This window comes from Olleya namhaensis (assembly GCF_900114005.1).
GTDB lineage: Bacteria > Bacteroidota > Bacteroidia > Flavobacteriales > Flavobacteriaceae > Olleya > Olleya namhaensis.
Map to the genome: position 1 here is coordinate 115,343 of NZ_FORM01000004.1, position 57,671 is coordinate 173,013.

Below are 57,671 nucleotides of genomic sequence, written 5' to 3' on the forward strand. Positions count from 1 at the left end.
AACAATAGTCACCTCGTCTAGGCTAGTTGCTGCCTCTTCTAAATTAATAGTTCCTAAGTCTATAACTTTATTATCTTTAGTAATAACAATGGTTTTAGTCTGTGGTAAAAAACCTAAATACTCAATAGTAATTAAATTAGTGCCTTCTGGGATTTGTGTCACTCTAAATTGTCCTTCATCATTTGTAATACCACCAGTTATTAATTTATTGTTGGTGTCTTTTACAATGACGTTAACATAAGGTAAGGGTTGGTTAAGTGATACGTCTAATACATTACCAGTAACGGTTCCGATTTTGGGTAAAGCATTTGTTTTGTCTTGGGCCTGGATACTAAAGGTTAGCAATAGTAAGGCAATGGTGATTAGTTTTTTCATTGTTTGATTGATTATTTGATTGATGTATTTTACTTCTATTATAAAGACGCCTTAATTTGTAAACTGTTACTGTATATTTATATTATTTTTAAATTTTAACATTTATGAGCAAAAAAACGTTAGTCCTTGGGGCATCACTAAAATTAGATAGATATAGTAATATTGCAATACGCAAATTGGTTAAGTATGGCCATGAAACGGTTGCTTTCGGGATGAAAGCAGGAGAAGTCGTTGGTGTTACTATTGATAAAGAATTACAACAATATCAAGATTTAGATACTGTTACACTATATTTAAATCCAACACGACAAAAAGAGTATTACAATTATATTGTAGGTTTAGATCCAAAGCGCGTGATTTTTAATCCAGGTACAGAAAACCCTGAATTGTACGTGCTTTTAAAAGAAAATAATATTGACTTTGAAGTCGCTTGTACTTTAGTATTGTTGTCTACAAATCAGTATTAGGTTTCGCTTTCGCGGAAATTAAAAGCAATCCTATAAATGTTATTAAACCATTTAAAGGAAGAATTTCCCAATGGAAAGCATACTTCCCAATAAAGCTATCAGGAAAGTTTGCAGGAAGCTCTGTAATAAAATAAGTGATTATTATAGACGCTAATCCTACAATCCAAGCAAAGTTGTCTTTAATAGAGCGCTTAGTTAGTATTCCAAATGCAAACAAACCTAATAAAGGACCATAAGTAAAGGTAGCAAACTTAAATAGGTTACCGACAACGCTACCTTCTAGTTCATTAAAAATAACCACAATCACTATTAGTAATAAAGATACACCAATATGTACTTTTTTACGTAGTGGTTTTTGTTGTGCTAACGGTAATTTTTCAATATTTAAAAAATCAATAGAAAAAGATGTTGTTAAAGATGTTAATGCACTATCAGCGCTACTGTAAGCTGCAGCAATTAGCCCTATTAAAAAGGTGATTTGTAGCCCAAGACCCAATCCTTGGTTCATAGCTATTTCTGGGAATAATAGGTCTGTTCTTACTTTGCCATCTACAACAGGGATAGAAACCCCAAATTGTTCAGAATATATAAATAATAAAGCCCCTAAGGATAAAAATATTACATTAACAAATACTAATAAAATAGACATGCTAAACATGTTTTTCTTAGCATCGCTAGGATTTTTACAGGTTAAGTTTTTTTGCATCATATCTTGGTCCAAACCAGTCATAGCAATCGTTATAAATATACCTCCAATAAAGTATTTCCAGAAATAGATTTTACTGTTTACATCATCAAAAAAGAATAGCTGACTTTTAGCCTTAAAACTGTCCTTGTTAAATATCTCGGTTACGGACCAACCTAATTTATTTACAATTAAAAATATAGCAACAATAACAGATGTTAGCATGGCTAAAGTCTGCAGTGTATCTGTCCATACAATGGTTTTAATACCGCCACGTTTAGTATATAACCATATTAACGCAATAGATATGACTACGGTTAACCAAAACGGAACACCCAAAGCTTCAAACACAATATATTGCATGGCTAATGCTACTAAAAACAGTCTAAAAGCTGCTCCGGTAACTCTAGATAATAAAAAGAAAAACGCACCAGTCTTATAACTAACCGTTCCAAAGCGTTGCTCTAAGTATTGGTAAATAGAGGTGACGTTTAATTTATAATACAAAGGTAAAAGCACAAGAAGCACGACTAAATAACCAACAAAAAAACCAAATACACCTTGCATATAGGCAAATTGTTGTCCCTCAATCAAACCAGGAACCGATATAAAGGTCACACCAGAAAGTGAGGCACCAATCATTCCAAACGCAACAACATACCAAGGCGATTGCTTTTTTCCTTTAAAAAACACATCGTTAGAGTCGTCTTTTCCTGTAAAATATGAGATTAAAATTAGCACACCAAAGTAGGCTGCTATTAATAAAAGGATTTGTATCGAAGTCATAAAAATTGGATATAATGGCCAAAATACAAAATTAGTATTTAGATAAAAGTTATTTGACAATAAACAGAAAATTATAACCGATTTTAGTTAAAAATGTACTGAAGGTTGTTTTGTTTTTTAAGTTAAAACATATAGATTTTATTAACATAATTAGACTTAAAATAAATGCTAAAAGTAATAGCAAAAGCATTAATTTTGCAGTTATGGAATTTTCTTCAAAACTTCTTGAAAACGCAGTTAACGAAATCTCGCAACTGCCAGGTATTGGTAAACGTACAGCATTGCGTTTAGCGTTACATTTATTACGCCAGCCTAAAGCGCATACACATGGGTTAAGTCATGCTTTAAATACCATGGTTAACGATTTAAAGGTATGTAAATCTTGTAATAATATTAGTGATAACGAGCTGTGTGATATTTGCTCAAACCCATTGCGTAAAGCAGATGTTATTTGCGTGGTCGAAGACATTAGAGATGTAATGGCTATTGAGAATACAGCGTCGCATAAAGGACTATATCACGTTTTAGGCGGAAAAATATCGCCAATGGACGGTGTGGGACCTCACGATTTAAATATTGTTAGCCTAGTACAAAAAGTAAGAGAAGGTCAAATTAAAGAGCTTATTTTTGCATTAAGTCCAACGATGGAGGGTGATACAACAAACTTTTATATCTATAAACAAATTAAAGATTTTAGCATAGAAACATCAACTATTGCTAGAGGGATATCTGTTGGTGACGAGTTAGAATATGCTGACGAAATTACCTTAGGACGTAGTATCTTAAACCGAATTCCATTTGAATCTTCATTAAAGTTATAAGCATTAATGAAGCTATCCATAATTATATTAAATTATAACGTGCACTATTTTTTAGAGCTGTGTTTGCAAAGTGTATCAGCTGCAATTACAAATCTAGAAGCAGAGATTATTGTCGTAGATAATAACTCTTCAGATCAAAGTTGCGCTATGGTTAAGCAAAAGTTTCCTAATGTAATACTGATTCAGAATAAGGAAAATTTAGGTTTTTCAAAAGGGAATAATATGGGTGTACAGCAAGCTAAAGGGCAGTTTTTGTGTATTCTAAATCCCGATACAGTGGTTCCTGAAGATTGTTTTGAGCAGTTATTTGAGTTTTCAAAAATTAAAAACGATTTAGGATTGTTTGCTTGCAGATTAGTGGATGGTACAGGTTGCTTTTTACCAGAAAGTAAGCGTCAAATTCCAACACCCAAAGTGGCAATAAAAAAGGTGTTTGGATTTGATAAATCGTATTATGTATCCGATTTAAAACCAAATACGTCAGGTATAGTGCCTGTTTTTGTAGGTGCTTTTATGATGTTAGAAAAACAAATTTACCAACAGGTTGGTGGATTTGACGAAGACTATTTTATGTACGGAGAGGATATTGATTTGTCCTATAAAGTCGTAAAAGCTGGTTTTGATAACATGTATTATGGTCCGATAAAAGTCATTCATTTTAAAGGCGAAAGCACATTAAAAGATGCCAATTACTCCCAACGTTTTTATGGTGCGATGCAAATCTTTTATAAAAAGCATTTTAAACGTAATGTAGTATTTGATGCTGCAGTTTGGGTTGGTATTAAAGCAGCTAAACATTTAAATAATAACGCTTTCGCGGAAATAAAGCCGGTTAGAAATCACACTATAGTATCTGATAAAAACTATCCTGAGTTAGAAAATAAAATAGCGAAACCACTTAATAAAGTATCAGAATTATCAAAAACAGAAGCAGATACACAGGTTATCTTAGATGCTAACTATTTAAGTTTTAAAACAATTATTGAAACGATAATAAATTCTGAAAAAAATAAAAATATAAGCTTTAGAATTCTTCCAAAAAACTCTAATTTTATCCTCGGAAGCGATTCATCAAAAAGCAGAGGCGAAGTGCTTCACTTTTAAAACGTTGCAAAATGATGCATAATAAGTAGTAAAAACGCTTATTATTTATTAATTTTGCAATTCAATACATTAAAAAGACTAGTAAATTATTAATATGGCAAGATTTGAACTTAAGTTACCTAAGATGGGAGAAAGCGTTGCTGAAGCAACAATTACTTCATGGTTAAAAGAGGTTGGAGATACTATTGAATCGGATGAAGCAGTTTTAGAAATTGCAACAGACAAAGTAGATAGTGAAGTACCAAGTGAAGTTGATGGCGTTTTAGTTGAAAAACTATTTAACGTGGACGATGTAGTGCAAGTTGGTCAAACCATAGCAATAATTGAAACTGATGGTGATGCTGGTACAACAACCGAAGCACCTAAGGCTGAAGCTAAACCTGAGGCAGCAGTTGCAGCACAGGAAGTATCTAAAACAATGGAAGCAGCTAAAGTCACTACGGAAGCGATTGCTTCTAGTGATGAGCGTTTTTATTCGCCTTTAGTAAAAAATATGGCTAAAGCAGAAGGTATCGCTCAAGCAGAGTTAGATACTATTACTGGAACAGGTAAAGATGGTCGTGTTACTAAAAACGATATGATTACTTATCTAAAAGATAGAAGTGGTCAACCTGCAAAAGCAGTTGCAGCACCAAGCGCTCCAGCAGCTAAAGCAGCGCCAAAAGCAGCAGCGCCAATTGCTGTGTCTGAAGGAGATGAGATTATAGAATTAACTAGAATGGGAAAAATGATTTCTCATCACATGGTACAATCTGTTCAAACTAGTGCACATGTACAAAGTTTTATAGAAGCAGATGTTACTAATATTTGGAATTGGCGTAAAAAAGTTAAAGATGGTTTCGCAAAACGCGAAGGTCAAAACTTAACATTTACACCAATATTTATGGAAGCTATTGCTAAGGCATTACGTGAGTTTCCAATGATGAATATCTCTTTACAGGGTGATACTATCATTAAAAAGAAAAACATTAACCTAGGTATGGCTGCAGCTTTACCAGATGGTAACTTAATTGTACCTGTTATTAAAAATGCGGATCAACTTAACTTAGTTGGTATGACTAAAGCGGTTAACGATTTAGCCGGACGTGCAAGAGATGGTAAGTTGTCTCCAGATGATGTACAAGGTGGTACATATACAGTAACTAACGTAGGGACGTTTGGAAGTATCATGGGGACACCAATTATTAATCAACCACAAGTTGGTATTCTTGCTTTAGGTGCAATACGTAAAGTACCTGCGGTAATCGAAACACCTGATGGCGATTTTATTGGTATCCGTTACAAAATGTATTTATCACACAGTTATGACCATCGAGTTGTAAACGGTGCGTTAGGTGGTCAGTTTGTAAAAGCAGTTAAGGATTACTTAGAAGCTTGGGACAAAAACAGAGAAATCTAAAACCTTTTATTGATATTTAGAGCGTAGCGAAGCATATCAGATATTAGAAATAAATAGTATAATACTAAAAAAGCACAATCTTAAGATTGTGCTTTTTTTTATGTGTTGTATTTAAATAATATATTCAGTAAGTATTAATACATGGTATTCTTGTTGGCAGATTGTTTTGGTATTTGCTGTATGGAATCCCAATGTTCTATAATTTTTGCATCTTTATCAAATCTAAAAAAATCCATAGTAACATATTGATCGTTGTCTGGCCAAACCTGATGGGTATGTAAAGCTACCAAATCGTTTTCTGAAATTATACGGACAAATTCTATTGATTTTTTAGGATACTCTTTTTTCATACGTTCAAAGTATGCAATAAAACCTTCAATACCATTAGCTACCGCTGGATTGTGTTGGATGTATTCTTTACCAACATATAATTCTGTTGCCTGTCTAGGGTTTCCTTCATATGCCATTTTGTAAAACGCAACAGCATTTTGTTTCATCTTTTCGTTCATAAGATTAGGTTTTGGTTGTTTTGTTTTCACTTTTAAAAATAAAGGATAGCAATAAATTTATCTAATTTTTTATGAATACTGTCCCAGTAACAACAATCTTTTTATGCTTCTAGGAGTTTGAACAGTCCATATTTTACTTATTAATTAAACCCGTCACGTAATGCCTGAATAAAGCTTTCTAGACTGTCAATGTCATTGTAAAGTTTGTCATCAATTTTCATGATCGGAATTTTATTGAAATCGCTTTTTGGCTTTATAGCTTTAAATTCTTTTATAATCTTATTATAGTTTGTTGTGTCTTTGTCCAAGTTGTATTCAGTATAACTAATCTTATTTTTGGTTAAAATATGTTTTGCATCTGGGCAGATGCTACAATCATCCTGCGTGTATAAAATGACAGATTTATTGTTTATTTCTTTGTCTAATTTAAAGTCAATAATCTCAAAGTCTTTGTCTATTTCTAAAGCGTAAGAGACTTCGTTGACCACTAGTGTATACGTGTATTTACCTTCTTTACCGTTTAGTTTTACCATGGTTAAAACACGAACGCGGCTGTTTCCTTTTATTGTTTGTAAAATAGGGCGTTCGCTACTGCGTCTAAAATCATTGGTGTCCACCTTTAAAAAGATGTCGTAAGATATAGAGTCTGTGTTTTCTATATAAATCTCATAGCGCTTGCCTTTAATTTCTTCTTGCAATTTAACATGCTTATGTTCGTTTTGTCCAAAAGCAGTTAGCGATAGTAAAGTAATAAATAGTAGTGTAAGGTTTCTTATCATTTTTTAAAAGTATTACAAAGTAAAAGTAACAGATTAGAATTATATTTGCACAAACCGTACCGAAAATTGTTTGTATTAAGTAAAATGCAGGTCATACTGCTTTTATTGTCTTTAATATGCTCAATTTTGGATGTAAACCAAAAAATAAATATGTCTTTAAACTTAACCAAGCCCATCTGTTTTTTCGATTTAGAAACGACTGGAATCAATATAACATCAGACAGAGTCGTAGAGATTTCTATATTAAAAGTGTTTCCAAACGGAAATAAAGAAAGTAAAACATGGCTAGTTAATCCAGAAATGCCAATTCCGGCTTTAGTATCAGCAATACACGGTGTTACTGATGAGAGAGTTGCAAACGAACCTACATTTAAACAATTAGCACCAGAAATTAGTGCAATGATTAAGGATGCTGATTTAGCAGGCTTTAATTCTAACCGGTTTGATATTCCACTTTTAGCAGAAGAAATGTTACGTGCAGATATGGAATTTGATATGAAAGGACGTGTTGCGGTGGATGTGCAAACTATTTTTCATAAAATGGAGCAGCGTACCTTGGGTGCAGCTTATAAGTTTTATTGTGATAAAAGTTTAGAAAACGCACATACTGCAGAAGCAGATACTTTAGCAACTTACGAGGTTTTAAAGGCGCAAGTAGAACGTTATGACGAGTTGGAGAATGATACTAAGTTTTTAGCTGAGTTTAGTTCTAGACGTAAATTTGCTGATTTTGCAGGTTTTTTAAGTTACAATAAAGATGATCAAGAGTTGTTTGCTTTTGGAAAACATAAAGGAAAACTGGTAACAGATGTTTTAGATAAAGAACCTGGGTATTTTGGATGGTTACTAAATGCGGATTTTCCATTATACACTAAAAAAGTATTGACAGCAATTAAGTTAAGAGCCTTAAATAATAAGTTTTAATTTTATTTAATAGTTTTAATCCGAGACAAACTGGCACTGTCTCTAATACATAACAGCATATGAAATTAATTTGCATTGGTCGCAATTATACAGACCATATTAAAGAATTAGAAAACGAAAAACCTACAGATCCAGTAGTGTTTATAAAATCTGATAATGCAATACTTTTAAAAAAGCAACCCTTTTTTATTCCAGATTTTTCAGATGATGTGCATTATGAAGTTGAGGTTTTAGTAAAAATCAATAAGCTTGGAAAACATATAGATAAAAAATTTGCACATAAATACTACGATCAAGTAGGGTTGGGGATAGACTTTACAGCACGTGATGTGCAAAAGCAATTAAAAGATAAAGGGCTACCTTGGGAAAAGGCAAAATCTTTTGATGGAGCAGCAGTAATAGGTAAGTGGATTGATAAGACAGAATTTTCTGACGTAGATAGTCTTAATTTTAGATTAGAAAAAAATTCTGAGGTCGTTCAAAGTGCAAATACCAACTTAATGTTGTGGAAAATCGACGAATTAATAGAATATGTATCAAAATATTTTACTTTAAAGATAGGAGATATTATATTTACGGGAACACCGGCAGGCGTTGGTAAGGTAATTGCTAATGATAAACTAAAAGGTTTTCTTGAGGATAGAGAGTTATTCTCAATAAATGTGAAATAAATGGAAAAACATTACAAATTACATAGGCTTAAAGAGTTAGCAGATAACGATCAAGAATTTTTATTTGCTTTAGCTTCTACTTTTATAGAAGAAGTGCCAGCGGATGCAGAAATATTAAAGGTAGCAGTAGAAAATGAAAATTATCTATTAACCTATCAGACGGCTCATAAAATGAAACCAACAGTAGACATGTTTGAGTTGGGAATATTAGACGACTTAATCGTAGTACAAGATTGGGGTAAGCTAGAGCAAAAGGATAAAAATATTACTGCACAATTAAATAGTGTTTTGGCTGCAATTGATAGAGCAACTAAAGAGATTATTCAAGATTTTAAATTATAATGCAAGCAGAAATAATTACTATTGGAGATGAGATACTGATAGGTCAAATAGTAGACACAAACTCTGCTTTTATAGGTAAAGCGCTAAACTCCATTGGTGTTTCAGTATATCAAATTACATCCATACAAGATGATAAAGCACATCTGTTAAAAGCATTTGCTGAAGCAGAAAAAAATGCGGATATTATTATAATTACTGGAGGTTTAGGACCTACAAAGGATGATATTACAAAGCACACGTTAGCCGAATATTTTAATGATACTCTAATTCAAGACGACGCTGTTTTAAAACATGTAGAGCAGCTGTTTAAAAAGTATATCAATCAGCCTATCTCGGATGTAAATAAAAAACAAGCCTTAGTCCCTTCAAAAGCAAAAGTACTAACCAATAGGTTTGGAACAGCGCCCGGAATGTGGATTGAAAAAGGTGACAAAACGTTTATATCATTACCAGGAGTACCCTACGAGATGAAATCTTTAATCGAGTTGGAGGTGCTACCTAAATTAGCCGAAAAATACAAACGCCCTTTTATAATACACAAAACACTTTTAACCTATGGTTTAGGTGAAAGTGTAGTTGCGGAGCGTATAGAGGCTATTGAAGATGGTTTGCCAAAACATATTAAACTAGCGTATTTACCTGCTTTAGGAAGCGTTAGATTGCGTTTGTCAGGTATTGGAGAGGATGAAGCTAAGTTAGAACAAGAGATCCAGATAGAAATAGTTAAAATACTGCCATTAATACAAGATATTTTTGTCGGTTATCAAGATAATACCGAAGGCTTAGAATTAATTATTTCTAAACAATTAACACAAAAAGGACAAACTTTGGCATTAGCAGAAAGTTGTACGGGTGGAAAATTGGCGGAACAATTTACATCACATTCTGGAGCATCTGCATTTTTTAAAGGTGCAATTGTCAGTTATGCTACGCAGACTAAAATTGACGTTTTGGAATTGCCTGAGGATTTAATAAATCGCTTTTCGGTGGTTAGTTCTGAGGTTGCGAAAGCTATGGCGACCAATGTTAGAAAAAAAATGAATTCGGATTTTGCAATTGCCACAACCGGTAATGCAGGACCAACAAAAGGAGATAGTGATGCAGAGGTTGGAACCGTTTTTATAGCTATAGCTACAAAAAACGGAGTTGAAGCTCATGAATTTACGATGGGAAATCATCGTGAACGCGTCATAAATAAAACAGTAAATAAGGCTTTAGAGTTGCTTCAAAAAGAAATTTTTAAAAATTAATTATTTAGCTCTTGTAAAATAGTAAATAATTAGTATCTTTGCACCTCGATTTTTAATAACATATTTTAAAGTTATAAAGTAATGTCAAGAGTTTGTGAACTTACAGGAAAGAAGGCAATGGTTGGAAACAACGTGTCTCACGCAAAGAATAGAACTAAGCGTACATTTGATGCTAATTTGATTAAAAAACGTTTTTATATTCCTGAAGAAGATAAGTGGGTAACTTTAAAAATATCTACATCAGCGTTAAAAACTATTAATAAAATCGGTATCTCTGCTACATTAAAAAGAGCAAGAGCTAACGGATTTGTAAAATAATTGCCCAAAAGGTAAAGTATAATAATTATGGCAAAGAGAGGTAATAGAGTACAAGTAATATTAGAGTGCACAGAGCACAAGGAGTCTGGACAGCCAGGAACGTCTCGTTATATTACAACGAAGAACAAAAAGAACACTCCAGATAGAATGGAAATTAAGAAATTCAATCCTATCTTGAAGAAAATGACCGTTCATAAAGAAATTAAATAATATTCTTTTTAATAAGAATACTAAAACCATATAAGTCATGGCAAAGAAAACCGTAGCATCTTTACAGACATCGTCTAAAAGATTATCAAAAGCAATTAAAATGGTAAAGTCTCCTAAAACTGGAGCTTACATGTTTGTTGAATCAATCATGTCACCAGAATTTGTTAGCGATTTTATGAAAGACAAATAGTCTTCATAAATTTATAATATACAAAAGCTACTTTCTATTAGGAAGTAGCTTTTTTGTTTTTAAAATATTGCGTTACTTTACAGTGTAAAACTATGACAATGTAGCAGTCATTTAATTTAGGCTTTATAATTGTATTACGTCAACCAATAAAAACCAATAAAAAACAAATGAGTTTTTTTAAAAAAATATTTTCTTCAGAGAAAAAGGAAACCTTAGATAAAGGTTTAGAAAAATCAAGTACTAGCTTTTTAGGAAAGCTAAGTAAAGCAGTTGCTGGAAAGTCAAAAGTTGATGATGCTGTTTTAGATAATCTTGAAGAAGTTTTAGTGTCAAGTGATGTTGGTGTAAATACAACATTAAAAATTATTGAGCGTATTGAAGCTAGAGTATCTAAAGATAAATATTTAGGAACTGACGAACTTAACAGAATTTTACGTGAAGAGATTGCTGGCTTATTGTCAGAAATTGACGCTGGAGAAGATACAGAATATAAAATACCAGTTTTACCAAAGCAAGCAGACGGTAGTAAAACACCTTATGTTTTAATGGTGGTTGGTGTTAATGGGGTTGGTAAAACAACGACAATTGGTAAATTAGCATATCAATTTAAAAAACAAGGTTTAAGTGTTGTTCTTGGTGCTGCAGATACGTTTAGAGCAGCTGCAATAGACCAATTGCAAGTATGGGCAGACCGTGTAGATGTGCCAATGGTAAGACAAGATATGGGATCAGATCCTGCATCTGTTGCTTTTGATGCGTTGGAATCTGGTGTTACTCAAAATGCCGATGTTATTATTATTGATACCGCTGGACGTTTACACAATAAGATTAATTTAATGAACGAGTTAACAAAAGTTAAACGTGTCATGCAAAAAGTGATTGGAGACGCGCCTCACGATGTTTTATTAGTTTTAGATGGTAGTACGGGTCAAAATGCATTTGAACAGGCTAAACAATTTACAGTAGCTACAGAGGTAACTAGTTTGGCAGTAACAAAGTTAGACGGTACGGCAAAAGGTGGTGTTGTTATTGGTATTAGTGACCAATTTCAAATCCCTGTTAAATATATTGGTGTTGGAGAAGGTATTGAAGACTTACAAGTGTTTAATAAATTTGAGTTTGTAGATTCTTTCTTTAAATAAAATCATCCAACTTTTTTATAATCGAAAGGAGAGCGTTATGCTCTCCTTTTTGTATTTTTAATAAAAAAAATATGAAAATTTTAAAAGCCCTCTTTTTATTATTAATCATAGTTGGTTGTAAAGACGCAGCAACTTCTAAAGTAGAAAAGGCAAATAATAGTGACACTATTGATAGCGCTACAAAAGAGTTTAGAGAATTTAAAGTTTTGGATTCTAAATATTTGACCAATATTCAGATTTGGGAAGCGTTAAATAAAGGTTTAGAAGATTTTACTGAAGCAAAGTATAATGCTTTAAAACCGTTAGTTTTAGAAAAAGATATTCCTACACTACAAGGCTATATTTTAGACGGAAATCTAACTTATGAAAGTTTAACCAAATTTTATTTATTCAGAATTAGAAAATATGATAGAGAAAATAACTTGTCTCTAAATGCTGTTATAGCTATTAATCCAAATAGTATAAAAGAGGCTAAATTAAGGGACGAGGCTTTACGTAATAGGGATGTTGTTGCTGAGGATTTAAAATATTCGGTATACGGAATGCCTATTCTTCTTAAAGATAATATTAATACTTCAGAAATGGCTACTACAGCGGGAGCAGTGGCACTTCAAAACAATAATACAAAAGATGCTTTTATAGTTTCTAAACTTAAAGCACAAGGCGCCTTAATTTTAGGTAAAGCAAATTTAAGCGAATGGGCTTATTTTTTCTGTGGGGATTGTCCAAGTGGTTATAGCGCAATAGGAGGTCAAACGTTAAATCCTTACGGTCGTAAAACTATTGATACAGGAGGTTCTAGTTCTGGAAGTGCAGTGGCAGTGGCAGCTAATTTTTGTGTAGCTGCAATTGGTAGTGAAACGTCAGGCTCCATACTTTCTCCATCTAGCCAGAATTCGGTTGTTGGTTTAAAGCCAAAAATAGGATTAGTTAGTCGTGCTGGTATTATTCCAATTTCATCTACATTAGATACTGCTGGTCCAATTGCTAAAAACGTTATGGATGCATCTATTGTTTTGGATGCTATTTATGGTTATGATGCACAAGATTCAAAATCGTTTAAATCAAACAATCAAAAAGGAGGTGCTGTTAATTATACAAAATTTAAATTCGCATCACTACGAGGGAAGACATTTGGAGCTTTCAAAGGTTTGCTTGAAGATTCATTATACGTTAAAGCAATAGCTGATTTAAAATCACAAGGCGCAACGATTATAGAGTTTGAACCTAAAGATTACCAACTGCCAGATTTTTTAAGACTACTTAATTTAGATATGAAAAAAGACCTGCCAGAATATTTTTCTAAATATGGAGATCCTTCATTAGGTTTAAAATCTGTGGAGGATGTTATGGTATTCAATTTAAAAGATTCAATAAATAGTATGCCTTATGGTCAAAGTTTATTTGAAGGTATAGTAGCAGATAAAGCTACAAACGAAGAATTTTTAGAAATTAAAAAACAGCTAAAAATTAATGGATCGCTGTATTTTTATTTTGCCAAAAAACAACACAACTTAGATGCTTTTTTATCTATCAATAATTATCATGCTGGATTTGCTGCTGTAGCAGAAATTCCTGCAATTACAATCCCTATGGGATATTCAACAACCAGAGAACCAAAAGGATTAACAATAATAGGCGATTCTGAAAAAGAAATATTGGAATATGCATATTTGTATGAGCAAGCTTCAAAAAAGAGAGTCGCACCACTAAAATACGACTAATCTATAACGTTATTTATCTGCTCCCAAAGCAAATTATCATAGTTTGATAGCGCAAAATTAGCATCATTTGCTGCGTTTCCCATTCTAATTATAACTAGGTCTTTACTAGGTGCGATGTATATTTTTTGATCATTTTTACCTAATGCACAATACATGTCACTAGGTGCGTTTGGTATTAATGTTCCGGAAAAAGCGACTTGAGTTTGTGGTAAATTAAAGCTGTCCTTACCATTCAGCCACCATAAGTAACCGTAAGCTGGATTGATATTTTGAGATGTATTGGTGGCTTCATTTAAAAATGATTCAGATAATATTGCAGTGTCATTCCAATGTCCGTTAGCGTATATTAATAATCCAAATCGCGCCATACTTCGACTAGTGCTCCAATATATGTTTAAATCCTCGTTAGTAATCCATGTACCAGTCATACCAATGGGGTCTTTTAAGTTTTCATTAAAATAAGTGTTCCAAGTTTGATTGCTAGCTTGGGCTACAACATCCTGTAGTTTTAGATAAACATTGTGGTAGGCCCATCGTGTGCCAGCGTCTGCTAAGTACTGTAAATTAGTTGTGGTAATAGCGTCGCCTAATGTGTCATCTAAACCAGAATCCATGGATAAAAGGTTTTTATTGGTTATTAGATTTTCTTGTTCTTGGGTAGTACTAGTCCATCCTAAACCTAGAAAATCAGATACCCTTTGGTTAATATCAAGTAAACCTTGGTCTTGTGCGATGCCGGTAACGGTAGCTGTTAATGTTTTTCCTGCGCTTGCCCAATACCATGGACTGTTGGCTGTGTGATCATTAAAATATTGCTCGTAAGCTATTTTTCCTTTGTGTAAGATTATAAAAGACTTCGTATTGGTTTCGTTTAAAAAGATAGTTAATTCGTCAAGACTATCGCTATTCCAGTTTAGTTCATTCGAAGAAACGGTATCCCAGTTATTTGAATTTATTGGAGGGAAATAAATAGTATCAATAGAAGGGGTTTCAATAGACACGCTTTCATTTTCCGAAGAACAACCTATAATACTCAGGACAAATACAGTAATAAGTAAAGTGCGTGGTTTCATGGTGTTAGTTTTCTATTTGACTAATATAAATCATAATGGTTTAATATCTGATATATTAAAATTAGATAGTATCTTTGCAGTCCAAAAATGAGGTATGAGAACAAAGTCACTTAAAAAGAACAAAATCAACGTAATAACTTTAGGTTGTAGTAAAAACGTTTACGATAGCGAAGTCCTAATGGGACAATTAAAAGCTAACGGTAAAGAGGTTGTGCATGAAGAAGAAGGTAATGTAGTAGTTATAAATACTTGCGGTTTTATTAATAATGCCAAAGAGGAAAGTGTAAATACTATTTTAGAGTATATGCAGAAAAAGGAAGATGGAGAGGTTGATAAAGTTTTTGTAACAGGTTGTTTAAGTGAAAGATATAAACCAGAATTACAGAAGGATATTCCTAATGTAGATCAGTATTTTGGTACTACAGAATTACCAGGATTACTTAAGGCTTTAGGTGCAGATTATAAACATGAGCTAATTGGTGAGCGTTTAACAACAACACCAAAAAACTATGCCTATTTAAAAATTGCTGAAGGTTGTGATAGACCTTGTAGTTTTTGTGCTATTCCTTTAATGAGAGGTAAACACAAATCGACACCAATTGAAAACTTGGTTATCGAAGCTGAAAAATTAGCAGCTAATGGTGTTAAAGAACTAATCTTAATTGCTCAAGATTTAACATATTACGGTTTAGATATTTATAAGAAAAGAAATCTTGCTGAATTACTTGAAAACTTAGTAAAAGTTGAAGGTATAGAATGGATAAGATTGCATTATGCTTTTCCAACGGGTTTCCCAATGGATGTATTGGACTTAATGAAGCGTGAGCCTAAGATTTGTAATTATTTAGATATTCCATTACAACATATTAGTGACGATTTACTAAAAAGTATGCGTCGTGGAACTACTAAAGAAAAGACGACTAAACTAATACACCAGTTTAGAGCTATAGTTCCAGAAATGACTATTAGAACAACATTAATTGTTGGCTATCCAGGCGAAACTGAAGCACATTTCCAAGAGTTAAAACAATGGGTAAAAGACATGCGTTTTGAACGTTTAGGGTGTTTTACGTATTCTCATGAAGAAAACACACATGCTTACAATTTAGAGGATGACGTACCACAAGACGTTAAGCAAGATAGAGCTAACCAAATTATGGAAATTCAATCTCAGATTTCTTGGGAGTTAAATCAAGAAAAAATAGGAGATACCTTTAAAGTGGTTATAGACCGTAAAGAAGGTACATATTTTGTTGGTCGTACAGAGTTTGATAGTCCTGATGTAGATAATGAAGTGTTAATAGACGCTACTGAAACGTATTTAAAAACGGGAGAGTATTACAACATTAAAATCACAGAAGCTGAAGATTTTGATCTTTACGGTGAATTGGTGAAGTAATAGTTTTATTGAATATTATTAGTTATAAAGTAACTAGTAATGAGCAACTAAGAAGCGGGTTTAAGCTAGTGTCCATTTGGTTATTACTGGTAATACGCTATATTTACATAAACAAAAACCAATCAAATAATGAAAACACAAATTTTTAAAACGTTTCTAGTATCCTGCTTTTTTATGTTAACAGCTTGCGGTGGAGGCGGACCAGAAGGTGCAGCAATTAACTTTTTGGAAGCAATGTATTCAGGAGATTTTGAAACAGCTAAAAAATATGCAACTACAGATACAAAATCGATGTTAACCATGTTAGAGTCGTTTGGAGCTAAAGATCAGTTTGCAGATAAAATGAGCGAAGCAGATATTGATTTTGAAGTTGTAAAGACTAAAATTGATGGTGATAAGGCTGTGTGTACTGTAAAAATGACAAGTAGTCAAGAAGACAGTGACCAAGATATGCCAATGAATCTTGTAAAAGAGGATGGTAAATGGTTAGTTAGCATGGATAAAGAATCTATGAATAAAGAAGGTATGGGGCAACAGAACAAAGAAACAGGTAACCCTGATATGGATGCTGATGATGATGACATGTTTGAAGATAATGAAGCTGCTGAGTAAATGATAAAAACAGCTATTAAAATTATACTAGTTATTAGTGTTGTTTTATTGGCATATAAATTTTTAAAAGACGATTCAAACAGACCGTATGAATCGTCTTTTTTGTATAAATTAAATGCTAACGAAAAATCAAAACTCCAAAGTGGAGACATTATTTTGCGTCGTGGTTATGGCTTAGTCAGCACTATGATATTAAAAATGATGAATGAAGATTATGATGTGACACACCTTGGTATGGTGGTTAGACAAAATGATACTTTAAAGATTGCACATGCTTTATCTAGCAGTGTGTCTAATCAAGATGGTTTAAGATTGCAGGCAATAGATTCTTTTGTTCATAACTCTCATAATCGCACAATATTAGTCACACGTTTAAAAAATATAGATTCAGTAAAACAAGAAAAAATTGTAAATCAAATAGGGTATTACTACAAAAAGCAATTACCCTTTGATCATAGTTTTAATTATAAAGATAGCACAGAGCATTATTGTTCCGAGTTAATTTGGCGTATTTACGAGCATAATCTAAAGATTTTAAAAGTGTCAGATACACTTACCGATGTAGAAAAGTATAATACGCTTAAAACATTTTACGACCCTAATTATTTTGATATCATTATTAATCATCAAGAATAATTAAGTCTAGTTTATCCTCTTTTTAATTGTTTGTCAATTTTATTAATGGCATTTTCAATAGACTTTTCTGGTTCAATAATATTATACTCTCCCCAGAAATTGGGATCAGAAAATCCCGATGCTTGATTTTGTAAAATAGAATTTGGTCTAAGTTTTTTACTTTGTTTTAAAGACAGCTTTGTGTCATCGATATTCCAGTCTGTAATTGCCATTTCGCTTTGTAGGGTGTATTTACTATTAAACCAGCGGTTGTCCCAATTAATTTTAAAGGTCAATAATATGTTACTATATCCAAAGTACCATTTGCCATCTTTTGTTCTGTAATTTACACGATAGGAAGCTTCAGTAGGATAAACGGTAGCTGTCTTTGGTTTTTTTCTAACAAAAAGTTTAGATGCTGCTTCACGATTCTCCACATTTAAATTATAAACAGCACTAGTCAGGGCGTAAGTCGTGGCGTCAATATATAGTTTACCATTGTACATTGGGCTAGTAATGTTCTTTTTCTGCTCAAAATGGATTACATATACCAATCTATTATCAATCTGTGTGTTTTGTCCAAATTTAAAGTTATAATTAACCATGGTATTGTCGTTAAATATATAGGCAGGGTATTTTATCACATCTGTATATAAACTACTAAAAGGGCCTCCTTGTAATTTTAAAGCGATAGTATCAAGTCTAGCATAATCTGTGCTTTTTCTGGCTTTTATTAATGTTATTTCATCATTTTTTTTAGAGTTATAAGCGACTTTATTTATAGATACTACAGCTTCGGATAATGATGCGTTTCTGTTTCGTTTTTTTATGGTTTCACGATAAAAACCAGTCATGTTTACATTCTCCGTAAAATAATTATCCCCTTTTAAATCAAAGGTTTTCTTTACTAGAGCTTCGGCATCTGTAGGTCTAACTAAATCAATTTGGGCAAGTACTGTTGGTGCTTGTGACAAGTAAAACTTGGTGTTATTTTTAAAATCAGATAAAGAAAATTCTAATTTTTGATAACCTAAATATGAAATTGTTACCGTATTTTGAGCTAGATTATCGGGTACTTTAATGCTAAATTCTCCTGCGTTATTAGTAATGGTACTAATGTTAGAGTTGGCTATGGTTAAATCTGCCAATGCAAGGGGTTTATTAGTGTTTTTATCCAAGACTTCACCTTTATATTCTTGCAGGTTTTGTGCAAAACTAAGCACGCAACTGATTAGTATTAGAAAAGTAATAATTGGCTTAAGACTTATATTCGTTAAATATTTCATATTAGAAAGCAATTAGGAGTTAACCCTTATAATTTAATCAAAAACTATCATTTTTCAGTAAGGTTTTATGTTAATTTTAAGACAAACTAAACCCTAAACTGCCTTATCTTTACGCAAGATTCATCTGTAATTATGCCAACACACTGTATTTCATTTAAAGACACTGGATATTTTTCTCAATTAATTTGCGATTATTTAGCGGAAGCGGAAGCGTTAAAACCGTTTTATAATAGATTTCCAAATATTCAGAATTTTAAAGCCCAAATTAAAGAAAAGCAAGAGACGTTTAGTAATGACAATAGAAGTGTATTAGTTAATGCGCTTCAAGAACAATACAAAACACTTGATACGTCAGAAGCTACAAACACTAATATTAAATTATTAGCAGATAGTAAAACATTTACTATTACTACTGGGCATCAACTTAACTTGTTTACTGGTCCTTTATATTTTTTACATAAAATTATTTCGACCATAAATCTGACAAAGGAATTAAAGGTTGCTTATCCAGAGTACAATTTTGTGCCTATTTATTGGATGGCTTCGGAGGATCATGATTTTGAAGAAATCAATTATTTTAATTTCAGAGGAAAAAAAATACGTTGGAATAAAGAGGCGTCAGGAGCAGTTGGAGATTTAGATACAAAAGGTTTAAAAGAGGTATTTGAATTATTTACTAAGGAACTAGGTATTGGTACTAATGCTAAATATTTAAAAGCACTATTTGAAAACGCGTATTTAAAACACGATAATTTAGCTGAAGCCACACATTACTTAGCAAATGGGTTGTTTGGAGAGCAAGGTTTAGTTGTTATTGATGCTAATAAAAAAGCGTTAAAACAACTGTTTATCCCGCAAATAAAAACTGAGTTATTTAATAACACATCTTTTGAAGCTGTAACCAAAACCTCAAAACAGTTAAGTCAAGTTTCCGATAATTATAGCATACAAGTTAACCCAAGAGAGATTAATTTATTTTACATTATAAAGGACGTTAGAGAGCGTATTGTTTTTGAAAACAACACCTATACAGCCTTAAATACAACTGTTGTTTGGAGTAAAGACCAGTTAGAAAAGGAGGTTCAAGATCACCCTGAACGTTTTAGTCCAAACGTTATTATGCGTCCATTATATCAGGAGGTGATATTGCCAAACCTGTGTTATATTGGTGGAGGAGGAGAGTTAGCGTATTGGTTTCAGTTACAAAGTAATTTTGAAGCTAACCACGTGACGTTCCCAATCTTATTACTGCGTAATTCAGTTTTAATAAAAACAAAACAACAAACGGAAAAGCTTGATAAATTAGGTATTTCTGATAAAGATTTATTCTTAAAACGTAATAGTTTTATTAACAAAAAGGTAAGAGAGATTTCAAATATAGATATCGATTTTTCTGAGCAAATTAAACATTTAAAAGCACAGTTTAAAGATTTGTATGCGTTAGCAGAACAAACAGACCAGTCTTTTGTTGGTGCAGTAGCATCTCAAGAAAAGAAACAAATCAATGGGTTAGAGCATTTAGAAAAACGTTTACTTACAGCTCAAAAACGTAAGTTAAAGGATCAAGTGGCCCGCATGACCGCTTTACAATACCAATTGTTTCCAAATTATAGCTTGCAAGAACGAAACACCAATTTTTCAGAATTATATTTAGAATTTGGTTCGGAATTAATACCTCATTTAATTAAAAATTTGAAACCTTTGCAAGGTCAATTTTTAATTGTTGAATTATAAGTTATGCATAAAATAGATTTAGATTTAGTCGAAATGACGCTAGACGTCATGAAATATACCATCGATCGTATTTCAAAAACGGAAGACGTTATAGGTAAACCGCAAAAAGCTGAAACATTAAAAGCGTTAGTCGGAGAAACTGTAACGGATAAAGGTATTGGTGGAGAGACTGCTTTTAATCTATGGAAGCAACATTTAATGCATGCTAACGTAAAAATAGATCACCCACGTCATTTAGCATTTGTACCAGCAGCGCCTACAAGAGCGTCTATTTTATTTGACTTGGTAACATCCGCGTCAAGTATACATGGTGCGTATTGGATGGAAGGTGCAGGAGGGATTTTTTGTGAAAACGAAGCCATGAAATGGATCGTGTCTTTAACAGGATTACCACAAGGTGCCTTTGGTGTTTTTACAAGTGGTGGTACCGCAGCAAACTTATCTGCAATTGTTACTGCACGTGAGTATTGGAGAAGTTTAAACAACGACAATAAAAACAGAAAAGGTTTAATAATCACATCTATCGGCGCCCACTCTTCTATAAAAGCTATGGCTAAAGTGGTTGATGTAGATGTTTTATTAGTAGATACGGAAGACCGTTTAAAAGGTGCTGCATTACAGCAAACTATGGACGGTTTAACAATACACCAGAAAGAACGTTTATTTGCAGTAGTAGCAACAGGAGGAACTACTAATGCAGGTATTATTGACGATTTAGAGGGGATTGCAGCTATTTGCGAGAAGGAACACTTATGGTTGCATGTAGATGCAGCTTATGGTGGAGGTGCATTAGCAGCAGACTCGGTTAGACATTTGTTTAACGGTATTGAAAAAGCAGACAGTATTACAATAGATCCACACAAATGGATGTTCTCTCCGTATGATTGTGGTGCTGTAATATACAAGCAACCAGAATTAGCAAAAAAGGCACATTCGCAAGAAGGATCTTACTTAGATATTTTTAAAGACGAAGGCGCGCACGGTTTTAATCCAACAGATTATCAAATACAATTAACACGTCGTGTACGTGGTTTGCCTTTATGGTTTAGTTTGGCAACACACGGTACGGATAGATATAAACAAGCAGTAGAAAGAGGTCTAGAACTAGCAACCATTGCAGGGCAACTAATTAAAGATATGGATCATGTAGAGTTGGTTAGAGAGCCAAGTTTATCTTGTGTGTTATACAGACGTAAAGGTTGGACTCCGGATGACTATAGAGATTGGACATTTGCTAACCATGATAAAGGGTTTGCATTAGTAACACCAACCAAGTGGAAAGCAGGTCAAAGTTTTGAGACGGTATCTCGTTTTTGTTTTATAAATCCTGATACTACAGAGCAAGATATTAAAGCTATTTTGGAGTCTATGAAATAAGAAAAGTAAATTGTTGAAAAAATAGTAGAAATTTAATAAATCATAAATAGTATTTATCAAAGCAATTACTATTTTTGTGCATGCAACACGACAAAGTACTTATATTAGATTTCGGATCGCAATACACACAACTAATTGCGCGCAGAGTTAGAGAGCTTAACATCTATTCCGAAATACACCCATTTAACAAACCACCAAAAAACGTAGACGATTACAAGGCAGTAATACTTTCTGGTAGTCCAATGTCTGTAAGATCAGAAGATGCTTTTCATCCTGACTTATCAGAGATTAGAGGCAAAAAGCCAATGCTAGCTGTCTGTTACGGTGCACAATATTTAGCACATTTTTCTGGAGGTGAAGTAGCCGAATCAAACACACGCGAATACGGACGTGCCAACTTGAGTTTTGTGGAAGAGGATGCCTTTTTCAAAAACATATCAGTAGGTAGTCAGGTGTGGATGAGTCATAGTGATACTATTAAAAACTTACCAACAAACGGTAAATTATTAGCCAGTACACATGATGTCAAAAATGCGGCTTATAAAATTGAAGGAGAATCTACTTACGCCATTCAATTTCATCCAGAAGTATACCACTCTAAAGATGGTAAACAATTATTAGAAAACTTTTTAGTAGCTATAGCAAATGTAAATCCAGATTGGACACCAAATGCATTTGTACAGGAAACCGTTGACGACCTAAAAGCAAAACTAGGAGACGATAAAGTTGTTCTAGGATTATCAGGTGGAGTAGACTCGTCAGTAGCAGCCATGTTATTACACAAAGCAATAGGTAAAAACCTATACTGCATATTTGTAAATAACGGATTATTACGTAAAAACGAATTCACAGAAGTATTAGAACAATACAAAGGGATGGGCTTAAACGTAAAAGGTGTAGACGCTTCGGCACGCTTTTTGGATGCATTAGCAGGACTGAGCGATCCAGAAAAAAAACGTAAAGCCATAGGTAATGCGTTTATCGAGGTTTTTGACCAAGAAGCAAATCTAATCGAAGATGTAAAATGGTTAGCACAAGGGACAATTTATCCAGATGTGATAGAAAGTGTAAGTGCAACAGGAGGACCAAGTGCAACTATAAAAAGTCATCATAATGTAGGTGGATTACCAGACTACATGAAATTAAAAATTGTAGAGCCACTTCGCGCTTTGTTTAAGGACGAAGTAAGACGTGTTGGTGCAAGTATGGGTATGGACAAAGACCTTTTAGGACGTCATCCTTTTCCAGGACCAGGTTTAGCAATCAGGATTTTAGGAGACATTACAGCTGAGAAAGTACAAATTTTACAAGATGTAGATGCTGTTTTTATTAACGGATTACGCGACGCAGGATTATACGATAAAGTATGGCAAGCAGGTGCTATTTTACTACCTGTAAATAGTGTAGGTGTAATGGGAGACGAGCGTACTTACGAAAAATGTGTAGCACTAAGAGCTGTAGAAAGTACTGATGGTATGACTGCAGACTGGGTAAATTTACCATACGAGTTTTTACAAAAAACAAGTAACGATATAATAAACAAAGTAAAAGGCGTTAACAGGGTAGTTTACGACATAAGTAGTAAGCCACCAGCAACTATAGAGTGGGAATAAAACCTCCTTTTTTAAAAATTTTATAATAAGTTGGGCGTTACCACAAGGGTCGCGTCTTCCATTATATCTTTTTTTTGCCATATATGGCAGCAAAAAAAAGGATGCCATTACAACCGCTAACGCAGTTTGAAACGTATAAATAACATATGAGAAAATTAATATATATCTTAAGCGTAGTCGTAATGTTTGGCTGTGCTTCCGCGAAAGCGCAAAATTACAAAACGCACAAAGTACAAGTTGGAGAAACTATAGAGCAGATTGCGACTAAATACAGCGTGTCTAAATCTCAGATTTATGCTTTAAATCCGGATGCTAGAAAGGCGTTAAGAACTAACTCGGTTTTAATAATTCCAAACGGAACTGTTGTATCAAATACTACAACACTTACAGAGGTTAAAACATTAGATGGTTTTAAAAAGCATAAAGTAAAACGTAAAGAAACGTTATACAGTTTATCTAAAAAGTACAATGTAACGCAAGAGGATATAAAAAAACATAATCCAGATTTATACGCAAATAACTTACGTAAAGGAGATAAAATTCAAATTCCGCTTTACAAAATTACTAAAGAGGAAGTTGCAGTTAAGTCCGCAACAAAAGCACATACAGTTAAACCTAAGGAAGGTAAATGGCGTATTGCTTACCAATACGGTATGACTGTTCAGGCATTAGAGGATTTAAATCCAAATATGGCGGATGTATTACAACCTGGAGATATTATTCTTGTTCCAAATTTAGAGGTGCAAGACGTAAAAGTAATTGACGAAAAATACAGTTATTATACGGTATTAAAGTCAGAAGGGTTTTACAGATTAAAGCTAAAAACGGGGTTGACACAAGAGCAGTTAGAGCAATTAAATCCAGACTTATTAACTGTAGGGTTAAAAGAAGGGATGGTTTTAAAAGTACCTTTTGATGCTAATTTGGTTTCAGAAAATCAAGGAGGCGTAGCTGTAATTTCAGGATCAGAAGGCGTGACGTCTGATTTGACAACACGTAATTTAGATGGGTCAACTAAGCATATTGCAATTATGTTGCCTTTTAAATTGGATGCTATAGATTCTGGTGCAGTATCAGACGCTAAGCAATTAATCAAAAAGGATAGACTAATTAGTACATCGCTAGAATTTTATTCTGGAGTAAAAATAGCATTGGATAGTTTATCTAAATTAGGCATTAACTTAAAGGTTGATGTTTATGATACGGAAAATAGAGAAAGTAAAGTATTATCTATAGTACGTTCAAATAATTTTGATGGCGTACAAGCAGTGATTGGGCCAGTAATGTCAAAAGTGTTTAACACAGCAGCAGCGTCATTAAAAAGTAGAAATATTCCTTTAGTATCACCAATTACAAAAAAGGTAAACTTAATTGATAATGTATTTCAATCTAGACCTGCAGAAAATTTGTTACAGGAAAAATTACTAAGTCATTTTAAAGCCGATAGTACTGCTAATTTTATTATCATTTCTGATATGAAAAATAGAGCAACAGCAAATGCGCTTAAAAAATCATTTCCAAATGCTAAGATGATTTCTTCTAGAAAAGTCACTAAAACAGGAGCTGATGCTTATTACATTATGGAAGACGATGTAAATCTTGCAATAAAGGCAGGTAGAAACGTTGTGTTTTTAGAAACTGCTAATCCAGGATTTATATCTAATGTAACAAGTGTATTAAATTCTAAAATAGATCCAAAAACTAAAAAAGAGATTGTTTTAACAACAACCGATAAAAATAACGCGTTTGAAAGTGATGAGGTCAGTAACATGCACTTGTCTAACTTAAGTTTTACTTACGGGTCTATAAACAAATCTTTTAGTGAGGATGCTAGTAATAGTTTTGCTAAACGTTACCAAGCATTGTATCATGAAACACCAAACGATTATGCGGTTAGAGGATTTGATATAACAATGGATGTGGTATTACGTTTAGTAACCTCAGACGATTTATATCTATCAGCAAATGAGTCGGCATTAACGACTTATGTAGAAAATAAATTTGCTTATAAGAAGAAGTTGTTTGGAGGGTATTATAACGACGCAGTTTATATAGTAAAATACCAAGACTTAAGGATTGTCGAGGTAAAACAATAAAAATCAATCCGGTAACGTTAAATTAATCTATGCTAAAGTATATGTTTCTTATGGTTAGTTTTTTTCTATTGCAAAGTGATGCAATGGAAGAGCTATCTTGGAGCGAACATTACAAGTTATCATGGAAAGATTTTAAGGGACAACCTAATAAGGATACAGATGCTGTTGCAGTAACAGCATCTGGTATTACTTTTAGTTATTCTATTAATAAATATAAACGTACTCAAAAAGTACAAGGTTTTAAAACATTAGTTAAGGCCTTTTTCTATCCAGAACATTCTTGGTGTAAGTCTGATCAAGTCGATATACATGTTTTAGGACACGAGCAATTGCACTTTGATATCACAGAGTTGCATGCAAGGCTATTTAGACAACGTATAGCAAATGTTAAACTACACGAAGATTTAGCACAAACACTTCAAGATATGCATGCAAAAATAGAAGCAGACTTAATGGCTATGCAAAATGCATACGATACGGAAAGCGAATATTCTATTGATGTCAAAGGACAAGAAAAATGGCAGGATAGTATTACTAAGCGTTTAAAATCTGTATCACAATTTAAATCTAAAGGGTAGTGCAACAAGTTGAACCTGACAAAGAGTTTCTAATTAAATTGGCACACACTAAAATGCCATTTGGAAAATACAAAGACCGATTTTTAATAGACTTACCAGAGCATTACGTGGTTTGGTATCATAGCAAAGGGTTTCCAAAAGGGAAGCTAGGAGAGATGCTAGACACTATTTATACCGTTAAACTTAATGGTTTGGAAGATCTAATTAGAAATATTAAAAAACAGTATCCAAAACCGAGGTAAAGACTCCTTTTTAAGTTGGTGATTTAATTAATGTAATATTATTTTTCCAACTCTAACAAAGCAAGATACGGATCGCCTTGTAATCCTAATAATTTTGCAAATGCAGGTTCTGTTTTTAATCCTGTAGATTTTAAGTGTCTTATTTTTTTCTTAAAGTCAATACCTTTCTCTATTAAAATTTGATACTCAACCATCATATGTCGATACGCATTTTGCTTCTCGGTTGGAATTTTCTGTCCAAAAATTTCAATTAAAAAATGATCAGTTTTAAATTCAGCAATAGTTGATTCAATTCCATTTTGGTGTGTCGAATAGATTTTGAAATCTTTTTCTTCCGAAAAATTTTTTATTAAATCACGATTGAATTGAGTATGGTTTTTACACTGACAGATTATATCTAAATCACTTTCAGGTAAGTCAATATCAAGCGGAATTGTTCCTGTTAATATTGGATTGTATTGTTGTAATTTATCTAAAATCCCAAACTTTTTTATTTCTAAAAAAGCAAGTTTCTGTTTATTGTTTCCGTTTGTTAAGTAGTCAATATTTTTAAAGTTGTCAATCAATTTTTTAGTTATTTTTTCTAATGGTGATTTTTTAAATACTACCTTTTTAATATTTTCTATTATCCGTTAAACAAAGTTAACGCAAATAAATAAGAAAGTCATGGGTGTCATTGACTTGATAGAGTTATAAAATAGAATTTAGAACTCTTCCAAAAATAAAACAGTAAACAGGATTAGTTTCAACTAAAAATCATAAATTTGCAAGCGTTTAACAACGCAACATGACATCAGAAACTAAGTACATATTTGTAACGGGAGGAGTAACTTCTTCTCTAGGAAAAGGAATTATAGCAGCATCTCTTGCTAAGCTACTTCAAGCACAAGGTTACAGAACCACAATTCAAAAATTAGACCCTTACATTAACGTAGATCCAGGGACGTTAAATCCATACGAACATGGCGAATGCTATGTGACTGACGATGGTGCAGAAACAGATTTAGATCTTGGGCATTACGAGCGTTTTTTAAACGTACCGACTAGTCAAGCTAATAACGTAACGACGGGACGTATCTACCAAAGTGTGATACAAAAGGAACGTAGAGGTGAGTTTTTAGGAAAAACAGTACAGGTTATTCCACATATTACAGACGAAATTAAACACAGAATCCAAATTTTAGGTAATTCTGGAGAATTTGATATCGTAATTACTGAAATTGGTGGTACTGTAGGAGATATTGAGTCTTTACCTTACATAGAAGCAGTAAGACAACTTAAATGGGATTTAGGGGATAATAACGCATTAGTGATTCACTTAACGTTAATTCCGTATTTAACAGCAGCCGGAGAACTTAAAACAAAACCAACACAACATAGTGTAAAAACTTTAATGGAAAGTGGTGTTCAGGCAGATATCTTAGTATGCCGTACAGAGCATGAGTTACCGTCTGATTTAAAACGTAAGTTAGCTTTATTTTGTAATGTACGTGAAGACGCAATCATACAATCTATTGATGCATCAACAATTTATGATGTGCCAAACATGATGTTAGATGAAGGTCTAGATAAAGTAGTACTTAAAAAATTAGCTTTAAACAGCGATGTTCCAGATTTAACAATATGGAACCAATTTGTAAAGCGTCATAAAAACCCAAAATCTGAAATTACAATCGGATTAATTGGTAAATATGTTGAGTTGCAAGATTCTTATAAGTCAATTTTAGAATCGTTTATTCACGCAGGAGCGGAGAATGAAGTTAAAGTAAATGTAGAATCTGTACATTCTGAGTATTTGAATGCAGATAATATTAAAATGAAACTATCACATTTAGATGGTGTTTTAGTAGCTCCAGGTTTTGGAGAGCGTGGTATTGAAGGTAAAATAACAGCAATCAAGTATGTCCGTGAAAATAACATTCCGTTTTTAGGAATTTGTTTAGGAATGCAAATGGCAGTTATTGAGTTTTGTAGAAACGTAATGGGATTAGCTGATGCTAACTCTACAGAGATGGATCCTGATACTACAAACCCTGTGATTGATATCATGGAAGATCAAAAAACAATTACAGATAAAGGTGGTACTATGCGATTAGGTGCATGGGATTGCCATATTGAAAAAGATAGTATAGCTTATAAAGTATACAAATCTCAAGATATTAAAGAGCGTCACAGACATAGATACGAGTTTAATAGCACGTTTAAAGATGAAGTGGAAGCTGCAGGTTTAAAAGCAACGGGTTACAACCCAGAAACTAAATTGGTAGAGATTGTAGAAAACCCATCTCATCCTTGGTTTGTTGGAGTACAATATCATCCAGAATATAAAAGTACAGTAGCCAATCCACATCCTTTATTTGTGGCATTTGTACAAGCAAGTTTAAAACATAGTAAGAAAAAATAAGTGTCAATTTGACACCTATTTAAAAGTGGTCGTATATTTGACTAATTAATTATTCCTTACAAATAAGAGGAACCAAACAATTATGGAAGAAAAAAAACTAGACGTTAAGTCGATAATAGGATTTGTTTTAATTTTTGCAATCTTATTATTCATGATGTGGCAAAACCAGCCAACTCCTGAACAATTAAAAGCACAAGAGGCAGAAAAGCAAGCGCAAATTGAAGCTAATAAAAAGGCTGAAGCAGCTACGCAAACAGATACTAAGGTTACTACAGCGGTAGATTATTCAATCCCAAAAGATTCTGCTCAAGTAGCAGCGTTACAATCTAAAATTGGAGATTTTGCATATTCTGCAGCAACATCTAGTTTTAAAGACAATCAATTAAACGTTAGTAATGATGTTTTAGATTTAAAATTTAATACTAAAGGTGGACATTTATCAGAGGTAAGACTTAAAAACTTTGTAGACTTTGATTCTATTCCAATCTATTTAGTAAAAGATGGTAACTCTGTTTTTAATATTCAGTTTCAAACTACAGATAATCGTACTTTAAATACTAAAGATTTATATTTTCAGCCAACAGTAACTAAAAGTGGAGATAATACTATTGTGTCTATGAAGTTAAAAACTGCTGAAAACAAGTTTTTAGAATATAATTACGTGATTAAGCCTAACCAATACATGGTTGATTTTACAATAAGATCTCAAGGTTTAGAAACAGCAATAAATACATCAAATCCAATTAATTTAGATTGGACTCAAAAAACATACAGACACGATCAAAGTATCAGTTTTGAAAACAGATATACGCGTTTAACATACCAAGCAGAAGGAGACGTTGATAAATTGTCTCAAATGAGTGAGGATGATGAGGTTGAACAAGATGTAGATTGGTTATCATACAGACAACACTTTTTTAGTTCTATCCTAGTAACAGACAAGCCTTTTAAGGAAGTTGCTATTACATCTAAAAATTTAGTAGAAGATGAAGCTAGAGATTCTATTTTTACAAAGCAGTTTTCTACAAAAACAGCATTAGCTTTAAGTGGTTCTAATCTTAATAATAATCTTAAGTTGTACTACGGTCCAACGGATAGTGAGATTTTAAAACAATACGATAATAACTTAGAAGAAAGTGTTCAATTTGGTTGGGGTATTTTTGGATGGATTAACAAGTATTTATTTTTCCCATTATTTGGATTCTTAAGTTCGTTCTTACCATATGGTATTGCCATTATTGTAATGACTATCTTAATTAAATTAGCAATGAGTTTTGTACAGTACAAGCAATACTTATCGCAAATGAAATTAAAGGTGTTAAAGCCAGAATTAGATGCTATTAGAGAAAAGCATAAGGATAATAAAATGAAAGCGCAACAAGAGACAATGGCGCTTCAAAATAAAGCAGGAGCTAGTCCTATGGCTGGTTGTTTACCAGCGTTAATACAAATGCCTGTATTTTATGCCTTATTTATGTTTTTCCCGATTGCATTTGCTTTAAGACAGAAAAAGTTTTTATGGGCAGAGGATTTATCATCTTATGATGTTGTAGCGGAATTACCATTTAGTATTCCGTTATACGGAGATCACGTGAGTTTATTCCCAATTTTAGCTGCTATTGCTATTTTCTTTTACATGAAGTTGACGACTGGACAAAACCAGATGTCTGCACCACAGCAAGAAGGTATGCCAGATATGGCTAAAATGATGAAGTACATGATATACTTTGCACCAATTATGATGCTTATTTTCTTTAACCAATATGCATCAGGTTTAAGTTTATACTACTTTATTTCTAACTTAATTAGTATCGGGATTTTATTAGTAATCAAGAATTTTATCTTAGATGAAGAAAAAATACATGCTAATATCCAGGTTCAGAAAGCAAAGCCTAAAAAGGAAAGCAAGTTTCAGCAAAAAATGAAGACGATGATGGAGCAAGCTGAAAAGCAGAAACAAATGCAACAAAAGAATAAGAAAAAATAAGAACCTAATAATTCCTTTCTTTCTAGGAAGGTGAGTTTTTGCACAGCTAAAATTCGGATAGGTTTTACAATATTAGCTGTCAGCTTTAACGTAAAAGTTAAGTTTGGCAGCTTTTTTGTTATAACAAAATCAAGTTATTAACGTTAAGCCATAAGGCCTAGTTTCCGCGAAAGCGCTATAATTACATTTTAAATGAAAAGATTAAGTATTGTATTGGTTGTTTTATTTACTAACTGCATCTTGTTTGCTCAGGATTTAAATCAGTTTGATGCTAATGGACAGCGTCATGGTGAATGGAAAAAAACGTTTAAAAACACAAAAGTTACGCGATATCAAGGTCAGTTTGATCATGGTAAAGAGATTGGGACTTTTAATTTTTATAAAAATATTGATGGTAAGGCGGTGTTAACTGCAACTAAAGTATTTAATGCGGATAACGACGTGGCACAGGTTACTTTTTTATCTAGTAATAAAAGAAAAATTAGCGAAGGTAAAATGCGTGGTCGTAACCATATTGGTAAATGGGTGATTTACCATAATAAATCTGATCAAGTTATGACGGAAGAATTGTATAACGATAAAGGTAAATTAGAAGGGTTGCGCCAGGTATATTATTTAAGTGGACAGGTTGCAGAAAAGGCATTATACAGAGATGGACTTTTACACGGAGAAGCTAATTGGTTTGCAGAAAATGGTAAACTTATTAAAGTGATTACGTATAAAAACGATAAATTTGATGGTGTTTATAAAGCCTATAATAAGCAAGGTGTTATTGCTACTGAAGGGCACTATAGAGATGATGTTAAGTGTTGCATTTGGAAACGTTATAAAAATGGAGCAGTAGTAGAAGAAAAAGATTTAGATAAAAAAGGATAACTTATTTGATGTTATTAATACAAAAAACGCCTTAATAAAATAAGGCGTTTTTTTTGTTTGATCTAAATAGATCCTGTTAATTAAGGGAAGAATGTGTTTATATCAAACTATATATTATGTTGTGTGATTACATTTGTGGTGGTAAAACTACTTTGTCAATAGCGTGTACAACACCGTTTACTGCTTGAATATCTACTAAAGATGTTATAATATTGCTTACACGGTTATTAGCATCTGTTAGTGTAAATGCTGTTGCATCTGCAGTGATGTCTCCACCAATAGTAGTTACGGTTCCTGATGTTAGTATTGACGATTGTACGTTTGCGCCAACAATGTGATACGTTAATACAGCGTCAACAGTTGCTGTGTCTATATCTGTAAGAGCGGTTACGTTAAGTTCTGTTAGTAAGTCTCCAAATGCTGCGTTAGTTGGTGCAAAAACTGTAAATGGTCCTGCTGTTGCATCAGATACTGTTGTAATATATGGTACTGTTGGTGCACCTGTATCTGCATAGGCTAAGGCATCTACTAATGTTGATAATCCTGGGTTTGTAGTTGCAAAAGTTGCTATTGTTGGTAAATCTATTACTACATCTACAACATGTACAATTCCGTTAGATGTTGATACATCTGCTAAAGCTACATTGGATGCGCCATTAAATGTTACTCCAGAAGTTCCGTCCCAGTATAAACTCAAGTTAGAGTCGTTTGGACCTGATGCTAAAGTATTAGTGTATCCTGTTGCTCCTGCTAAATCTGAAGACATGATATTGGCGCCATCAATAACGTGGTTTAATAAAATCTGTGTTAAAACATCATCCGGTACATCTGCTAAAGAGTCAAATCCTTTAGCTTGTAAAAAAGCAGTAAAGGCATCGTTTGTTGGGGCTAATACGGTTCTGCTACCTGATGCAGATAAGGCATTGACTAAATCGGCTTGAATTACAGCTTCAACTAAAATACTTAAACTAGGTGTTGCTTGTGCAGTTTCTACTATGTTTAATTGTTGAGGTTCCATAACCGCAGCATCATCGTCGTCACTACATGACCAAAATGTTACAATTGCTAAAAAAGCTAGTGATAATGTTTTTAAAGTTTTCATAATAATTATTTTTTGTTGTTTTGTTTAACAAATCTATAAAAAGATTAAACATTAATATTTTAAAGATTTGTTAAAGTTTTTAAAATATTGTTTTTCAGTCTATTATGGTGCTTGTCCAATTAGTGTTAAGTGGTAGTAAATTTTACAGAAAGCCTTATCTTTGCAGTCTATTTTAAAAATTGTCATGAAAAAAAGAGTTATTGTTGGTTTGTCGGGAGGTGTAGATTCTAGTGTTGCTGCGTATTTATTACAGAAGCAAGGTTATGAGGTTATTGGTCTTTTTATGAAAAATTGGCATGATGACTCTGTTACTATTTCTGACGAGTGTCCCTGGTTGGACGATAGTAATGATGCGATGCTGGTTGCAGAAAAATTAGGAATTCCGTTTCAAACGGTAGACTTAAGCGAGCAGTATAAAGAACGCATTGTGGACTATATGTTTGACGAGTATGAAAAAGGACGTACGCCAAACCCTGATGTATTATGTAATAGAGAAATCAAATTTGATGTCTTTATGAAAATTGCTTTAGATTTAGGTGCAGACTATGTTGCAACAGGACATTATTGTCGTAAAACAACATTAACTAAAGATGGACAAGATGTACATCAATTATTGGCAGGAAAAGATCCTAATAAGGATCAGTCTTATTTTTTATGTCAATTATCTCAAGAGCAATTGGCAAAAGCGTTGTTTCCGGTTGGAGAATTATTAAAACCTGAAGTTAGAGCAATAGCAAAAGAACAAGAACTAACGACTGCAGATAAAAAAGACTCGCAAGGGTTATGTTTTATTGGAAAAGTAAGATTGCCAGAATTTTTGCAACAACAACTTAAACCAAAAGAAGGTGTTATTGTTGAGATACCAAAGGATAATGCTTTTTATAATGAAACAGTACCGACGTTTAATTCTAAATTAGAAGAACTACAATACCAATCTAGAAAACCAAGTTATGAGGTGTCTCAAGGAAAAATAATGGGTAAGCATCAAGGGGCACATTATTTTACTAAAGGGCAACGTAAAGGACTGGCAGTTGGTGGTACAGTAGAACCTTTATTTGTAATTGATACAGATGTAAAAGAAAATGTTATTTATACTGGACAAGGCACAGCGCATCCTGGTTTGTATAAAAGCGCATTATTTGTGTCTAATGAAGAGTTGCATTGGGTTAGAGAAGATTTAGCATTAGATACAGACGAAACTATGCAGGTTTTAGCTAGAATTAGATATAGACAACCATTAGAAAATGCAACATTGCATAAAGTTGAGTCTGGGTTATATGTCGAATTTGAAAACCCACAATCTGCAATTACTGAAGGGCAATTTGTTGCTTGGTATTTGGATGAAGAATTAGTTGGTTCAGGTGTAATTTCTTAAATTGCAGTAACAAATTGTTGCTGACATGAAACACCTATACTTTTTATTATTTTTTGCTTTTTCATCTTGCTTATTTGCTCAGGAACATGCTTGGGTGTATTTAGCAGACAAGCCTGATAGCGCAGTAGCTTTAACTAATCCTATTTCAATCTTAACTCAAAAAGCATTGGACCGTAAAGCGGCACATAATGTTAGCATAGATTTTAGAGATGTCCCCGTGGACGAGAGTTATATTTCTGCTGTAAAGTCACAGTCAGGAATTACAGTTATGTCTAAATCTAAATGGTTTAACGCATTACATGTCTTAGGTACGCAAGCTGATATTAATGCCTTATTAACAGTTACCGTTAATGGTAATTTAGTAGTTAGCAGCATAGATTATGCAGATACTAGTTTAAATGCAAGACCAAGTGCAAATCAAAATAAACATGATTTTGAAGCTAGTTTAACAGACTTTACTTACGGAAATACCACAAATCAGGTCACTATGATTGGGGTTGATAATTTACATCAACATGTAAACAGTTATACCGGTACTGGTATGACGGTCGCTGTTATAGATGCAGGTTTTACTAATGTAAATACCATGAATGGCTTTCAACGTTTAAGAGATGCTAACGGAATTTTAGGAGGTTATGATTTTGTAGATCGCAATACAGATATTTATGCTTACACAGGAAACTCGCACGGGACTTGGGTATTAAGTGATATGGCTGGTTTTATTGAAGATCAGTTTGTTGGAACAGCGCCTGATGCAAGTTATTATTTGTTTAGAACAGAAAATGCAGCGACGGAAACACCTTTAGAAGAAAGTTTATGGATAGAGGCGGCAGAACGTGCAGATAGTTTAGGTGTGGATGTTATTAACTCATCTTTAGGGTATACCACGTTTGATAATCCTAATTATAGTTATACACCAGCCCAAATGGATGGGAACACAGCTTATATTACAAAAGGTGCTAATATTGCTTTTGAAAAAGGAATTTTGGTAGTTAATTCAGCAGGTAATTCAGGGTCTTCAAGTTGGGGTATTGTTGGTGCTCCTGCAGATGCTGCGGGTGTCTTTAGTATCGGAGCGGTTAAAGCAGATGGTACGTATGCATCGTTTAGTTCTAGAGGTAGTAGTGCACAACCAACTCAAAAACCAGATGTTGTAGCACAAGGCCAAGCTAGTTATGTTATAAATACTAATGATAATATTACGACTTTAAACGGAACGTCTTTTAGTGCTCCAATTTTAGCTGGAGGTATTGTGTGTTTATGGCAAGCGTTACCAAATTTATCAAATGCCGAAATAATGCAAGTGGTGCGTGAGTCAGCATCACAATATAATACACCAGATAATTTTCTGGGCTACGGTATTCCAGATTTAGATTTAGCAAGAACGTTATCTAATACCAATTTTCAAAACGATATGACTACAGTAAAATTATATCCAAACCCTGTTTCTAATCAATTAACAATACAGTTACCATTACAGATTGAGGAAGCTAGTGTAAGGTTATACGATGTCTTAGGAAAAAAAGTTATTGATACTAAAGTCAATAGTATTAATAAAACTATTAATACAAATCCATTATCTAAAGGTGTGTATTTAATTAAGGTTGAAGCTGAAGGGCTTTCAATAGCTAAAAAAATTATTAAAAATTAGGCATTCGGTTATTTTTTTTAAAGAAACTAAAATGCAATTGATTCAAAAATCCCATTGAATATGTCAAACAAAATCACCCAACTTTTTAATATTAAACATCCAATTATCCAAGCAGGAATGATTTGGAATAGTGGTTGGAAATTAGCTTCAGCAGCAAGTAATTCTGGAATATTAGGATTGATTGGTGCCGGAAGTATGTATCCAGATGTGTTAAGAGAACACATTCAAAAATGTAAAAAAGCAACAGATAAACCCTTTGGTGTTAATGTTCCAATGTTATATCCTAATATTGAGGAGATCATGAATATTATTGTGGAAGAAGAGGTTAAGATTGTATTTACTTCCGCAGGAAATCCAAAAACGTGGACCAAATGGTTACAAGATAAAGGGATAACAGTTGTGCATGTTGTTAGTAGTGTTAAGTTTGCTTTAAAAGCACAAGCAGCAGGTGTAGATGCCATTGTAGCAGAAGGTTTTGAAGCAGGAGGACATAACGGTCGTGACGAAACGACTACGCTAACTTTAATTCCAATGGTGCGAGAACAACTACAAATTCCGCTAATTGCAGCTGGAGGTATTGCTACAGGAAAAGCAATGTTAGCTTGTATGGTTTTAGGTGCTGATGGTGTGCAAGTCGGGAGTCGATTTGTGGCAAGTACAGAAAGTAGCGCGCATCAAGCATTTAAGCAAGTTGTGGTTGATACTAAAGAAGGTGACACCCAATTGACGTTAAAAGAATTAGCGCCTGTTAGACTTGTTAAAAACAAGTTTTATCAACAATTAGAAGCGTTATATAAAACGAGTCCGACACCAGAACAACTTAAAGAATTATTAGGTCGTGCGCGTGCCAAAAAAGGGATGTTTGAAGGAGACTTAGACGATGGCGAACTAGAGATTGGTCAAATAGCAGGGTTAATTCACGATATAAAACCAGTAGCTGAAATTGTTAAAGACATGGTTGCGGAGTTTGATGTGGCTAAGTCTAATGTTGGACAACTGTAATTTTTAGTGGCCTAACATATTATAATGCTAATTAAAAAACTGCTTTTTAAATCTTATCAAATTAAGTGGATTCCAAAATGGATAGGTCTACTTGGTGTTTTTCAGTGCGTTAAATTGTTACTCTCTAAAACTAGTAAAGCGCCGTATTTAGTTTTAAAACTGAAGGGATATGATAATAAAGTTTACCTAAGACCAAAAACTTCCGACTTAAAAATTTTCAAACAAATTTTTATTGAAGAAGAATATAATGTCACTTTTCCAGAACAGGTTAATTATATCGTAGATGCTGGTTCTAATTGCGGGTTTTCGATAGTGTATTTTAAAAATAAGTTTAAAAACGCTAAACTTATAGCTATTGAGCCTGACACTTCTAATATTGAAATTATTAAAAAAAACACCACAGGCTTTAAGGATGTGTTTATTGTAAAAGGCGGTGTTTGGAATATAAATACCGATTTAAAAATTCTGAATAAAGATGCTGGTAAATGGGCCTTTAGAGTGGTAGAAGCAATAGATAATACTAAAGAATTTAAAGGGTATAGTTTGGATGCCATCATGTTGGAGCATGACATTAAAATAATTGATATATTAAAAATGGATATTGAAGGTTCAGAGAAAAATGTTTTTGAACAAAACTATCAATATTGGTTATCTAAGACTACATTTGGCTTTTTAGAATTACATGAAAATTATGCGCCTGGTGTTACAGACTTGGTCCATTCTAGATTAGACGAATTTAATTTTAAAGTATCTAAGTCAGGTGAAAATGTAGTGTTTTCAAAAAAATAGGAGGTATCTGTTTTTAAATGAAATTAACGTAAAAAGTAATGGTATTAAGTAATTACACTAAAGAGTTTAAATACAACTGGCAGCTTGCAGCTCCGGTTATGTTGGGAATGCTTGGTCATACATTTGTCAGTTTTGTAGATAATATCATGGTTGGTCAAATGGGAACAGCAGAGTTAGCTGCTGTGTCATTAGGTAATAGTTTTATGTTTATTGCCATGTCAATTGGTATCGGGTTTAGCACTGCTATTACGCCTTTGGTGGCAGAAGCAGATAGTGCAAACGACTTTGATAAAGGTAAATCGGCATTTAAACACGGGTTGTTTTTGTGTACCGTTTTAGGGATTTTGTTATTCTTATTAGTGTTTTTTGCTAAACCTTTAATGTATTTAATGAAGCAGCCTATTGAGGTTGTGGAGTTGGCTATTCCATATTTGGACTTAGTCGCGTTTTCATTAATTCCATTAATTATATTTCAAGGGTTTAAACAGTTTAGTGATGGGTTGTCATTAACTAAATACCCAATGTATGCTACAATTTTAGCCAATTTAATAAACGTAGGATTAAACTACTTGCTAATCTTTGGTAAGTTTGGTTTCCCAGAAATGGGAATAATCGGTGCAGCTTACGGAACGCTGGTATCGCGTATTATAATGGTAATCTATTTATGGTGGTTGTTAAAAGGACGCGCTAAATCTAAAGACTACGTCACCAATATTAAATTTTTTGTATTAGATAAATTAATGCTTAAAAAAATTATAGGATTAGGAACGCCTAGTGCTATGCAAATGTTTTTTGAAGTAGCCATTTTTACTGCTGCCATTTGGCTTAGTGGATTATTAGGTAAAAACCCTCAAGCAGCCAATCAAGTGGCCTTAAACTTAAGTTCTATGACCTTTATGGTGGCAATGGGACTTAGTGTTGCTTCTATGATTAGGGTTGGTAACCAAAAAGGATTACATCAATATTTAGAGTTGCGTCGTATTGCGGTGTCCTTATTTTTAATGGGCTTTATTTTTGCAGTTATTTTCGCATCTTTATTCTTGATTTTTAATCAATTTTTACCTTGTTTATATGTCGATTTTGATGATGTTGTAAACTTTAAGGACAATATGGAAGTGGTCACAATAGCTTCAAAATTGTTAATTGCAGCAGCAGTGTTTCAAATTAGTGATAGTTTGCAAGTTGTTGTTCTTGGAGCTTTAAGAGGACTTCAGGATGTTAAAATTCCAACTATAATTACATTTATCTCATACTGGTTAATTGGATTCCCAATCAGTTGGTATTTTGGTAAGGAAGACGCTTATGGTAGCTTTGGTATTTGGTTAGGATTACTAGCTGGTTTAACTTCTGCAGCTATTTTATTGTTTATACGTTTTAATTATCTAACTAAAAGGTTAATTTTGAACTCGGCTAATAACTAACAGCCAAATGCTAAAAGCTAAATACAACATGGAACTACCAAAATACATATTAGGCGATAATACAGATTTACCAAATGCAATTTTTGTAATTCATACTGAGTTTCCTAGATTTATTATCAATCTAGAAGATGACGAAGTGGAATGGTTTGAAGATTTTGACCAACACGACGAAAAAGAATTAGAAATGGAGACTGAAAATCTAATCAAAGAAGCAACTGCTTTTTATGATAGAGAAGTAGCACGATACGACGAGTAATTATATGTTAGACCAATTAGTACAATACGATAAAGAGCTTTTTTTATTTTTAAACGGATTAGGATCTACCACTTGGGATGGTTTCTGGATGTTTTATACAGATAAAGTTCATTGGATTCCGTTTTACGGAATCTTAGCCTATTTTATGTACAAACGGTCTAATACAAAAATGTTTGTATTAACGGTTGTAGTTATTGCTTTAATGATTTTATTTACAGACCAAATTACAAACCTTTTCAAAAAAGTATTGGTAAGACGTCCTAGACCTTGTCATGAAGACGATCTTATTCAGGTCATGCGCTTAGTTAAGTCGTCCTGTGGTGGTGCTTTTGGGTACTTTTCTGGTCATGCCAGTAATAGTATGGCAGTTGCTATTTTTTCTGGATTAGTATTACGCTATAAATACAAGTATTTAATATATTTCTTGATAGTTTGGGCAATAGTAATGGCTTACAGCAGAGTGTATATTGGAGTACATTATCCTTTAGATATATTAAGCGGAATGTTATTTGGTGCCTTTTCTGGAGTCTTGTTTTACAAGTTAGATAAGTACTTTCAATCTAGATTTCAGTTAAAATAAATTACTTCTTTTTAAGATAATAATACTTAGCAATCAGTCGGTCTTTATACTGTTTGCTATCTGGCGCGCTTTCATTTAAATCGTAAGTTGTCTGTTGTGTAATAGTATAAATTTTACTTATCGCCTCTAAATCCTTTTGACTCATATAATCAGATAGGACAGCAAATTCATTCTCTAAAGGAAAATTAAAAGTAGTCTTGTCTTTAGAGATCTTCGGGATCTTTTCGCCATATTGCCATATTACTTCAGGCGCAATATTATTGATAATATAAAGTTTGGTATTTGTGTTTTTGGTTTCTTTTAAAAGCTCAGAAATTGGCTTAAAATTGTCACTAGTAAAGCTTTTTGTTAACGGTAAACCGAAAAGAAAGATAGCTGCAAAAAACGCAGTGGTTAATAAGAAAACTGATTTAATCTCTTTTTTTATTAGTTGTGATAGTATTGCTAAACCTAACACAAAAACAACTATAGCAAATAGGATAAACTGAAACAGGTTAGTATTTAATTGATCAGCAAATTTAAAATACACTAAAAAAGGAGCTACAATACCAACTAGAGCAATTAAACCAAAGTTAAAATACACAGGAATAGTTTCACGCTTATCTTCTAGAGTTTTAAACTTACGAATTAAATACTCGATATAAAACCCAATATTTAAAGCCAACGGAATTAAAACAGGCATTAAATAACGTGATTTTTTCTCAGGGATTACAGATAATAGTACAACTGCAAAAAGTGTCCAAAATAGCGTGAATTTGTAAGCTTTCAAGTTTATAACTCTTGTCTTTAAATAAGGGTATAATAAACTTATAAAAGCAGGAATAGTCCATAACCCACTTTGTGTAAAAAAGCTCCAATAGTAATAAAATGGTCTAACATTATAACTAGTCCAATTTCCTGTTTCTTTACTTGTAATAGCAGCAAATGTTGTCGGATCTTCAAGTCTGACATAAAAGTACCACCAACCACCAATAACAATGGCTATTGCAAGTGTAGTTATAATAGGTAATATTTTTGTTTTGATGTTTTTATATTTAAAACTGAAACCATAGGCTAATAAAAACGGTAATAATAACGCGTAAAAGCTAACAGGACCTTTACTTAATATAGAGCATCCAATAAATAGTGCTGCAAATAAGACGTGTTTCCAATTGGTGCTTTCAGATTTAAAAAAGGTAAATAAGTAGTATATGGCTATCATCATAAAGCCATGTGTAAAAATATCCCATGGGGCTTCAATAGTGATACCAATAATATAAAATGATGTGATTAATATTAGGGTGTTTATTATACTATGCGTCTTGTTTTGTAATATAGATTCTGATAGTTTAAAACTAAAAACAGCTAATACCATAATCATTAGTATAGCAGGTAGACGCATTCCAAAGATACTCTTTACTCCAAAAAGTAGTCCTGAAAAAGCAGTCAGCCATGTTGGTAATGGTGGTTTTTCATAACGTGCTTCGCCATTCATGGTGGTTAATAGCCAGTTATTATCCTGTATCATTTCTCTTGCAGTAATAAAATTACGTGCTTCCATGATTGTTACTTGTATGGTTTCTAAGTTTGGTAATAACATAATTGCTATAATCAAACAAATAATAGTAAGCGGATAATCTTTAAATAGCTTAGGCATTTTGTTGTTTTAAAATTAACAAATTTCTGACGTAAATAACCGCTCCTAAGGAGTGTCCCACTAGCAGTACATAGTCTACTCTAAAAATAGCGTAGGTTAAAATTAATAGGGATCCTATTAGGCTTAACGCCCAAAACCCAAGAGGTAAAGACGATTCTTTGTTTTTTTCAGAATATAGCCATTGGTATACAAAACGTAATGTAAATACTATTTGAGAAACTATCCCTAATACTAATAACCATAATGGGATGGCTTGGTTTTTAAATAACTTAACCGTATCAATAGCGTTGTTGTTAAAATAGAAAACGGTAATAAAAACAGGCATTAATAGTAAAATCCATCTGATGCCAGCCGGAAATGTTTTCCATTGGTTTTGCAACTGTAAATTTCTAATGTAGATATAATAGGTAAGACCTTGACCTAACATAATTGCAAAGTCATCACGTAAATACCCATAAATAAATAGTAAAAACGAAGCGATTAAACTTAGCGTCCAAAATAAGGTTGGCGTAATTACTCGTTTTTGTTTCTCGCTAGTAATCCATTGGATTATTAAACGAGACGAGAATAAGGTTTGCGCCAAAAAACCAATGCTAAGTATAATCCAGTTGCTCATTATTTTTTCTTAGCGACTTCGTAATTAATGTACTTTTTCTTCATCCATAAATACGCAAAACAGTCCATTAAAGGTCCTAAAAGCCTATTCCAAACCCCAAATTTTGCTTCTCCAGCAACTCTTGGAAAGTGCTGTACCGTTATTTGCTTAGTTGTTCCGTTTTGTAACATGATCATAGCTGGTAAAAAACGGTGCAACCCTTTAAACATTGGGATACGTTTAGCATAATCTGTTTTGATAACTTTTAAAGGACAACCTGTGTCATCCATTCCATCTTTTGTAAAAGCACGTCTAATACCATTTGCAATTTTAGACGACATGTTTTTTACAAAACTATCTTTTCGGTTAGAGCGGACACCAGTAACTAAATCAAATTCACCAATATGTGCTAGTAGTAGATTAAAGTCTTCAGGAGCTGTTTGTAAGTCTGAGTCAATATACCCAACTAACTCCGTTGTAGTATAGTCAAAACCAGCTTTTATTGCAGCACTTAAACCACGATTTTCTTTAAATAATATGTAGTCAAAAGCATCATGTCTGCTGCAAATAGCTTCGATTAATGCTTGACTTTTATCTTTTGAGCCATCATTAACAAATAATATTTTAGTTGTTTTTGTTGCTATTTGCGTGTAAGCTAATAACTCCTTTTCAACTCTTAATAAATTATCTTCCTCGTTATATACAGGAACAATGATGGTAAACTGGTAATTCATAAACCTATTTTAGTGCTACAAATGTATTGTTTTTTAGATAATTGAAATCGGTATCGAAAAAAAATATGTTTCTTTGTAGTATACAAATGCACTTATGAAGATTTTAGTTACTGGAGCAGCAGGTTTTATAGGCTCTCACACATGCGAACGTTTACACGATTTAGGTCATGATGTTGTTGGTTTAGATAATTTTAATGATTATTATAGCTTAGCGCTGAAAACCTTAAACGAAAAGGCACTTTTAGAAAAAGGAATCAAGATTATTAAGACCGATTTAAGAGCTGATAATTTAGCTGAAGCTTTACCAAAAGATATTAATTATATTTTTCATTTTGCTGCACAGCCAGGTATTTCGGCAAGTTCAACTTTTGAAGATTATTTTACTAATAATATTATTGCAACTAAAAACTTAATTGATTACGCTTTAGAGTGTTCTAACTTGGAGTTGTTTGTAAATATTGGGACGTCTTCAATTTATGGCTTGGAAGCAACTTTTCCAGAAACTAAAGCACCAGAACCAGCATCGCATTATGGGGTTACTAAATTAGCAGCAGAGCAACTTGTATTACAAAAAAGTAGAGAGAAACTATTTAAAAGCTGTACTCTGCGTTTATATTCTGTGATTGGACCAAGAGAACGTCCAGAGAAAATGTACACCAAATTAATAGCGTGTGCATACAATGGAGAGGCTTTCCCGTTATACGAAGGAAGTGCGACACATTTACGTAGTTTTACCTATGTTGGAGATATCGTGGATGGTATTGTTAGTGTTGTTGGTAATGACACTAAAGTAGATGGCGAAATTATTAATCTTGGTACAGAAGTAGAGCATACCACACAAGATGGTATTGAGGCGGTTGAGCAAGTTATTGGGCAGTCTATAAAAATTGATCACGTAAAAGCTAGAGTTGGAGATCAATTACGTACTAAAGCTAATATTGATAAAGCTAGAAAATTGTTAAATTATAATCCGCAGACTACTTTATTACAAGGTGTTAAAGCTCAAGTAGAATGGTACAAGACTAATTTTGTAGCGTAATATTTTAAATACTAGTAGGCAAAGCAAATGAGAATTGACTTCCTTTATTTACATTACTTTCAACCCAAATTGTTCCATTAAGTTTTTCAACCAATTCTTTGCAAAGAATTAGTCCTAATCCCGATCCTTGTTCGTTAGCAGTGCCTGGTAAAACAGTGGTATTGGAGAGTTCAAAAATAGTATTAATGCTTTCTTTACTGATTCCGACACCGTTATCAGAAACACAAATTTCAATTAACTCTTTATTAGTAGTAACTGTAATGTCTATTTTACCTCCTTTATTAGTGAATTTAATAGCATTAGAAATTAGATTTCTTAAAATGGTTTGTAGGATATTTTTATCAGTATATAACTCAATTTTGTCAGTGGGTTCATAGTTTAAAGAAATGTGCTTAACTTTTGAAAGAGATTTTTTAAGCACTATTACTTCCTGTATAACTTCTGATAGTAAAAGCTTCTCTGGCTTTAAACTAAGTTCTTTAGTTTGTGATTTTGCCCAACTTAAAAGGTTGTCAAGCAGAATTAAAGTGTTTTTAGCTAAAGTGTCTATTAATCCAATATATTCTTTAGATTCTTCATCTTCTGTAGTGCTTAAATTTTCAATAAGTAGTTCTGAAAAACCTGTTATACCATAAAAAGGGCTTCTTAAATCGTGCGCTATGATTGAAAATAATTTATCCTTAGTATTATTGAGTATTTTTAATTGTTGTTGGCTTTCTTTTATTACCTCTTCATTTTTTTTGCGTTCAGTAATGTCGGTGGATAAGCCACAAAGACCAACAATTTTACTGTTGTTGTTTTTATCAAAAAGCGGAGTTTTTATTTCTAAAAACACTATTCTGTTACCGTCATTGTCTTTGGATTCTACTTCAAAATTAGTGTTTTCTCCAAGTTCTAAAATACGCCTATCAATCTGTGATAATTGTTCACAGGTGTCTTTTGGAAAATAGTTTAAATCACTACTTCCTTGTAACTCTTCTGCTGTACAATTAAATAATTTGAGTGTTTTTTTATTAGCGTACAAATACTTCCTTTCTGTATCTTTTATGTAAATACAAGTATCTAAATGGTCTAAAGTTGATTGTAAATAGCTGATTCTAACTTCTGCTTTTTTATTTTCAAGTGTAGCTTGTTCTAGAGCATTTTTAGTTTTATTCAGGTCTATTTGTAAACGGTCATTCTGCTTCTTTAACTCCGCATAAGTAGGCTCCATAGTCATTTATTATATTAGCTAACAATTAAGCTTTTGAAAATAATTAATAAAAGACGGCTTAATTTTTAATAGCGAAAAACAAAGTTAACATATTTTTAACAAAGTCAAGTTGTGGTAAATAATACTGTTAGTAGTTAGCTTTTGTATTGATACATTCAAGTAGAAGTTTTAGAACGTATTACTGCTTCAATAAATTTTGACGTGTTTTAGAGCTTGTAAAACATGGCGTTAAAGTGTATTTGTAAACTATTTTATTGATTAATAGTGTAAACGACTTCATTGTTGGAGTTAAAGTAATTCATTAATAAATTTACACTGGAATAGTTGAATACAAACTCGGTCCAAAATTCTTGATTATAAATATTATTTTCATTTTTTTCAAGCACTTTAATAACATTATTTTCTGACAGATAAGCAGGTCCAATATAGGGCATAAAAACGGATGTGGCTATAAACACATCTTTAAAAGGATTTGGATTGGAATCGTAGGTATATTTATAAGTATAATGCGTGTTTGTGCTAATCTGTTCAACTTCTGTTACATTGGTGAATGTTTGGTTGTATGTAAATTTTTGAAGATTAAAACTAGGCTCAGAACCTTGTCCACGGTGGTCATTATATATTTCTTTTATTTTTCCATTAGGATAATATCCGAAATAATTTTCTTCAACGAAATAATCATTATCCATAAAAATACTTTTTAATAATCCTGCGTTGTTATAATTAAACGTGTAAGTTTTAATAACCTCATATTCATTACAAAAGTTCTTACGTGTAGAAACGACTTTGTCAATTAGGTTTAGAGAATTATATGAAAAGTCATATATGTTTTGTTCGCAGCCTTGGTAATGTGGTAAATAAAATACCATTTTAGAAAGTGTGTTTGTGTTTTCTAGATATTCAAATTCCCATTTTCTATATGTATTTCCATAGCTAACTAATAAAATAGAATGTATTGAGTTTTTGAGTTCTGCTTTTGAAAGTTCATTTAAAATTATATTTGGTTCATCCAATTCAAAACCCAAATCTACGTGTGCTAATGGACTATTTTCTATTTCTGTATATTCGTAGCCATCATCTTTATTACAACTGATAAATATAGTCAGAATCAGTATTATCAGAATATTTTTCATGGGGGTTAGGTTACTTGTGTATGATTAGACGCTAATTCTAATGCCTAAATTAGTAAATTAAAACCGAATAGATGTTTTGTAAGTGTTATATTATCAGTTGATTAAAGTGATGGGCTGTAATATAGTCCTTTGATGTTAGGGGAAGAGTACAAGCTTCTTATAGAATCTTCTTCAAAGTAAATAATTGGTCCATCACCCGCTGCTATTCCAGTTGCGTGTTCATATATACCACGTTGAGAATAGTTCTCTTTTAATTGCAAATTATAGTAGCTTCCAAGTTCAATTTTTTTCCATTTGGATTTAATCAAATCACTTTTTTTGGATAGTATTTTATAATATTTATCTGCTTTAAAAGCATACATCATATAGCTGTTGTCTATAGAATCAATTTTTAACACTTTAAATTTTTGATTTAAACTATCTGGAATAATTAATTTAGATGTGGTTAGACTTTTAATATCTTTTACTTTAGTGTGTATCTCTAACGAATCCTCTTTTTTGTTTTCAGTTGTGTTACCACAAGAATGTAATAAAAAAATGAAATTAATTATTAGAATAAATAGTTTTAAAGGACTTTTTTTCAAGTTGTCGATGGTTTTTATTAGATTAGTTTTAGCGTTAAACTTCTAATTTATACAGCAAAAAATTACCCCAATCCCAACAAGTAATCTGCAGCAGCAAAAGGAGTGGTTTGATTGGCCTCAATCAGCGCGAGTTGTTTGTTTAGTTCTATTTTAATGTCAGGATTATTAAAAAAGACAGCTTTAAGTTGTTCTTCAATAGTCTGTAGCAACCAAAATTTATTTTGCTCGGTACGTTTGCTATTAAAGTAGTTGTTCTGTTTGGTTAGCGTGATGTAATCAGAAATAACATCCCAAATTTCAGAGATACCATCATTAGTTAAAGCGCTGCATAAAGTAACTTTAGGTTGCCAATTAGAGTCTTTAATTGGGTACATGTGTAAAGCACGGTTAAACTCGACTTTAGCCAATTTAGCACGTTTAACGTTGTCTCCATCTGCTTTGTTAATTGCTATGGCGTCTGCCATTTCAATAATACCTCTTTTAATACCTTGCAGTTCGTCTCCAGCGCCTGCCAATTTTAGTAATAAAAAGAAGTCTACCATGCTATGGACAGCAGTTTCACTTTGACCAACACCAACAGTTTCAATAATCACTGTGTCAAAACCTGCAGCTTCACATAGGATAATTGTTTCCCGCGTTTTTCTGGCTACACCGCCCAAAGATGTTCCGGAGGCTGATGGGCGTATATAGGCATTGTTATTTTTAACCAAATCTTCCATTCTGGTTTTGTCTCCAAGAATACTACCTTTAGTTATGCTACTACTTGGGTCTACAGCCAAGACTGCTACTTTTTTGTTTAAAGTGGTTAGGTGTGTTCCAAAAGCTTCAATAAAGGTGCTTTTTCCAACACCAGGCACACCGGTAATACCAATTCGTGTCGATTGATTGGCATGTGGTAAGCAGGCTTTAATTATAGCATTAGCTTGTGCGGTATGTTTTGGGTTTTTACTTTCTACTAAAGTAATGGCTTGACTTAAAGCGGTAATGTTTCCGTTTAAAATCGCGCCTACTAAATCTTTAGTGGTACGTTGTAATCTACGTTTGGCTTTTAGTTTTAAAACAGCATCTGGATTGGTCATTTCTGGAGAAGAAACGCCTTCAGTTTTTGATAGAGCTGTTTTTTTATTGGACATAGTTGCTTTTAATTTCCGCGTAAGCGTTACTAAAATTAATCTTTTAAAGGGACTTCAATTTTTACATTATCCCAAGCCATTGTCATTTTTAAATCGTCTGTAGAGTTGTCAAAAGCCACTGTAAATTGCTCTACGGTTTTATCTAGTTTTTTTGCGGGTACTTCAACTTCTACCACGTCAAAATTAGGATCCCAATTAGGTTCCATTTTTTCGTTAACTCCCCAATCATATTGTTTAGAGTTAAACATGACTTTCCAGTTATCCGCTTTTGGTACGGTCCAAAGGGTATATTTTCCTTTAGGTAATTTAACGCCTTTTATTGATAGATCATGATTAGTTTCAAACGTAGTTGCCTCATTGGCACCAGTACGCCACACTTTATCAAAAGGGACTAAAGCACCAAAAACATCTCTGTCACGTTTTGAAGGCCTGTTGTATACAACTTTTACATTTAAGTCGTTAATTTTGATTCCGGCAGTATCTTTTGGACTTAAAGGTTTATTAAATAGTCCTGTGCTAGTCGAAAATTGATAACCTACGACACCAATTACGACAAGAATTAATAGATATATAAATTTTTTCATTTTAATTTAACTGGATAATAGTCATTAATAGTGAAACAAAATTAACTGAAAATTTAGTACTTACAGAAGGATAAGCCTTAAATTATTCTAAATATTTGTGCTAAATTGAAAAATAATATCACTTTTTTGCAACACTGCTTTTTTTGTGTCGTCTTTAAGCTGAACACTAACCAAAAACCAACAAGTGAAAGTCGTTACTTTAGATAACATTGAGTTGTGTAAACAAAACAACCGGAAAGCCCAAATGCAGGTGTATCAGCAATACTGCGATGCCATGTATCATGTTGCTTTACGATTTGTAAACCACACAGCCGAGGCAGAAGATGTCGTCCAAGATGCTTTTATTAAGGCATTTAGTAAACTACATCAATTTAAAGGCGATGTTACTTTTGGCGCTTGGTTAAAACGTATTGTTATTAATAAAAGTATTGATTACTTAAAGTCTAAAAAGCAACGATTGGTTGAATTGGACGAGGTGCATCTGAAGGTAATAGATACCGATACAAATGACAAATGGTTAGTAGATGATACAACAACTTTAGACCAAATAAAACAAGCCATTAACAGCCTTCCGGATAAATACAAATACGTAGTCATGCTATTTTTAGTAGAAGGGTATGATCATCAAGAGATTTCGCAAATTTTGAATATTACAGAAGTTGCCTCGCGTACCCAATTATCCAGAGGAAAAGTAAAATTGCAAGACCTTTTAAAACACACCCATTATGGCGAAAGATATTAAAGACTTATTTAATGCAGATAATACATTATCCAAACCCCAAATGTCTAAAGGACATGAGGCTAGATTTTTGGACAAGTTAGAGCACGCATTGCCAGAGAAAACCAAGTCTAAATGGACATTTTTAAATATTGCAGCTAGTGTATTGTTAGTAATTGGTTTAGGTTTTGGAAGTTATACGCTTTTTAAAACCCAAACGACGCCAACACAAGTCGTGGATACAGATAATCCAACACCAAAAATTAATACTACAAAACCGTCTATAACATTAGGAGATATTTCTCCTGATTTAAAAAAGGTGGAAGATTATTACGTGGCCAATATTAATTTAGAATTATCTAAACTAAAATTGACACCGGATAATAAAGAGTTGTTTGATGGGTATGTGTTACGATTGGAAGAGTTGAATGCAGAATATAAAAGCTTGTCTACAGAGTTGACTACTAGTGGCCCAGATGAGCATACCGTTAATGCATTAATCCAAAATCTTAAACTGCGTTTAAACTTGATGTATCGTCTTAAGGAACAGTTAAGTCAGTTAAACAGTATAAAAGCTTCTCAAGGGTAAGCTTTAAAAATTATAATATAATGAAACACTATAAAATATTTAAAACTATAGCGCTTAGCGCAATCCTTTTGTTGGTAACCTTAAGTGTTACTGCGCAACAAAAGATGAGTAAAATTGATCAATCTGTAAGAGCAGATCGTGATGTAACGGTAGATCTAAATACAAGTCATACCAATATTATTGTGGAAACTTGGAATAAAGATTATATCGAGGTCGAAGCCTTTATTGAAAGTAAAAAACTATCCCAAGAAGATCTACAAAAAGCATTAGATAATTGGGAGGTTAGCTTAACTGGAGATTCGGATTATGTAAAAATTACCTCAAAAGGGTCTAAGGGTATTTGGTCTGATGATATGAGTTTGACTATTTTGGATGAAGCGTCAATCCAAGCATTGGCCAACTTGCCAGAAAAATTAGAAATAAACTTAGGACCACTGTTACAAAAGTTAGAGCAATTAGATGTTTTAGGAGAATTGCCAGAAAAACTAAAATCATTACGCATTCCAAAGTCTCCGGACGGGAATTATAATGTCGATTTTGATTACGATAGGTATAAAAACGAAGGTGAATCTTATTTAGATACGTGGAGTAAAAAATACCGTAAAGACTATGGTGAAGCTTATGAGCAAGAAATGCGAACTTGGGCAAAAAGCATCAACCAGGAAGATATTGATAGGTTTGAAAAAGAAATGGAAGCTTGGGGCGAAAATTTTGGTAAACAAATAGAAAGCTTATTTGATGATGATTTTGAGAAAAGTATGGAAGCGTGGGGAGAGAATTTTGGTAAGAAGTTTGAAGAAGAAATAGCTCCTAAATTAGAAGCATGGGGAGCGCGTTTTGAACAGGAAGTTGCACCTAAGTTAGAGGCTTGGGGAAAACGATTTGAAGCTGAGTTTGAGCGTAAAATGGAAGCACAGTTTGAGGACGATGGAAAAAAAGGAAATGACAAAAGCAACAAGCTGTTTAAGGACATAGATTATAATACAACCAAAACCATTATTATAAAAATGCCTAAAAAAGCCAAGTTAAAACTAAACGTCAGACATGGCGAGTTAAAATTAGCCAATGCATTGGAAAACGCAAAAGGGGACGTGTCTCATGGATCATTTATAGCTAATCACATTAATGGGGGTAATACCTCCATTAATGTGTCTTATGCTAAAGTGGCTATAAAAGACTGGATGTCTGGTCAGTTAAAATTAAACTATGTCGATGATGCTATAATAGCTAATGCAAATAACCTGATTTTAAATGCGGTATCTTCAGATATTGAAGTTAATAACCTGTCTGGTAACTCCGTGATTAACGGTAGTTTTGGAGATTTGTTAATTAATACAATCGCGTCAGATTTTAATAATTTAAACATTGTTTTAGAAAACTCAGAAGCTAAATTAAAGCTACCAAATACAGATTACAACTTGTATTTTAATGGTAATCGTTCTAAATTTAATAACGTGTCAGCCTCTAATAAAACCATTAAAAATTATCCAAACGATAATAGTAATACAAGTAAAACCATAATTATAAATGCTAAGTTTAGTAATGTAATTGCTAAATAAAATTTCTAAATTTGAATTCAATATTGTTTTAATATGAATTCAACTACACCTTCTTCTTTTTTAAGTCAATGGACTGGACCAGCTCTAAATGTTATAGATGCATCCATCCCAAAATCGGATTATATCGCTATAGATTTATCCAAAGCTAATCAAGATTTAAATACTTTTGATGTGGCATCATCTTCCGCTTGGGAGATTTATATGACTAATTATCTTAAAGCGCACAATAAGCAAGTTGCTTTTGGTGGCTATTTAGAGACTAGAAATCTATATAATCGTAGTGCTTATTTTTCGGCTCAAGCCGAAACAGAACAGCGTAACATCCATATTGGGTTAGATTTATGGTGTCCAGCCAATACAGCAGTTTTATCTTGTTTTGATGGTACAATTCATAGTTTTAATAATAACACCAATTTTGGCGACTATGGGCCAACTATTATTGTAAAACATACCATTAATAACGAAACTTTTTATACACTTTACGGGCATTTAAACGAAGCATCAATAGCTAATTTAAAAGTAGGAGGTACTGTCGCTCAAGGCGAAACCATAGCACATCTTGGAGACGCTTCTGTAAACGGAGATTATGCCCCGCATTTACACTTTCAGATTATATTGGATATACAAGATAAGACTGGAGACTATCCGGGCGTTTGCTGTTTAAATACGCTTGCGTTTTATAAATCAAATACTGTAGATCCAGGACCAATTTTAGGATTATAACAATTAATCTAAAATTTGTAAATCTCTTTTAATACGTTGTTCCGTTGGCATTAATAAAGCTAAATATACAATTAGCAGTAGTCCAAAAACAATAAGCTCTGGTTTAAGTATTAAGATTAAAAAAGCAGCGCCTTCAATAATAGCATAGCGCACAATAGATGCACTTTGGTAGGGTACTATTTTTTCTTTTAAGCTAAGCGCGTTGTCTATTTTGGAAACCAACATTTTAAACATCAAATTACTGATTATAAAAGCAGCGATAGGAATCGCTAAATAAATCATGTTATCGTTATCTAATGTTGGTAATTTTAATTGACTAAAGTCAGATAAATTACCTAATACAAAGTAGGCAACTACTAAACCAGCAACTAACGCTAAATGAATAATTCTAAATACTTTTAATTGTTCTTTCATGGGTTTGGGATAGGTTTTGTATTAAAAACTAGTGTGGTATAAAGGTTTTTAAGTAGAAGCTTGTCTTTTAAATTTGTAAAGTGATCTTATTAAAAACCACTTTCTTCAGCCATTTTTACAACACCTACAGTTAAAATCAAATTGGCAAAGCGACGTTGCTCTCCGGTTTGAATTATTAAAGTCGTTTCTGGGGCTTTAATTTTGTCATAAAAAGCCCAACGTTCCATCTCATCCCATGTAACATCTCCAAGCACTTTTTTATAAGCGTCATGTATTTCTGCATTTGCTTCAGCAGGTTTTTCCATAACAATGGCGCCTTGAAAAGGACAAACTTCTATTAGACCTTTAAGTACGGTAAGCGCATCTAACAATCCAGGACGAAAGTTGAGGTGGACTGTTGTCGAGTTTGGGCCTGTCATGGCGCCAACAGGTAAATTACCGTCAGCAATGACAACTTGTGCAAAATGACCTGAGCGCGCTAACGCTTCCATAATTGTAGGGTGAATAACTGGAGTTTTTAACATAATTGGTAGTTTGGTTTGATGTATAGTTGATAAGATTCTGTTTTATAGAATTTTATTAAAAGTCAAACGAAGTTAATTAAAAAAAGGAAAACGTCAAATAGTCATCTAATCTTAAGTGATAAGACACCTAATTTTTAAGTTTAGGTTTTAAATCGATTACTAATCACGATTTATTAGGCTGTTTGTTAGATAAATATATAACTCTTCCTAAATACATTAAAAATGGAATTGCGCTTCCTAACGTTAAAAAAAATAGATATTTTTCGTAATTCCAAGCGCCGAAACAAACTGTAATTAAAGGAATTAACATTAATGCAAGTCCTATATACATCCAAATGTTTTTATTTGAAAAGTCTTTAGAAAACAATAATACAATTGATATTAGTTTTCCTATTAAGGAAACAAGAGCTATAATAAGCAGGCTACTTTCAAAAGGATAGTCTTTCTGATAATTAATTCCGGTTTTGATTAAAGCAGGAATACTCATAATTTCAAACATTATCATAATTCCGAAACCGTGTCCAGCAGGTATTCCAATTAAAATTACCGAATTTAGTAGTATAGTTGTTAATAGCGCTCTTTTTATCACTTAGTAGTGCGAGTTTTAGGTAGTGTAAGGGTGTTAGTAAATAAGATCCTGTTTTATAGAATTTTATTAAAAGTCAAACGAAGTTAATTAAAAAAAGGATAATTTCAAGTTGTTGATTTGTCTTTGCGTCAGTTGTAATATGTGCAGTATAAATAAAAACACACAAACCTAAGTTGTTAATAGGTTTGTGTGTTTAAATAAAGTGAACTAACAATGCTAATATTTATGCTGCTGAAACAGCTTTTGATATAGTGCTTGTTTTGCTTTCAAATTGATTTGACGTGTTGTTTTCTCCGCCTGCTTTTAAAGCTTTGTCACCTGCAAAAAACGTTTTATGATCATCTCCAAGATCAGAACCTGCCATTCTTTGGTGTTTGACGCAAGACACGCCTTTGCGGATTTCTTGTCTTTGTACATCCTTTACATAAGCTAACATCCCATCTTCGCCAAAATATCCTTTCGTTAAATCATTCATATGCAACGCAGTGGTGTGATAGGTTGGTAGTGTAATTAGGTGGTGGAATATTCCGGCTTCTCTAGCGCTATCTTTTTGGAATGTTTTAATTTTTTGATCTGCACGAAAACATAATTCTGTGTTATCATATTCTGCAGCCATTAAATTATTACGGTCGTAAGCTGTTACATCTTCACCTTCTGCAAGCATCTCCTGATAAGCTTGATTACGGAAGTTTAATGTCCAGTTAAATGATGGTGAGTTGTTGTAAACCAATTTAGCATTGGGTATTACAGCTTTTACGCGATTAACCATATGTGCAATTTGTTTTACGTTTGGTGTTGGCGTTTCTATCCATAATAAATCAGCGCCATTTTGCAAGCTTGTTATACAGTCTAAAACGACACGGTCTATATTTGTACCGTCTTTGAATTTGTATAACCCATTGGCTAATCTTACAGGTCTTACTAGTTTTCCGTCTCTTTTTAGTAGTACATCGTCTTCTTTGGCATCAGTAATGGCGATTTCTTCAGCTTCGACAAATGCTAAATATTGTGATGCTAAATCTCCTGGTTCTTGACTAACTGGTAGTTTCTGGGTTAATCCAGCACCTTCAGAATCTGTTCTTGCAACAATAACACCCTCATCCACGCCTAATTCTAAAAAGGCATATCTAATGGCATTTAATTTTGCAGTAAAATCTTCGTGTGGTACAGTTACTTTACCATCTTGATGCCCACATTGTTTAGCATCAGATACTTGGTTTTCAATTTGTATAGCACATGCGCCTGCTTCAATCATTTTTTTTGTTAGTAAATAAGTAGCTTCTTCATTACCAAAACCGGCATCAATATCTGCTATAATTGGTACGATATGGGTTTCAAAATTATCAATTTGATCTTGCACATTTTCTCCATTTTCAAGTCTTTTAAATAAATCATTTAATTCTATGGCATCTGCTTGACGTAAAAAATCATAGATTTCTGCGATTAGACTTGGCACTGCTGTTTTTTCGTGCATAGACTGATCTGGTAATGGTCCAAATTCTGAACGTAATGCTGCAACCATCCATCCAGACAAATATAAATAGCGCTTGCTTGTTGTTTTGTGGTGTTTTTTTACTGCAATCATTTTTTGTTGTGCCACAAACCCGTGCCAGCACCCTAAAGATTGCGTATAGTTTGAGTGATCTGCATCATATGCTGCCATATCTGCTCTCATAATACCAGCCGTATATTTTGCAATATCTAAACCCGTTTTAAAGCGGTTTTGAGTAGCCATTCTTGCTGCGCTTTCTGGTCGTATGGCATTCCAAGTACTGCCATACTTTGCTTTTAGATTTCTAACGGTTTCTAAAGCCGAACTATAATTTGATTGTGCTAAATTTTTCATAATTTTGTAATACGTTATTTTTTATTAATAATTAGATCCTGTTGATTGTTACAGCAATCGCAGGATTGTTTTTTTTATAGGTATTTGTAAGCAGGAAGCGTTAAAAATTCTTCAAAAGTATCAGCGGTTACTAATTGGTCAAACAGAGAGATTGCTAATTTGAATTTTGTGTTTTTTATTGTGTCTTCACCGTACTCGGTAACAATTTTTTCTACTTCATCATTAAATAATTCTTGATATAAGTCTACATTAAATGAACGTCCATCTTCAAGAGTGACTTCGTTTTTTAACCATTGCCAAACTTGAGTTCGTGAAATTTCAGCAGTAGCTGCATCTTCCATTAAATTGTAAAGCGCAACAGCGCCATAACCTCGTAGCCAAGCTTCAGTATATAAAATACCAACGTTTATATTTTTGCGTATGCCGGCTTCGGTAATCGTTCCTTTGGGTATTTCTACTAAATCTTGTTCGGTTATTGTAATGTCATTTCTGGTGACTTCTAATTGATTTGGATTTGGCATGTACTTATTAAATTCACGCATAGCAACAGCAACTAATGCAGGATGTGCTACCCATGTCCCATCATGTCCGTTTTTAACTTCACGTTCTTTATCTACTCTTACTTTTTCTAAGGCAACAATATTAGCATATTCATCATTTTTTATTGGGATTTGTGCAGCCATTCCACCAATAGCCAATATGCCTCTTTTGTGACAACGTTGTATCACTAATTTAGAATACGCATCCATAAATGGGGAGGTCATAGTGACTTGATCACGATTAGGTACCACAAAATTGGGATGGTTTCTAAACTTTTTGATATAAGAAAAAATATAATCCCATCGACCACAGTTTAACCCAACGATATGGTCTTTAAGTTCAAAGATTATTTCGTCTAACTGAAAACTAGCAGTAATCGTTTCTACTAAGACAGTTGCTTTAAACGTACCGTGTGGTACTTTTAAATACGCTTCAGCAAATGTGAAAACTGAATCCCACCAACGTGCTTCTAAATAGTGTTCTAATTTTGGTAGATAAAAGTAAGGCGCTGTATTATTATCTAATAACGTCTTTGTGTTGTGAAACACGTATAATCCAAAATCCACTAAGCTTCCAGAGGCTTCTTCGTGATTAATAGTAATATGTCTTTCGTTTAAATGCAAGCCCCTTGGTCTTACCATTAAAACAGCTGTTTCAGGATTTAGTTTGTATGATTTATTTCGTTTTGTATCCTTTAAAGAAATGGTTTTGTTGTTAGCGTCTATTAAGTTTTGCTGTCCAGATATAGCATTATCCCATGTCGGCGCGTTACTGTCTTCTAAATCGGCCATAAATGTTTTGGCACCTGAGTTTAGAGCATTAATAATCATTTTTCTGTCCACAGGTCCTGTGATTTCGACACGACGGTCTTGTAAATCATGAGGGATAGTGCCAGCAGTCCAATCTGATGTTCTAATAGCTTTTGTTTCTTTTGGAAATTTTGGGAATTGACCACTATCAAAAATTTGTTGTTGCTCGATACGTTTTTTTAATAATTCTAAGCGTTCAGAATTAAAATTTTCATGAAGTGCATTTAGAAAAGTAAGTGCTTCATCAGTTAAAATTTCAGGATAGTAATTTGTAACGTCTTTAGAGAATGTAATCTTAGGAGATTTTAAAAGTGTGTTTTCCATGATGTTATGATTTTATATGACAATAGTATAACAAAGATTTTAATAAAACAAGCGAACGTTCGCTAAAAATGATTTTTCGCTGAAATTGAATATTCGCAAAAAAGAGTATATTTGCTATTATGCAAGAAGATTATATTAAATTGATATTTGGCTTAAAGCTAAAGCAGATAAGGACTGATAAAAAATTATCATTGTTTGGGCTGTCTAAACTTTCAGGATTATCTAAGTCGTATTTAAACGAAATAGAAAATGGAAAAAAATATCCAAAACCTGATAAAATCGCTATTCTTTCAGAAAAATTAGATGTACCATATGATCAAATGGTGTCTTTAAAGCTAGATAAAAACTTAGCGCCAATTGGTGATTTGTTACAATCTAAAATTTTAAAAGAAATACCTTTAGAACTTTTTGGTATTAAAGAAAGCAACTTGATAGACATTGTGGCAAATGCACCAGCAAAAGTCAACGCGTTTATTAGTACTATTATTAAAATTGCAAAGAATTATAATTTTAGTCGCGAAAGTTTTTTTTTAGCTTCTGTAAGATCTTTTCAAGAGGCTAATAATAATTACTTTGAAGATTTAGAGCAAAGTGTTTTAAAGTTTGCAAAAGCCTATCAGG

The 57,671-nt window shown here is 33.0% G+C and carries 59 protein-coding genes (2 of these 59 running past the window's edge); 38 read left to right on the plus strand and 21 right to left on the minus strand.

Annotated elements, in window-relative coordinates; genetic code table 11:
- Positions 1 to 375: the 5' end (the start) of a TonB-dependent receptor gene (locus BMZ09_RS07675; protein WP_090839152.1), read on the minus strand. It extends 2,070 nt beyond the left edge of the window; only the first 375 of its 2,445 coding nucleotides appear in the window; it begins with the start codon at positions 373 to 375; the stop codon falls past the left edge of the window.
- 104 nt (positions 376 to 479) lie between these two features.
- Here BMZ09_RS07675 and BMZ09_RS07680 point away from each other — a divergent pair, with 104 nt between their 5' ends.
- Positions 480 to 842: a CoA-binding protein gene (locus tag BMZ09_RS07680; RefSeq protein ID WP_090839154.1), complete on the plus strand. Its 363-nt coding sequence runs from the start codon at positions 480 to 482 to the stop codon at positions 840 to 842.
- Here the strand turns inward: BMZ09_RS07680 and BMZ09_RS07685 are convergent.
- Positions 826 to 2,313, minus strand: coding sequence for a sodium:solute symporter (locus tag BMZ09_RS07685; protein ID WP_090839155.1), 1,488 nt, complete (start codon positions 2,311 to 2,313; stop codon positions 826 to 828). The two genes, BMZ09_RS07680 and BMZ09_RS07685, sit on opposite strands and share 17 nt — an antisense overlap.
- Positions 2,314 to 2,516: 203 nt before the next feature.
- On the opposite strand from BMZ09_RS07685, the gene recR reads away from it, so the two are divergent.
- The 3 genes from recR (at position 2,517) to BMZ09_RS07700 (ending at position 5,637) form a co-directional block, all read left to right on the plus strand.
- Entirely contained in the window at positions 2,517 to 3,134 is a 618-nt protein-coding gene (gene recR, locus BMZ09_RS07690) for a recombination mediator RecR (RefSeq protein ID WP_090839503.1), read from the plus strand.
- 6 nt (positions 3,135 to 3,140) lie between these two features.
- Positions 3,141 to 4,238: a glycosyltransferase family 2 protein gene (locus tag BMZ09_RS07695; protein ID WP_090839157.1), complete on the plus strand. Its 1,098-nt coding sequence runs from the start codon at positions 3,141 to 3,143 to the stop codon at positions 4,236 to 4,238.
- 94 nt (positions 4,239 to 4,332) lie between these two features.
- Positions 4,333 to 5,637 (plus strand): dihydrolipoamide acetyltransferase family protein, encoded by a 1,305-nt coding sequence (locus BMZ09_RS07700; protein WP_090839159.1) that lies wholly within the window; start codon positions 4,333 to 4,335, stop codon positions 5,635 to 5,637.
- Positions 5,638 to 5,771: 134 nt separating this feature from the next.
- Here BMZ09_RS07700 and BMZ09_RS07705 read toward each other — a convergent pair whose 3' ends face one another.
- Complete coding sequence (locus BMZ09_RS07705) at positions 5,772 to 6,146, minus strand: nuclear transport factor 2 family protein (RefSeq protein WP_090839161.1); 375 nt, start codon at positions 6,144 to 6,146, stop codon at positions 5,772 to 5,774.
- 140 nt (positions 6,147 to 6,286) lie between these two features.
- A complete protein-coding gene (locus BMZ09_RS07710; protein ID WP_090839163.1) occupies positions 6,287 to 6,925 on the minus strand; it encodes a glutaredoxin family protein in 639 nt (212 codons plus the stop codon).
- Positions 6,926 to 7,075: 150 nt separating this feature from the next.
- Between BMZ09_RS07710 and BMZ09_RS07715 the strand changes: the two genes are divergently transcribed.
- The 9 genes from BMZ09_RS07715 (at position 7,076) to BMZ09_RS07755 (ending at position 13,696) form a co-directional block, all read left to right on the plus strand.
- Positions 7,076 to 7,849: a 3'-5' exonuclease gene (locus BMZ09_RS07715; RefSeq protein ID WP_090839165.1), complete on the plus strand. Its 774-nt coding sequence runs from the start codon at positions 7,076 to 7,078 to the stop codon at positions 7,847 to 7,849.
- Between the two features lie 59 nt (positions 7,850 to 7,908).
- The gene (locus BMZ09_RS07720) at positions 7,909 to 8,520 is read left to right on the plus strand and encodes a fumarylacetoacetate hydrolase family protein (RefSeq protein ID WP_090839167.1); all 612 of its coding nucleotides are present in this window, start codon (positions 7,909 to 7,911) and stop codon (positions 8,518 to 8,520) included.
- Positions 8,521 to 8,862, plus strand: a complete 342-nt coding sequence (locus BMZ09_RS07725; protein WP_090839168.1) for an Hpt domain-containing protein — start codon at positions 8,521 to 8,523, stop codon at positions 8,860 to 8,862. It abuts the gene before it with no gap.
- Positions 8,862 to 10,112 (plus strand): competence/damage-inducible protein A, encoded by a 1,251-nt coding sequence (locus tag BMZ09_RS07730; protein ID WP_090839170.1) that lies wholly within the window; start codon positions 8,862 to 8,864, stop codon positions 10,110 to 10,112. Before BMZ09_RS07725 ends, BMZ09_RS07730 begins: the two co-directional genes overlap by 1 nt.
- Before the next feature lie 81 nt (positions 10,113 to 10,193).
- Positions 10,194 to 10,430, plus strand: coding sequence for a 50S ribosomal protein L28 (gene rpmB, locus BMZ09_RS07735; RefSeq protein ID WP_090839172.1), 237 nt, complete (start codon positions 10,194 to 10,196; stop codon positions 10,428 to 10,430).
- 27 nt (positions 10,431 to 10,457) lie between these two features.
- A complete protein-coding gene (gene rpmG, locus BMZ09_RS07740; protein ID WP_055435478.1) occupies positions 10,458 to 10,640 on the plus strand; it encodes a 50S ribosomal protein L33 in 183 nt (60 codons plus the stop codon).
- A 37-nt stretch (positions 10,641 to 10,677) separates the two neighbouring features.
- Positions 10,678 to 10,830, plus strand: a complete 153-nt coding sequence (locus BMZ09_RS07745; RefSeq protein ID WP_090839173.1) for a DUF4295 domain-containing protein — start codon at positions 10,678 to 10,680, stop codon at positions 10,828 to 10,830.
- A 167-nt stretch (positions 10,831 to 10,997) separates the two neighbouring features.
- Positions 10,998 to 11,972 carry a signal recognition particle-docking protein FtsY gene (gene ftsY, locus BMZ09_RS07750; protein WP_090839174.1) on the plus strand — a complete coding sequence of 325 codons (975 nt, stop codon included), beginning with the start codon at positions 10,998 to 11,000 and terminating at the stop codon, positions 11,970 to 11,972.
- A 71-nt stretch (positions 11,973 to 12,043) separates the two neighbouring features.
- Positions 12,044 to 13,696: an amidase family protein gene (locus BMZ09_RS07755; protein WP_090839176.1), complete on the plus strand. Its 1,653-nt coding sequence runs from the start codon at positions 12,044 to 12,046 to the stop codon at positions 13,694 to 13,696.
- Here the strand turns inward: BMZ09_RS07755 and BMZ09_RS07760 are convergent.
- The gene (locus BMZ09_RS07760) at positions 13,693 to 14,769 is read right to left on the minus strand and encodes a serine hydrolase domain-containing protein (RefSeq protein ID WP_090839178.1); all 1,077 of its coding nucleotides are present in this window, start codon (positions 14,767 to 14,769) and stop codon (positions 13,693 to 13,695) included. The genes BMZ09_RS07755 and BMZ09_RS07760 overlap by 4 nt on opposite strands.
- A gap of 94 nt (positions 14,770 to 14,863) precedes the next feature.
- Between BMZ09_RS07760 and rimO the strand changes: the two genes are divergently transcribed.
- The 3 genes from rimO to BMZ09_RS07775 all read left to right on the plus strand — a co-directional run bounded on the left by rimO (position 14,864) and on the right by BMZ09_RS07775 (position 17,416).
- Positions 14,864 to 16,168, plus strand: a complete 1,305-nt coding sequence (rimO, locus tag BMZ09_RS07765) for a 30S ribosomal protein S12 methylthiotransferase RimO (RefSeq protein ID WP_090839180.1) — start codon at positions 14,864 to 14,866, stop codon at positions 16,166 to 16,168.
- 129 nt (positions 16,169 to 16,297) lie between these two features.
- The gene (locus BMZ09_RS07770; protein WP_090839182.1) at positions 16,298 to 16,780 is read left to right on the plus strand and encodes a DUF4878 domain-containing protein; all 483 of its coding nucleotides are present in this window, start codon (positions 16,298 to 16,300) and stop codon (positions 16,778 to 16,780) included.
- Positions 16,781 to 17,416, plus strand: coding sequence for a YiiX/YebB-like N1pC/P60 family cysteine hydrolase (locus BMZ09_RS07775; protein WP_090839184.1), 636 nt, complete (start codon positions 16,781 to 16,783; stop codon positions 17,414 to 17,416).
- 11 nt (positions 17,417 to 17,427) lie between these two features.
- On the opposite strand, the gene BMZ09_RS07780 is transcribed toward BMZ09_RS07775, so the two are convergent.
- Positions 17,428 to 18,681 (minus strand): carboxypeptidase-like regulatory domain-containing protein, encoded by a 1,254-nt coding sequence (locus BMZ09_RS07780; protein ID WP_090839186.1) that lies wholly within the window; start codon positions 18,679 to 18,681, stop codon positions 17,428 to 17,430.
- 132 nt (positions 18,682 to 18,813) lie between these two features.
- Between BMZ09_RS07780 and bshC the strand changes: the two genes are divergently transcribed.
- The 6 genes from bshC (at position 18,814) to BMZ09_RS07810 (ending at position 26,321) form a co-directional block, all read left to right on the plus strand.
- The gene (bshC, locus tag BMZ09_RS07785) at positions 18,814 to 20,415 is read left to right on the plus strand and encodes a bacillithiol biosynthesis cysteine-adding enzyme BshC (RefSeq protein ID WP_090839188.1); all 1,602 of its coding nucleotides are present in this window, start codon (positions 18,814 to 18,816) and stop codon (positions 20,413 to 20,415) included.
- Between the two features lie 3 nt (positions 20,416 to 20,418).
- On the plus strand, positions 20,419 to 21,792 hold the full coding sequence (locus tag BMZ09_RS07790; RefSeq protein WP_090839190.1) for a pyridoxal phosphate-dependent decarboxylase family protein: 1,374 nt from the start codon (positions 20,419 to 20,421) through the stop codon (positions 21,790 to 21,792).
- Between the two features lie 80 nt (positions 21,793 to 21,872).
- Positions 21,873 to 23,405 (plus strand): glutamine-hydrolyzing GMP synthase, encoded by a 1,533-nt coding sequence (guaA, locus tag BMZ09_RS07795; RefSeq protein ID WP_090839192.1) that lies wholly within the window; start codon positions 21,873 to 21,875, stop codon positions 23,403 to 23,405.
- Positions 23,406 to 23,551: 146 nt separating this feature from the next.
- Entirely contained in the window at positions 23,552 to 25,501 is a 1,950-nt protein-coding gene (locus BMZ09_RS07800; RefSeq protein ID WP_090839194.1) for a PBP1 and LysM peptidoglycan-binding domain-containing protein, read from the plus strand.
- Positions 25,502 to 25,551: 50 nt separating this feature from the next.
- A complete protein-coding gene (locus tag BMZ09_RS07805; protein ID WP_245741115.1) occupies positions 25,552 to 26,079 on the plus strand; it encodes a DUF922 domain-containing protein in 528 nt (175 codons plus the stop codon).
- The gene (locus BMZ09_RS07810) at positions 26,079 to 26,321 is read left to right on the plus strand and encodes a DUF3820 family protein (protein ID WP_262496855.1); all 243 of its coding nucleotides are present in this window, start codon (positions 26,079 to 26,081) and stop codon (positions 26,319 to 26,321) included. The genes BMZ09_RS07805 and BMZ09_RS07810 overlap by 1 nt, the downstream gene beginning before the upstream one ends.
- 38 nt (positions 26,322 to 26,359) lie before the next feature.
- Here BMZ09_RS07810 and BMZ09_RS07815 read toward each other — a convergent pair whose 3' ends face one another.
- Entirely contained in the window at positions 26,360 to 26,887 is a 528-nt protein-coding gene (locus BMZ09_RS07815; protein ID WP_090839198.1) for a DUF4269 domain-containing protein, read from the minus strand.
- 221 nt (positions 26,888 to 27,108) lie between these two features.
- On the opposite strand from BMZ09_RS07815, the gene BMZ09_RS07820 reads away from it, so the two are divergent.
- The 3 genes from BMZ09_RS07820 (at position 27,109) to BMZ09_RS07830 (ending at position 31,588) form a co-directional block, all read left to right on the plus strand.
- Entirely contained in the window at positions 27,109 to 28,725 is a 1,617-nt protein-coding gene (locus BMZ09_RS07820; protein ID WP_090839200.1) for a CTP synthase, read from the plus strand.
- Between the two features lie 82 nt (positions 28,726 to 28,807).
- The gene (yidC, locus tag BMZ09_RS07825) at positions 28,808 to 30,712 is read left to right on the plus strand and encodes a membrane protein insertase YidC (RefSeq protein ID WP_090839202.1); all 1,905 of its coding nucleotides are present in this window, start codon (positions 28,808 to 28,810) and stop codon (positions 30,710 to 30,712) included.
- Between the two features lie 192 nt (positions 30,713 to 30,904).
- Positions 30,905 to 31,588 carry a toxin-antitoxin system YwqK family antitoxin gene (locus BMZ09_RS07830; RefSeq protein WP_090839206.1) on the plus strand — a complete coding sequence of 228 codons (684 nt, stop codon included), beginning with the start codon at positions 30,905 to 30,907 and terminating at the stop codon, positions 31,586 to 31,588.
- A gap of 127 nt (positions 31,589 to 31,715) precedes the next feature.
- Here the strand turns inward: BMZ09_RS07830 and BMZ09_RS07835 are convergent, their stop codons facing one another.
- The gene (locus tag BMZ09_RS07835; protein ID WP_090839208.1) at positions 31,716 to 32,690 is read right to left on the minus strand and encodes a fasciclin domain-containing protein; all 975 of its coding nucleotides are present in this window, start codon (positions 32,688 to 32,690) and stop codon (positions 31,716 to 31,718) included.
- A gap of 169 nt (positions 32,691 to 32,859) precedes the next feature.
- Here BMZ09_RS07835 and mnmA point away from each other — a divergent pair, with 169 nt between their 5' ends.
- From mnmA to BMZ09_RS07870, 7 genes are read left to right on the plus strand one after another with little or no spacing between them, the layout of a single operon-like run.
- Positions 32,860 to 34,065, plus strand: a complete 1,206-nt coding sequence (mnmA, locus tag BMZ09_RS07840) for a tRNA 2-thiouridine(34) synthase MnmA (protein ID WP_262496856.1) — start codon at positions 32,860 to 32,862, stop codon at positions 34,063 to 34,065.
- Positions 34,066 to 34,090: 25 nt separating this feature from the next.
- On the plus strand, positions 34,091 to 35,716 hold the full coding sequence (locus tag BMZ09_RS07845; protein WP_090839210.1) for a S8 family serine peptidase: 1,626 nt from the start codon (positions 34,091 to 34,093) through the stop codon (positions 35,714 to 35,716).
- A gap of 60 nt (positions 35,717 to 35,776) precedes the next feature.
- A complete protein-coding gene (locus tag BMZ09_RS07850; RefSeq protein ID WP_090839212.1) occupies positions 35,777 to 36,718 on the plus strand; it encodes an NAD(P)H-dependent flavin oxidoreductase in 942 nt (313 codons plus the stop codon).
- Between the two features lie 24 nt (positions 36,719 to 36,742).
- Positions 36,743 to 37,507: an FkbM family methyltransferase gene (locus BMZ09_RS07855; protein WP_090839214.1), complete on the plus strand. Its 765-nt coding sequence runs from the start codon at positions 36,743 to 36,745 to the stop codon at positions 37,505 to 37,507.
- 38 nt (positions 37,508 to 37,545) lie between these two features.
- Positions 37,546 to 38,928, plus strand: a complete 1,383-nt coding sequence (locus tag BMZ09_RS07860) for an MATE family efflux transporter (RefSeq protein ID WP_090839216.1) — start codon at positions 37,546 to 37,548, stop codon at positions 38,926 to 38,928.
- Positions 38,929 to 38,956: 28 nt separating this feature from the next.
- Positions 38,957 to 39,184: a hypothetical protein gene (locus tag BMZ09_RS07865; protein WP_090839508.1), complete on the plus strand. Its 228-nt coding sequence runs from the start codon at positions 38,957 to 38,959 to the stop codon at positions 39,182 to 39,184.
- 4 nt (positions 39,185 to 39,188) lie between these two features.
- Positions 39,189 to 39,764: a phosphatase PAP2 family protein gene (locus BMZ09_RS07870; RefSeq protein ID WP_090839218.1), complete on the plus strand. Its 576-nt coding sequence runs from the start codon at positions 39,189 to 39,191 to the stop codon at positions 39,762 to 39,764.
- Position 39,765: 1 nt separating this feature from the next.
- On the opposite strand, the gene BMZ09_RS07875 is transcribed toward BMZ09_RS07870, so the two are convergent.
- Genes BMZ09_RS07875 through BMZ09_RS07885 form a run of 3 tightly spaced genes read right to left on the minus strand, consistent with a single transcriptional unit; the run spans position 39,766 to position 42,729 of the window.
- Complete coding sequence (locus BMZ09_RS07875) at positions 39,766 to 41,400, minus strand: ArnT family glycosyltransferase (RefSeq protein ID WP_090839220.1); 1,635 nt, start codon at positions 41,398 to 41,400, stop codon at positions 39,766 to 39,768.
- Positions 41,393 to 42,016: a lipid-A-disaccharide synthase N-terminal domain-containing protein gene (locus tag BMZ09_RS07880; protein ID WP_090839222.1), complete on the minus strand. Its 624-nt coding sequence runs from the start codon at positions 42,014 to 42,016 to the stop codon at positions 41,393 to 41,395. The genes BMZ09_RS07875 and BMZ09_RS07880 overlap by 8 nt, the downstream gene beginning before the upstream one ends.
- Complete coding sequence (locus tag BMZ09_RS07885) at positions 42,016 to 42,729, minus strand: glycosyltransferase family 2 protein (protein WP_090839224.1); 714 nt, start codon at positions 42,727 to 42,729, stop codon at positions 42,016 to 42,018. Before BMZ09_RS07885 ends, BMZ09_RS07880 begins: the two co-directional genes overlap by 1 nt.
- A 94-nt stretch (positions 42,730 to 42,823) precedes the next feature.
- On the opposite strand from BMZ09_RS07885, the gene BMZ09_RS07890 reads away from it, so the two are divergent.
- Positions 42,824 to 43,768: an NAD-dependent epimerase/dehydratase family protein gene (locus BMZ09_RS07890; RefSeq protein ID WP_090839226.1), complete on the plus strand. Its 945-nt coding sequence runs from the start codon at positions 42,824 to 42,826 to the stop codon at positions 43,766 to 43,768.
- 4 nt (positions 43,769 to 43,772) lie between these two features.
- Here the strand turns inward: BMZ09_RS07890 and BMZ09_RS07895 are convergent, their stop codons facing one another.
- The 5 genes from BMZ09_RS07895 to BMZ09_RS07915 form a co-directional block, all read right to left on the minus strand.
- Positions 43,773 to 44,981 carry a PAS domain-containing sensor histidine kinase gene (locus BMZ09_RS07895; RefSeq protein ID WP_177183517.1) on the minus strand — a complete coding sequence of 403 codons (1,209 nt, stop codon included), beginning with the start codon at positions 44,979 to 44,981 and terminating at the stop codon, positions 43,773 to 43,775.
- Between the two features lie 251 nt (positions 44,982 to 45,232).
- Complete coding sequence (locus tag BMZ09_RS07900) at positions 45,233 to 46,114, minus strand: hypothetical protein (RefSeq protein WP_090839231.1); 882 nt, start codon at positions 46,112 to 46,114, stop codon at positions 45,233 to 45,235.
- Positions 46,115 to 46,215: 101 nt separating this feature from the next.
- Positions 46,216 to 46,698 carry a hypothetical protein gene (locus tag BMZ09_RS07905; RefSeq protein WP_090839233.1) on the minus strand — a complete coding sequence of 161 codons (483 nt, stop codon included), beginning with the start codon at positions 46,696 to 46,698 and terminating at the stop codon, positions 46,216 to 46,218.
- 62 nt (positions 46,699 to 46,760) lie between these two features.
- Positions 46,761 to 47,831 carry a methylmalonyl Co-A mutase-associated GTPase MeaB gene (meaB, locus tag BMZ09_RS07910; RefSeq protein ID WP_090839235.1) on the minus strand — a complete coding sequence of 357 codons (1,071 nt, stop codon included), beginning with the start codon at positions 47,829 to 47,831 and terminating at the stop codon, positions 46,761 to 46,763.
- Positions 47,832 to 47,866: 35 nt separating this feature from the next.
- Complete coding sequence (locus BMZ09_RS07915) at positions 47,867 to 48,415, minus strand: DUF2911 domain-containing protein (RefSeq protein ID WP_090839237.1); 549 nt, start codon at positions 48,413 to 48,415, stop codon at positions 47,867 to 47,869.
- 244 nt (positions 48,416 to 48,659) lie between these two features.
- On the opposite strand from BMZ09_RS07915, the gene BMZ09_RS07920 reads away from it, so the two are divergent.
- Genes BMZ09_RS07920 through BMZ09_RS07935 form a run of 4 tightly spaced genes read left to right on the plus strand, consistent with a single transcriptional unit; the run spans position 48,660 to position 52,004 of the window.
- Positions 48,660 to 49,157, plus strand: a complete 498-nt coding sequence (locus BMZ09_RS07920) for an RNA polymerase sigma factor (protein WP_090839239.1) — start codon at positions 48,660 to 48,662, stop codon at positions 49,155 to 49,157.
- Positions 49,141 to 49,722 carry a hypothetical protein gene (locus BMZ09_RS07925; protein WP_090839241.1) on the plus strand — a complete coding sequence of 194 codons (582 nt, stop codon included), beginning with the start codon at positions 49,141 to 49,143 and terminating at the stop codon, positions 49,720 to 49,722. The genes BMZ09_RS07920 and BMZ09_RS07925 overlap by 17 nt, the downstream gene beginning before the upstream one ends.
- Before the next feature lie 20 nt (positions 49,723 to 49,742).
- Complete coding sequence (locus tag BMZ09_RS07930; RefSeq protein ID WP_090839243.1) at positions 49,743 to 51,281, plus strand: hypothetical protein; 1,539 nt, start codon at positions 49,743 to 49,745, stop codon at positions 51,279 to 51,281.
- A gap of 33 nt (positions 51,282 to 51,314) precedes the next feature.
- Positions 51,315 to 52,004 (plus strand): peptidoglycan DD-metalloendopeptidase family protein, encoded by a 690-nt coding sequence (locus tag BMZ09_RS07935; protein WP_090839245.1) that lies wholly within the window; start codon positions 51,315 to 51,317, stop codon positions 52,002 to 52,004.
- 3 nt (positions 52,005 to 52,007) lie between these two features.
- Here BMZ09_RS07935 and BMZ09_RS07940 read toward each other — a convergent pair whose 3' ends face one another.
- The 5 genes from BMZ09_RS07940 to aceB all read right to left on the minus strand — a co-directional run bounded on the left by BMZ09_RS07940 (position 52,008) and on the right by aceB (position 57,050).
- Positions 52,008 to 52,418, minus strand: coding sequence for an MFS transporter (locus BMZ09_RS07940; protein WP_090839247.1), 411 nt, complete (start codon positions 52,416 to 52,418; stop codon positions 52,008 to 52,010).
- An 89-nt stretch (positions 52,419 to 52,507) separates the two neighbouring features.
- Entirely contained in the window at positions 52,508 to 52,942 is a 435-nt protein-coding gene (locus tag BMZ09_RS07945) for an RbsD/FucU domain-containing protein (RefSeq protein WP_090839249.1), read from the minus strand.
- Positions 52,943 to 53,105: 163 nt separating this feature from the next.
- A complete protein-coding gene (locus BMZ09_RS07950) occupies positions 53,106 to 53,531 on the minus strand; it encodes a hypothetical protein (protein ID WP_090839251.1) in 426 nt (141 codons plus the stop codon).
- A gap of 223 nt (positions 53,532 to 53,754) precedes the next feature.
- A complete protein-coding gene (locus BMZ09_RS07955) occupies positions 53,755 to 55,377 on the minus strand; it encodes an isocitrate lyase (protein WP_090839253.1) in 1,623 nt (540 codons plus the stop codon).
- A 74-nt stretch (positions 55,378 to 55,451) separates the two neighbouring features.
- Positions 55,452 to 57,050 (minus strand): malate synthase A, encoded by a 1,599-nt coding sequence (gene aceB, locus BMZ09_RS07960; protein WP_090839255.1) that lies wholly within the window; start codon positions 57,048 to 57,050, stop codon positions 55,452 to 55,454.
- A gap of 119 nt (positions 57,051 to 57,169) precedes the next feature.
- Between aceB and BMZ09_RS07965 the strand changes: the two genes are divergently transcribed.
- On the plus strand, positions 57,170 to 57,671 hold the 5' end (the start) of the coding sequence (locus BMZ09_RS07965) for a helix-turn-helix domain-containing protein (RefSeq protein ID WP_090839257.1). It continues 974 nt past the right edge of the window; only the first 502 of its 1,476 coding nucleotides appear in the window; its start codon is at positions 57,170 to 57,172; its stop codon lies beyond the right edge, outside the window.

Bases quoted from the DNA above. Each gene is read 5' to 3' on its own strand.
- BMZ09_RS07680 (WP_090839154.1), top strand. From the start codon at position 480: ATGAGCAAAAAAACGTTAGTCCTTGGGGCATCACTAAAATTAGATAGA.
- BMZ09_RS07685 (WP_090839155.1), bottom strand. From the start codon at position 2,313: ATGACTTCGATACAAATCCTTTTATTAATAGCAGCCTACTTTGGTGTG.
- recR (WP_090839503.1), top strand. From the start codon at position 2,517: ATGGAATTTTCTTCAAAACTTCTTGAAAACGCAGTTAACGAAATCTCG.
- BMZ09_RS07695 (WP_090839157.1), top strand. From the start codon at position 3,141: ATGAAGCTATCCATAATTATATTAAATTATAACGTGCACTATTTTTTA.
- BMZ09_RS07700 (WP_090839159.1), top strand. From the start codon at position 4,333: ATGGCAAGATTTGAACTTAAGTTACCTAAGATGGGAGAAAGCGTTGCT.
- BMZ09_RS07705 (WP_090839161.1), bottom strand. From the start codon at position 6,146: ATGAACGAAAAGATGAAACAAAATGCTGTTGCGTTTTACAAAATGGCA.
- BMZ09_RS07710 (WP_090839163.1), bottom strand. From the start codon at position 6,925: ATGATAAGAAACCTTACACTACTATTTATTACTTTACTATCGCTAACT.
- BMZ09_RS07715 (WP_090839165.1), top strand. From the start codon at position 7,076: ATGTCTTTAAACTTAACCAAGCCCATCTGTTTTTTCGATTTAGAAACG.
- BMZ09_RS07720 (WP_090839167.1), top strand. From the start codon at position 7,909: ATGAAATTAATTTGCATTGGTCGCAATTATACAGACCATATTAAAGAA.
- BMZ09_RS07725 (WP_090839168.1), top strand. From the start codon at position 8,521: ATGGAAAAACATTACAAATTACATAGGCTTAAAGAGTTAGCAGATAAC.
- BMZ09_RS07730 (WP_090839170.1), top strand. From the start codon at position 8,862: ATGCAAGCAGAAATAATTACTATTGGAGATGAGATACTGATAGGTCAA.
- rpmB (WP_090839172.1), top strand. From the start codon at position 10,194: ATGTCAAGAGTTTGTGAACTTACAGGAAAGAAGGCAATGGTTGGAAAC.
- rpmG (WP_055435478.1), top strand. From the start codon at position 10,458: ATGGCAAAGAGAGGTAATAGAGTACAAGTAATATTAGAGTGCACAGAG.
- BMZ09_RS07745 (WP_090839173.1), top strand. From the start codon at position 10,678: ATGGCAAAGAAAACCGTAGCATCTTTACAGACATCGTCTAAAAGATTA.
- ftsY (WP_090839174.1), top strand. From the start codon at position 10,998: ATGAGTTTTTTTAAAAAAATATTTTCTTCAGAGAAAAAGGAAACCTTA.
- BMZ09_RS07755 (WP_090839176.1), top strand. From the start codon at position 12,044: ATGAAAATTTTAAAAGCCCTCTTTTTATTATTAATCATAGTTGGTTGT.
- BMZ09_RS07760 (WP_090839178.1), bottom strand. From the start codon at position 14,769: ATGAAACCACGCACTTTACTTATTACTGTATTTGTCCTGAGTATTATA.
- rimO (WP_090839180.1), top strand. From the start codon at position 14,864: ATGAGAACAAAGTCACTTAAAAAGAACAAAATCAACGTAATAACTTTA.
- BMZ09_RS07770 (WP_090839182.1), top strand. From the start codon at position 16,298: ATGAAAACACAAATTTTTAAAACGTTTCTAGTATCCTGCTTTTTTATG.
- BMZ09_RS07775 (WP_090839184.1), top strand. From the start codon at position 16,781: ATGATAAAAACAGCTATTAAAATTATACTAGTTATTAGTGTTGTTTTA.
- BMZ09_RS07780 (WP_090839186.1), bottom strand. From the start codon at position 18,681: ATGAAATATTTAACGAATATAAGTCTTAAGCCAATTATTACTTTTCTA.
- bshC (WP_090839188.1), top strand. From the start codon at position 18,814: ATGCCAACACACTGTATTTCATTTAAAGACACTGGATATTTTTCTCAA.
- BMZ09_RS07790 (WP_090839190.1), top strand. From the start codon at position 20,419: ATGCATAAAATAGATTTAGATTTAGTCGAAATGACGCTAGACGTCATG.
- guaA (WP_090839192.1), top strand. From the start codon at position 21,873: ATGCAACACGACAAAGTACTTATATTAGATTTCGGATCGCAATACACA.
- BMZ09_RS07800 (WP_090839194.1), top strand. From the start codon at position 23,552: ATGAGAAAATTAATATATATCTTAAGCGTAGTCGTAATGTTTGGCTGT.
- BMZ09_RS07805 (WP_245741115.1), top strand. From the start codon at position 25,552: ATGGTTAGTTTTTTTCTATTGCAAAGTGATGCAATGGAAGAGCTATCT.
- BMZ09_RS07820 (WP_090839200.1), top strand. From the start codon at position 27,109: ATGACATCAGAAACTAAGTACATATTTGTAACGGGAGGAGTAACTTCT.
- yidC (WP_090839202.1), top strand. From the start codon at position 28,808: ATGGAAGAAAAAAAACTAGACGTTAAGTCGATAATAGGATTTGTTTTA.
- BMZ09_RS07830 (WP_090839206.1), top strand. From the start codon at position 30,905: ATGAAAAGATTAAGTATTGTATTGGTTGTTTTATTTACTAACTGCATC.
- BMZ09_RS07835 (WP_090839208.1), bottom strand. From the start codon at position 32,690: ATGAAAACTTTAAAAACATTATCACTAGCTTTTTTAGCAATTGTAACA.
- BMZ09_RS07845 (WP_090839210.1), top strand. From the start codon at position 34,091: ATGAAACACCTATACTTTTTATTATTTTTTGCTTTTTCATCTTGCTTA.
- BMZ09_RS07850 (WP_090839212.1), top strand. From the start codon at position 35,777: ATGTCAAACAAAATCACCCAACTTTTTAATATTAAACATCCAATTATC.
- BMZ09_RS07855 (WP_090839214.1), top strand. From the start codon at position 36,743: ATGCTAATTAAAAAACTGCTTTTTAAATCTTATCAAATTAAGTGGATT.
- BMZ09_RS07860 (WP_090839216.1), top strand. From the start codon at position 37,546: ATGGTATTAAGTAATTACACTAAAGAGTTTAAATACAACTGGCAGCTT.
- BMZ09_RS07865 (WP_090839508.1), top strand. From the start codon at position 38,957: ATGGAACTACCAAAATACATATTAGGCGATAATACAGATTTACCAAAT.
- BMZ09_RS07870 (WP_090839218.1), top strand. From the start codon at position 39,189: ATGTTAGACCAATTAGTACAATACGATAAAGAGCTTTTTTTATTTTTA.
- BMZ09_RS07875 (WP_090839220.1), bottom strand. From the start codon at position 41,400: ATGCCTAAGCTATTTAAAGATTATCCGCTTACTATTATTTGTTTGATT.
- BMZ09_RS07880 (WP_090839222.1), bottom strand. From the start codon at position 42,016: ATGAGCAACTGGATTATACTTAGCATTGGTTTTTTGGCGCAAACCTTA.
- BMZ09_RS07885 (WP_090839224.1), bottom strand. From the start codon at position 42,729: ATGAATTACCAGTTTACCATCATTGTTCCTGTATATAACGAGGAAGAT.
- BMZ09_RS07890 (WP_090839226.1), top strand. From the start codon at position 42,824: ATGAAGATTTTAGTTACTGGAGCAGCAGGTTTTATAGGCTCTCACACA.
- BMZ09_RS07895 (WP_177183517.1), bottom strand. From the start codon at position 44,981: ATGGAGCCTACTTATGCGGAGTTAAAGAAGCAGAATGACCGTTTACAA.
- BMZ09_RS07900 (WP_090839231.1), bottom strand. From the start codon at position 46,114: ATGAAAAATATTCTGATAATACTGATTCTGACTATATTTATCAGTTGT.
- meaB (WP_090839235.1), bottom strand. From the start codon at position 47,831: ATGTCCAATAAAAAAACAGCTCTATCAAAAACTGAAGGCGTTTCTTCT.
- BMZ09_RS07915 (WP_090839237.1), bottom strand. From the start codon at position 48,415: ATGAAAAAATTTATATATCTATTAATTCTTGTCGTAATTGGTGTCGTA.
- BMZ09_RS07920 (WP_090839239.1), top strand. From the start codon at position 48,660: ATGCAGGTGTATCAGCAATACTGCGATGCCATGTATCATGTTGCTTTA.
- BMZ09_RS07925 (WP_090839241.1), top strand. From the start codon at position 49,141: ATGGCGAAAGATATTAAAGACTTATTTAATGCAGATAATACATTATCC.
- BMZ09_RS07930 (WP_090839243.1), top strand. From the start codon at position 49,743: ATGAAACACTATAAAATATTTAAAACTATAGCGCTTAGCGCAATCCTT.
- BMZ09_RS07935 (WP_090839245.1), top strand. From the start codon at position 51,315: ATGAATTCAACTACACCTTCTTCTTTTTTAAGTCAATGGACTGGACCA.
- BMZ09_RS07940 (WP_090839247.1), bottom strand. From the start codon at position 52,418: ATGAAAGAACAATTAAAAGTATTTAGAATTATTCATTTAGCGTTAGTT.
- BMZ09_RS07945 (WP_090839249.1), bottom strand. From the start codon at position 52,942: ATGTTAAAAACTCCAGTTATTCACCCTACAATTATGGAAGCGTTAGCG.
- BMZ09_RS07955 (WP_090839253.1), bottom strand. From the start codon at position 55,377: ATGAAAAATTTAGCACAATCAAATTATAGTTCGGCTTTAGAAACCGTT.
- aceB (WP_090839255.1), bottom strand. From the start codon at position 57,050: ATGGAAAACACACTTTTAAAATCTCCTAAGATTACATTCTCTAAAGAC.